This window comes from Methanoregula sp. (assembly GCF_028712425.1).
Taxonomy (GTDB): domain Archaea; phylum Halobacteriota; class Methanomicrobia; order Methanomicrobiales; family Methanospirillaceae; genus Methanoregula.
Window position 1 is genome coordinate 1 of sequence record NZ_JAQTQD010000015.1, and the last position, 55410, is coordinate 55410.

A 55410-nucleotide genomic window follows, 5' to 3' on the forward strand; every position below is an offset into this window, starting at 1 on the left:
ATACACAAAAGAACCCGCGGAAAAACCGGACCTGGTCAGTTCTCTTGCGCAAAAAAGCCGCACAACCCCCGTCACGCTCCTGTTCTCCGCGCACGATGTCCGGCACAACAGCGCCATTGTCTTAAAAAGGGTCCTGGAACAACAGGGGTAGATGGCAGTTATCCCCCCTCCGTTTCATTGCCATCCATACCTGCCCGTGATGGCCGATGTTTCACTTTTTGTTTCATAGCCTGACTTTTACAAAAGAGCCTATACCCTCCCGTTGTGCATCTGCATAAAAGCGGGGGGCAGGCAAAAGGCCCGCACCCCACCTTGCGATTAACCAGTGGAGTGTGAAAAAAATGCCGGAATTTGTCAATCCGTTCTCCGGGATGGTCCCGGAACGGAACCTGTCGTTAGCAGAACTGGTCCGGGCGCTGCGCCTTGACCTGGCCTCCGAGCACGAGGCGGTCCATACCTACCTTGCCCACGCCGATGCAACGGACAATCCCCTTGCAAAGGCGGTGCTTATCGATATCGCGAACGAGGAGCGGGTGCATGCCGGTGAATTTTCCCGGCTCATCGCCATCCTGACCGGTGACGAGGACGACCACCTGAAGGAAGGCGCATCGGAAGTCGATGCCCTGATCGCCTCGATGGCCGCCCCGGACCTCGCATCCCCGCAGGGTGCGGGTGAGACAACCATTGGATCCCTGAAACGATCCTAGGAGGAAAAACCATGGAGAAAGATTACCTGGGGCGAAACGAAGCGCCCATCAGTGCCGGGACCTGGAAACTGCTCGATACCACCATGATCGAAGCGGCAAAGAGCCAGATGACCGGAAGGCGGCTTGTCGGCATCGAGGGCCCTTACGGGCTCGGGCTCAAGGTCATCCCCCTGAGCGACTGCGAGATCGGGGAAGGTATCAGGAGCAGCCCGTTCATCCCGGTCCACCTGGTCAGCAGCTCGTTCTTCTTAAGCAAGCGCGACCTTGCAGCGAGCGAGAAAGACCAGATGCTCCTCGACACGGAACCGGTTGCGTCAGCCGCGATCGAGTGTGCCCGCGTTGAGGACGGGATCATCTTCTCCGGGATCCAGGACACCCCCGGGCTCCTGGGTGCCGGGGGACCAGCCTCGCTTGCCCTGACCAAATGGGACAAGATCGGCACGGCAGCGGACCAGATCATCAAAGCAGTGACCATGCTTGACGATGCAGGGCTCCACGGCCCGTACTGCATGGGGCTTGCGCCCTCCCAGTACAACCTCCTCCTGCGCCGGTACCCGCAGGGCGATGGCACCGAACTCGACCATATCCGGTCTATCCTTGGCGGGGACGTTGTCAAGGCGCCCGTCTTGAAAAAGGGCGGTGTCCTGCTCGCATCCGGCCGCCAGTACTGCTCGCTCGTGATCGGCCAGGACATGACCATCGGGTTCAACGGCCCGGCCGGGGATTCTCTGGAGTTCACGGTATCCGAGAGCCTTGCCCTTCTGGTCCGGGTGCCGGAGGCAATCTGCGTCCTGACCTGAAGAGGGATGGTATGCACGAGGTGACACCATGAAGGAATCAACAAAAGCACTCTTAAAAAAGTTCGAACAGGAGAACGAGGTCTATGTCAGCGCGACCGAGAAACTGACCTACTGGCTCGTGTACGCACGGGTCCCAAAGAGCAATGCAGAGGGCGTCCACCGCCTGCACCACGGCATCAAGTACGTGTCCGGCCCGGCCCAGGACGGCAATGTCCTTGTCCTCAGGGACCCGTTCATCTCCGATGCCTATAGTGCCGAGACCTGGGGAACGCTGGAGAGTATCGACGATTTCGTGGAGAAGGCACTTGCCCGGATCCGTGAAGAGATGACTGCCGGTGAGACGGGCAGCGCGGAATCCTGCGGGACCGGGTGTTCATGACGGAGCAGATCCTGAGGTGGAGATCATGAACCCGTTACCCCCGTCATCGAAGACCATGCTGAAGATCCTGGGCAAAGAGGGTGCGCTGACCCACAAGGACCTGGTGAAAAAGTCCAAGTGCTCCCCGAGGACCGTGCGCTTTGCCCTGCAGAGGTTAAAAGAGAACCAGCTGATCATCGAAAAGGCGAACATGCAGGACATGCGCCAGATCATCTACCAGGACATCAGGGTCCCGGTACGGAAGAACTGGCTGACAGAGTTCGGGCTGCGCTGCATGAATATACCCGACAGGGAAAAAGGCACCAGCTGAGTGCCGGGGAAAATGACCTTTCCTCGACAATGGAGAACAACATGATAAAACGAGTGATACCTGATGCCGCCTCACTGTGACACCCGTGATGGTCCCGTTGTCAGGGCCGCGATAACGGCGCTGAAGACAGGGAATATCAACCATGTATTGATCTGGATTCCCCGCGAATCGGAAAAAGAATTGAAGAACATCTTTGAGAAGACCCTCAGGGCAAGAAAAACCGGAAAAGAGGCCCAGGATGTAGCTGACGACTGGTTCTTCGAAAACGCCATCCGGCTCCACCGGGCCGGGGAGGGCGCACCGTATACCGGCATGAAACCTGCAGGACTCAGTGAAGGCCCGGTTGTCCCGGTGGCAGAGAAAGCGATCGGGACCGGTGATCCCACTGAGACGATCCAGCTCATCACAAAAACCATTGAGGAAGACCTTACCCACCGCTTCTCCCACGTGATGGCGAAGAAAAAGTTCGATGTCAATGACGTGGCCTCCGGCCGGGAGTACATTGAAGCGTTCATCGGCTGGGTGGTTTATTCCCACCACCTGTACATGTCGGTTGTTGAAGCAGGCGGACACGGGAAAGAGCATACGAAGGGATGCAAATGCCAGGAGCATGCGCCCGGTACTGGTGAATAACCATGAAGGTCCATATCGACCGGGACAACTGCACAAGTTGCGGCACCTGCTGGGATACCTGTCCGGCATTCTTCGAGATGAAGAAAGAGGACGGATTCAGCCAGGTCATCGAACAATTCCGGCTCAACGGTGATATTGCCCGGGGCACGCCACCGGATGACCTCGAGGCCTGCGCCCAGGAAGCCGCGGACCTCTGCCCTGTGCAGATCATCAGCGTAGATGACTGAAAGGAGAAGACGGGTAGGGATATGTTCATCGGGCACTTTGCGGTTGCCTACCTCCTCATCGCGCTCTTCCCGACAGTCCCGCCCCTTGTCATCCTCTTCGGGGTCAGCTTCCCCGACCTGCTCTGGCCGGTCCTGATCCTTACCGGCAGGGAGACGGTTACGGTCAGCCCCGACAGCCCGCTCCAGAATGCCATCGGGTTCACCTCGTACCCGTACTCCCACTCGCTCGTCACGGGCACGCTGATCGCGGCTATCCCCGGGCTCGCCATTGCGTATTTCGTGAGCCCGCTCGCGGGTGTTGTGTTTGTCGCAGCCTCGGCCTCGCACTGGCTCCTCGACGTGGTAACGCACCGGAAGGATCTCCCGGTCCTCGGCACCGGCAACGATACAAAGGTCGGCCTCGGGCTCTGGAATTATCCCCGGCGGGCGTTTGTCATCGAACTTATCTTCTATGTTGGCGTCACGGTCCTTGCGGTCCCGCCGGCGCTGGTCGTTCCGCTGCTCGCTCTCGGCCTCGCGTTCCACCTGATTAACGCGAACTCCTTCCTCGGGTTCTCGAAGAAGAATCCCTTCACCGCCCGGGGCTATGCGGTTGCGGCGCTTCTCGGGTTCCTCGCGTTCATCGGGATTGCCGCATGGATCTTTGGGGGCATGTGACCATGACGGGGGATGCCGGTCCGGGGGAGAGGGCCCACCTGCCGGAGAAACGGTCGCCCTGGACATTCTTCCTCCTCGTCTACCTGCTCTCGCTCCCGTTCTGGGTGACGAATCTTGTCTTCCCGCTGCACCTGCCGGTCGACAACCTCCCCGTGACCGACATCGGGGCAACGTTCACGCCGCTGCTTGCCGCCGTGATCCTTGTCTGGCACGAGGGAGAGCCCGGGGGTGTGCGCCGGTTCCTTGCCCGGGCGTTTGACTACCGGCGGATCACGAAGAAAACATGGTACCTGCCCGTCATCATCCTGATGCCCGCCCTCTACGTGCTGACCTATGGTGCGATGCGCCTCGCCGGGCTGCCGGTCCCTACCACCTGGGACATCCCCGTGTTCCTGCCGCTGGTATTCGGGCTGTTCTTCATCGCGGCAATCGGTGAGGAGATGGGGTACTCCGGGTACGCGACCGACGCCCTGCAGGCCCGGTACCCTGCGCTCACGGCCGCCCTCATCATGGGATCGATCCATGCGGCCTGGCACTGGCCGTCCATGATAGCGCTCGGCCAGCCCCCGGGGCTCTTTGTTATGGGCTCGCTCCTGACCGTGGGCTTCCGGGTCCTGACCGTCTGGCTCTACAACAACACCGGCGGCAGCGTCTTTGCAACGATCCTGTTCCACGCGGTGACCAACACCGGCCGGAGCATCTTTCCCGGGAGCCGGTCGGCCTACGAGATGGGCGATGGCGTGATCGGCTACGGCCTTATCCTGATTGCGGCCGTGGTTGTCGTGTTTCTCTGGGGCGGAAAGACGCTGGCCCGGTTCCGGTATGCCCGTGTGAAGCCTGACCGTTCGGGCCTGCACGGGTAAAAAAGGGAGATGCTCAGATCCCGGCCCGCTCAACAACGACATCGGCAACGGCCTTTGCGCTCCTGAACGGGAAGTCCGATGCTTTCAGCAGCAGTGCGGCTTCGCCAGCCGTCATCTTCAGGTCGCCTACCTGGCAGGTTGTGTTCTCCCCGTCCGGGAATGCTGCAATGAGGTCTGCCGGGGTCTTTACCGGGAACTTCGCGCCTTTGAGTGCCCCAACAATCTGTTCATGGACCTGTTTTTTCACAGACTTTGTCATGTTCTCGTTCACCTTCCTTTGATGAATGCCGGAAGATCACCGGGACATGAGAAAAACCCGGGGCCGGTTCTCATCTTTTGATGCAAACCCTGAAGGGATGGGGTGGCCCTGTCCCATGGCGGTTATGCGAGGGAATCGACGGCATTCCCTGGCGCCGGCTGATGCACCTTTTGGATGTTCTTACAAAATTTGAAAGGTTATTGCTTAATAACGACCACCACGATAAACTCAGGTGGTTGGATGGATGAACCTCATAGATCTCCAACGATACACGATATCCGAAGAGAAATCAGAAGAGTTCCTTCAGGTACAAGGCATTCTTCAACGATTTGAACAGTATCCCTATTGTGGGAACACCCGGATTGGTAGAGTCCGGCGTGGTAAGTACAAGTGTTACGGTTGCCGGAAGGAGTGGGGGCCTAGGCGAGGAAGTATCCTTGAAGGATTGAGAGTTCCCCTGGTCCGTGTCTTAATCTCCATCAAACTTTTCGAGTTGGATACATCCGTTCGTGAGGCTGCTCACCAGTTAGATCTGTCATATAACACAGTTTATGATCTCTTCGATCTGTTCAGGCAATCGATTGTCCGGGCGGACAATGATTCTTCATTCATTCTCTCCGGAGAGACAGAGATGGATGAGTCGTACTTTGGGGGGAGAAGAAAAGGTAACCGGGGCCGGGGTGCAGCCGGGAAGATCCCGGTGTTCGGTATCCTGGAGCGCGGAGGAAAAGTCCGAGTTGAAGTAGTTCAGAATGTTACCGGTGAGACTCTCCTTACCATGGCCATCAAGAAGGTGAAACGCGGAAGTCTCATTTACACCGATAAATTCCGAAGTTATAACGGCCTTATTTCATACGGTTTCCGTCATATGAGAATCGATCATGGGAAACGATTCGTCAATGGGAAGGTCTATATCAATGGTATCGAGGGTTTCTGGTCTTTCGCCAAAGAACGATTGATGAAATATCACGGGGTGAATCCAGGAAAATTCCAGCTCTATCTTAAAGAGTTGGAGTTCAGATATAATCACCGTCATCACGACCTTTATGATGATCTAGTGAAATGTATCTCTGAGTATTCTCGGGTGGCTTCTATTCAGTAATCACCTTTGAAAGGTGAACGATCCTTTATGGCCGCCACCGGCGATACCACGCAGTAGTCCGGTATACTGAGTTACCAGGAGGTTATTATGGAACAGGAAATTATCAAAAAAATGATCCGGGAGGCAATGGCTGCCCAGCACGCTGACGTGAACCAGGTGAAGAAGAAGCGCGGGCAGGCCTTTGTCATCGACGACACGAAGGCCTATGTCGATGCCGTCAAGGGGATGAAACCCGCCGGGAGCCAGAGCAAGGCGGTTTTTGCGCTGCACACCGACTCGGTCAATGCCCATTATGCGATCCTGAAAGGCCTGACAAACACGATCCGGCCCGAGGACGACCCGTTTGTCGAGCACTACCAGACGCCGGTCATCATGGAGATGCTCTACGATGCGGACCCGAAGTTCCGGAAGAGCGTGGATGCATTCATCAAGGCGGTCGGGAAGGCCGAGGCGCTCATCGGGAAGGAGTCGGCCCGGCGCTATGCCGGGTTCTACGGGCCCACCTGCGTCGTGGACTTCGCCCTGATCCCGGGGAGCAGCAGCAACATCGTCAACCAGATCTTAAAGACTGTCGACATCCCCGTTCCCCACAAGCAGACGATCCTTGCCGCGAAATCGTGGGCCATGAACACCTCGTACGGCATCGGTGATGTCTTTGCCCACGCGGTGGAAGGCGGGGCTACCCTTGCCGATGCGGTGAAGCAGGAAGTCTCGATGGTCCAGTCCATCTACGACACGCCGGTCGATGCGCAGGCAAAGCTGATGGACAGTGTCGGCCAGAACTCGTTCGACTGCCGGAAGTACATGAAGGAGTACCGGAAGAAGATGGAGGGTGCGGTGAAGGCCTCGCTCGATGAAGGCGTCCACTACGGCAACATCGTGACCGTGCCGGCCTACTGCGTTGGCGACATCGCCCACCACATCTCGCAGTCCACGTACAACATGTGCAAGGACGACGTGATCATGGCGGTCATCGAGTCCGTGACCGAGGTTATGGACAAGACCCTTTCTGCAGCTGCACCGAAGATGAAGACCGAGCACGAGGTGCTCTCGGTTGCCACCGGCTCGTCGGCGAGCGCTGCGGAGTACATCCTCGAACTCGACGGGTTCAACGCCATCATGGTCGTGGACATGCTCACGAAACGCTACCACAACTACGTCCAGCTCTACCCGAAACGCAGCGCCGCCATCGAGCTCCACAACTGCGACTTCATGGACATGATCTACCGGGGCTGGAAGATGGTGGACAAGGCCCGGCGCATGCAGGCAGCCGATGCCGGCCCGGTTGTCCCGAAGGTGGGCGGCTTCGCCATTGATCTCTCGCCGATCCACAAGAACGAGGTGCTGGCAAACCCGCAGAGGTACGCGTACCCTGCCTGCGCGATGACGGTCCGGTTCTCGGCCATGATGCGCCTCTCCGATTACCCGTGTCTCCTGACGAGCGAGCCGGTGACAGCAACCTTAATGACTAATATCATCGCACTTCACAAAGAGGCTGCAGCGGCTCCTGCACGGATCTGCAAGGACTGCGCATCTGCGGCCCTGATGGATTTCCGGCACTGCTCCTGCCAGTGGAAGGATGCGGTCTGAACCCGTTCCGGGATGATCCCGTGCCGGCATGAGGTGAGATTCATGAAGTGTTATGTCTGTGCCAGGGAAGGCAAGGAGAGCGACGCCGTAGCAGTCTGCGTTGCCTGTGGTATGGGGACCTGCATGAAGCATACGGTCCGCAGGGAGATCGATGTATGGGAAGGCGGCTATCCTATCCCCTCCCGTAAATTGCCAAAGAAGATGCCGCGGATGCTCTGCCCGGACTGCAGTGCGGCCTTAAAGGAGGGATAACCGGTGGCAACGCTGGCGAACCGCAGTATCGCTGAGGCTGTCGGGACGGCACTTCTTGTGTACTTCGGTGCCGGGGCAGCAGCGATCACGCTGATGATCGCAAACGGGACAAAACCCGCAACCCCGTTCAATATCGGGATCGGGCAGCTCGGGGGGCTCGGCGACTGGTTTGCCATCGGCCTCACGTTCGGTATCGTGATCGCCGTGGTCATCTATGCCCTTGGCCGGGTCTCCGGGGCCCACATCAACCCTGCGGTGACCATCGCCCTCTGGGCAACGAAGCGCTTCCCGGCCGGGGATGCCGTTGCGTATATCATCGCCCAGCTCATCGGCGCTGCGGTGGGAAGCCTGCTCTTCTTCCTGACCGTGGGGATGGACGCAGTCACCATCGGCGGCCTCGGGGCTACCACTCCCTTCCCCGGCATCGGGTACGGGCAGGCGATCCTGGTCGAAGCGATCGCGACCTTCGTGCTGATGCTTGCCATCATGGGCACGGCCGTGGACAAGAAAGCCCCGGCAGGGTTTGCCGGGCTTGTCATCGGCCTGTCCGTGACCGCGATGATCACCTCGACCGGGAACATTGCCGGAGCCTCCCTGAACCCGGCCCGGACGTTCGGGCCGTACCTCATGGATTTCCTGCTCGGCGGCTCGAACCTCTGGGGTTTCTTCCCGATCTACATCATCGGCCCGGTTGCCGGTGCCCTGCTCGCGGCATTCTTCTACGACCGGATCGCGGCAGAATAGAAATTCAGATCCTTTTTTCACGCACAGGCACGTTCCGGAAGCGTCTTTTGCCGTCGTAACCATTGGCACTATCCAAACGGTTATTGAAGCAGCAGGGGATATGCCGGGTATCCGAAGGTGAAAGACTATGCCAGCTGCAAAAGACGGAAAACTGGAACTGCTGAACGAGAAGAACAGCGCCCTGGTGCTCGTGGACTTCCAGCCCACGATGTTCTCCGGGATTGGGTCAAGCGACAAAACGATCATCCGGAACGCCGCTTACTGCTCGGCGAAGGCCGCAAGCATCCTCGGGGTTCCGGTCGTGCTCTCGACCATCAACCCGGACCACAACGGGAAGTTCATTGGCGATATCCAGAAGCTCTTCCCCAAAGAGGAGGCGATTGCGAGGAAGGTGCCGAGCTTCGACGCGTTCGAGGACGAGAAGACCTATGCCGCGTTTAAGAAGACCGGCCGGAAGAAAGTCGTTGTTGCCGGGCTCTGGACGAGCATGTGCTTCTGCTATACTGCGCTCCATGCCCTCCGCGACGGGTACGAGGTGTACGGCCTGGTGGACGCAGCGGGCGATTCAACCCCTGATGCCCACAAGTACGGGATCAAGCGGATGCTCCAGGCCGGGGTCATACCCATCACGACCGAGTCGCTGGTCTCGGAATGGATGCACGACTGGGGCAACCCGAAGGCCATGGACCTGGTCCGGGACGTGTACTCGCACTACGGGTACATGATCGGGCTGCAGTAGGAACGGGGAGGATCTCCGGATTTCCAAATCCTTTTCCGGGTGATGGAGGGGGTACCTGCTTCACCGCATGTGCCGGACCAGAACCGGCACACTACGAGTACCCCCCTGTTCCTGCAGTGTCGTTTCACAGGATCTGTCATCCTCCTCCTGCCAGGCCTGTTCAGTTTATCCCTGTGCCCGTGGTATTGATGGAATGAGGATTCCGGAGCATGTTCCCTGAGATTCCCCCGCTTTCCCCCAGGGCATGGCGGTTTTTTGCGCTTCTTTTCCCGGTAGCGGTTGCCGTCGCCTTCGTGGTCGTTCTTTTCCTCACCCTCCCGCAGGAGTTGTTCCTGATCCTTGACGGGCTCATTGTGGCCTATCTCCTTCCCCCTGCCGGCAAGGAGAGCGTGATCCCGGTCGGGATTGCCCTTGGCATTCCCTGGTGGTGCATGGCCCTTGCCATTGTTGCGGTTGACCTGATTGCCGCCCTCTTCATGGCGCTGAACTTCGATCTCCTGTACCGGCTCCCGTGGCTCGGGCGGCGGCTGTCCGATCTCACGAAAAAGACCCGGCAGCTCCTCCTCTCCCGCCGGTGGCTGGCAAGTCTCTGGTTCTTTGCTATAGTGCTCATGGTGATGGTCCCGGTACTGGGAAGCGGAGGCGTCCGCGGATCGATTGCCGGCCGGCTCCTTGGCCTCCCCACCCTGCTCACGATCCTTGCCATTGCCGCGGGATCGCTCATCGGGTGTTTTGGTATTGCCCTTGGTTCGGACATGGCACTCTCCTGGCTCTGCACAAACGGGACGCTCCCGCCTGAGGTTGTTGGGGCGGTGTGCGGGAGTGTACCTTGAGTCGCGGTTGTAGCGTGGTGACCGGGGCCGGGTACCTGCCTGCCGGTACGGTGGGGGGTCCGGAAAATCCCATCGCCGGTCCCCCGCACACACCAATCTCTGGATCGTAAACAGATCCTCAAACCGGGAGTTCCTATACTGTCATTTTTCCGGGGCAGTTTCAGCCCCTGTAGGGGGAAATGTATTCGGAAATCAGCCCGTTCCAAATCACTGTACTCTAATTCGCCAAAAAGTGCGATCCTCCGGAGACCGGTTTTTTAAAATGGACTCCGATTCGAAAAATAAGCCCGTAGCGTTGAGATACCTTTTCCGGAAATCCGACCTCGAAGAACGCTGATACGTTCTTCTCGACCTCCTGGTCTGACGACCAGTCGGTTTTCCAAAATAGCCTCCGAATCGAAAACGGAGCGATTAAAACGGATTTTCATTTATTGCTATTCCTGTAACAATGCCAAGGTTTTAACCATTTATGCGCATATGTGTAGTAAATAGCCTACGATCATCTGTGTTACTGCAAAAGGACCCACTCTGGACAGCCTCTTCGAACCGCATTTTGCCAGGGCGCCCTATTTTATTTTTTTTGATACCCGGACCCGGAAATCCGAAGCGATCAGAAACGGCTTCATTGTCCACGATACAAAGATCGGCCAGAATGCGGTACGGCTCCTCATCACCCGCAAAACCAAAACGCTGGTGACCGGGAGTGTCGGCGATAATGCCGGATGGCTCCTCCGCGGGGCCGGCATCAATCTCTGCCATTATGAAACCGCAGGTACCGTATCAGAAGCGCTGAGCACCCTGGTCCCCGGAAGTCCTGGAAAAAGCCGGGCACGGAAAGAGATACAGCAACGGTGAGAGGTTCTATCTGTGTCACAGAACAACATTTTAAATGATTTATGCGCATATGAGTAATTATCGTACGACAAGCGTACGGTTGGTGAACACATGCCAGAAGAGACCACACACACAACACCACAGCAAAACGACGATGACAATCTCCCCCTGCATACCTGTGCATGTGGAGAACAGCACCGGCACCGCCCGGGCAGCCGGAGCCACCGGGAAGAATGCACGTCCGAGAAAAAATTCGGCGACTCCTGCTGCTGCGGACCGGCGGCCGGTTCGGGAAACCAGCACCGCTGCGGCCACGGGCCCCGGTGCCAGTGAACTCCCCTCACCCTTTTTTTGGAGCCTTCGGCCATGCAACGTCATCCGGAAGTCCCCGAGCTGCTGGAGCAGTACATGGAAGCATCCAGAACAGCAGAGTGCTGGATAACGGTCCGGGAATTCCGTTCCTTTTTCCGGATGGACGAATCGGCAGGCCCCGCTATTTCGGGATTTCTCCAGCGGATCCACCATGGGCCGTTCTATGCGTGCCGTTACCGCGTGGCCCGGATGGAGAAGTTCCGCGACACTGCCCCGCCGTACCGGATCATCAAAAAGTACCTGGTACAGGCCCGGCCAGCCCCGCGGTCATCCCACATAAAGGGTGGAGTGCATAAGGAAAACCGGTAAACCTGTTATACTATTCAGGCTCCAGTATTATTCAGGAACAGCGATATGGCAGCAGAAGAGAATCCCGTAATGAACGAATGCCCACGGCGGGGGAGGCCCCGGGTGCAGCGGACGATTGCCGGCAACGCCGAGTCCCGCTGCTACAAGCCCTGCTGCTGCGAGGGGGAGGGCGAAGGGATCACCCTCCAGCCGGAGGAGCTCGAACTGATCCGGCTTATCGACCTCGAAGGCCTGGAACAGGAGGCGGCAGCCGAGCGGATGGGCGTTTCCAGGAAGACGGCGTGGCGCGACCTTCACGAGGCGCGCCGGAAGATTGCCGATGCGCTCGTGAACGGCAAGAGTATCGAGATGGGCGGGTGCACGAAAGCAGCCGAAGGCCGGTGCCCGAAGTGCCCGCGGGAATGATCCCGGAACAAAGAATCCTCTTTTTACCAAGCGGGCGGGATTGCCCGGTGCGCCGGATGCCCGGTAAGGCACCCGGGAGATGCACACCGGCGCCCGTTCCGCATGACTCCTCTTTGCTCCCGATCCTTAAATCTTTATGCTCATATGTGTAATAATTCCGTACAAGGAAGTATCATGCCGAATTATGACGGGACCGGGCCGCTGAAACGGGGACGAGTGGTTGGGAGGGGAATGGGCCCCTGCCACCGCAGCCCTGACAGCTGCATACGAAAGGAAGAGCAACCGGATTGCCCTGCAAAGGACCGGGTGGAAACACCTCCCCGGGAGTGAGAAGCCATGCCACAACCGTTTATCAGCGTGTCCGATCTCTGTATGGACTTTGACGATACCCGGGTCTTAACCAACGTATCCTTCGAGATCCCGGAGGGAGAGGTTCTCGGGGTCATCGGCAGGAGCGGCGCCGGGAAGAGCGTGCTGATGCACCTCCTCCGCGGCGTGGAACAGCCCCCGACCAAAGGATCGATCGTCTACCACATGGCAGCCTGCAACCGCTGTGCGTTCATGGATGTGCAGAGCCGGGCCGGAGGGAAATGCCCCGAATGCGGCGGGGAGCTTGTCGCGGTCGATGTCGATCTCTGGGACGAGAAGACAGACGGGATGAAGTCCCGGGTCATGAACCGGACCGCCATCATGTTCCAGCGCACGTTCGCCCTGTACGGCGACGACCGGGTGATCGAGAACGTGCTCCACGCGCTCGACGACATCCGGTACCCGCAGGAGCATGCGATCAACCGTGCTGCCGACCTCATCGACCAGGTGAAACTCTCGCACCGGATGATGCATATCGCCCGCGACCTCTCGGGAGGGGAGAAGCAGCGGGTGGTCCTGGCCCGGCAGCTGGCCAAGAACCCGGCCATGCTCTTTGCCGATGAACCCACGGGCACGCTCGACCCCGAGACGGCACAGCTCGTGCACGCAATGCTCCTTGAGGCCGCACAGAAGAACGCGATGGGCATGGTCGTTACCTCGCACTTCTCGCAGGTGATCGAGGATATGGCTAACCGGGCCATCCTGCTCTCCGATGGCGGGATCGCGGCCATCGGGTCCCCGAAGTCCGTCATCAAAGCCTTTGCAAAGGACTACCACGAGATCGAGGACGCGGGGCCGGCGGAGATCGGGGAGAAGATCCTTGCAGCGCGGGACGTGACCAAGCGGTATATCTCGGTTGACCGTGGCGTGGTGAAAGCTGTAAACAGCGTGACGTTCGATGTGGCAAAGAAGGAGATCTTCGGGATCATCGGGAAGAGCGGCGCCGGCAAGACCACGCTCTCGCGGATCATCTCCGGCATCATCGAACCCACGAGCGGGGAGATGAATGTCCTGATCGGTGAAGACTGGGTGGACATGACAAAGCCCGGCATCGACCAGCGGGGCCGGGCAAAGGAGTACATCGGCCTCCTCCACCAGGAGTACGACCTCTTCCCGCACCGCTCGGTCATCGACAACCTGACCGATTCGATCGGTCTCGAGTTCCCCAAGGAACTTGCAGTGCGAAAGGCCGTTGTCACGCTCCGGATGGCCGGGTTCTCCGAGGAGAAAGCAAAGGCCATCCTGAACCGGCTCCCCGGCGAACTCTCGGACGGTGAACGGCACCGGGTCGCCCTTGCCCAGGTGCTCATCCGCGAGCCCCGGCTTGTCATCCTCGATGAGCCGACCGGGACCATGGACCCGATCACAAAGCAGGACGTGAAGCACTCGATCCTGCATGCCCGCGACGAGATGGACGAGACCTTCATCGTGGTCTCGCACGACATGGACTTTGTCCGCGATATCTGCGACCGGCTCGCCCTGATGCGGGGCGGGAAGATCCTCTCCATCGGCCCCACGGAGCAGGTCCTGGCCCAGGTGACTGACGAAGAGGAGGCAGACTGATCACGAATAACCCCCCTGTTTTTTTGAAATTTTCCCTGAGATGAGACTATGACACAAGAGAAAGAGACACGAAAAAATCCCGATACCTGCGATGAGAACTGCACCGAGAACTGCGAGACCTGCCCGTCAAAGAAGACCGCAGGAGCGCCCAAAGGCCTGCCCCCGAAAGCAAAGATCGACGTGAAGCACGTCATCCTCGTGCTGAGCGGGAAAGGCGGGGTGGGCAAGTCCACCGTCTCCGTCAACCTCGCGTTCGCGCTTGCAAACCAGGGGAAGAAGACCGGCATCCTCGACCTCGACTTCCATGGCCCGAACATACCCAAGATGCTGGGGATCGAGGACCAGCGGCCGGCGGTTACCACCAATACGATTGAACCGGTCCCCGTGACCGGCAACCTCTCGGCGATCTCGATGGCGTTCCTGCTGCCGGATACGAGCACGCCGGTGGTCTGGCGCGGCCCGATGAAGATGACGGCAATCCGGCAGTTCCTTTCTGAAGTGCACTGGGGGGCGCTTGACTATCTCGTGGTCGACCTCCCTCCCGGTACGGGTGACGAGGCACTCACGATTGCCCAGCTCGCCCCCAATGTCCGCGGCGCCGTGATCGTGACAACCCCTCAGGAAGTCGCGGTCATGGACGCCATGCGGGCGGCAAAGTTCATCGAGAAACTCGATCTTCCGGTCCTTGGCGTGATCGAGAACATGAGCGGGATGGTCTGCCCCCACTGCGGGGGTTTTGTCGATCTCTTCTCCACCGGTGGCGGGAAGAAGGCAGCAGAGGACCTCGGCGTCCCGTTCCTCGGGGCGATCCCGCTGGACCCCGAGATGGTGAAGGCCGGCGACGACGGGCGCCCCTATATCCTGCGGCACGCGGACTCCCCCACGTGGAAGGCCGTAGATGCCGTAATGGAACGGCTGGTCCGGGAGATCGATGCACCAAAGGCATAGATCCGGCCTCCCATTTTGTTTTCAGGAGCCATGAGAAAATATAACGGCATCCCGGAACTGCTGGAGCAGTTCATGCAGGCAGACGGCTCTGACAAGCGGTGGGTGACGGTGCAGGAACTGCGCGACTATTTCGGCCTGACCCGGTACCAGTGCAACACGGTATCGGGGTTTTTGCGCCGGCTGCATGCCGGGCAGTTCGGGCAGTGCCCCTATGTTGTTGTCCGCGTTGATCGGGTGGCAGGGCACAAACCGGGCGATCCGCCACGGTACCGGTACCTGGTAAGCCGGAAGAACGATAGTACTCAGTCAATAACGGGAAAAGAAAAACCGGCAGAAGTATAAGCTCTGCCTGGAATCGATCCGGTTGTTACTGCCATCCCCGTCCATACTCGCCTGCACCGCGGATGCAGACAAATCTCCCGTCTTTCACCCGGGCACGGTGTTCGGCAACTCTCTCCCCGCAGGTGGCGCACGGGGATGTTCTGTGGGGATATAATTCCGCATAAATATCCATCTTTTTTTGGGTTATTATCCATCGGCATCTTACTATTTTGAAGGGATAGAGCCACACACATATCCGGTCCCACACAGATTCCTCCCATCCGGGGGGTTAACTGACACCCCTCCCCCAGTTTCGTTTGAACGTGATCATACCCCCCTGCCCTAAGGGTGGGGGGGTGTCCGGTATACCCCTCCCCCCTTTGACCGAAAGAGACCCCTCGGTCCCCTGTTTGAGCAGGGTTACCCTGACAGTTCATCGACGGGGAACTGGTCCGGAAATACCGTTCAATAATGCACATCTCCCAAAAAAGTGGTGGGGGGTATCCGGCATACCTCCCCCCCATGGTGCGCTGCAAACCGATCATACCCCCCCACCCGGGGCCAGGGGGGGATGCCTGACACCCCCTCATGCAGCTTGAAATTGTACGGTTATGGCGGTTCCGAGTGATCGCAGGCGTGGAGTCTTACGTCGTGTGAGGATGGTGAGAAGGTGGGTTGGCGCCGAGACTGAGGGAAGGGGGGGTATGCGGGAGACCCCCCCTGCCTGTTGCGGTTCAAACTAATCATACCCCCTGCTGGTTGATCCATGGGCTGGATTCCCTTTGGGGAGTATTGCATGAATGGTCAATCCTGATTGGTAGACGATTGCGTTAGAAACTCTATATGCCTTGTCTGACAATTTTATTGTGTCGCGATGCGATATGCACCAGAAGTATCGATTGGGCCCCCCGGCTGGGTGTACGTTGCATTGTGACTGATTATCGGGCGGGGGAATAGTTCGTCACTCCTCTGTCCGTCTCTTTTTTTACAGACGGGGTTGTGTTGCGGGATCAATCCGGAAAAGCGAGGGTGGTACTTCCTTTTTGTTGCGATTTCAGACAATCATACCTCCCTGCCAGTTCCCGGATCGGGCACTCTTCCCGTCCCTTCGTGAGTTCCCGCGTGCTATGCTGAGCAAACAAAAAACGTAGCACCCGGTACTACCGTTCTCTTAACAGTGCATAAAAAACGCGAAAATCCGGGTTGAATCTTAATTTTAGCGTTAAATTGAGGTTGTAATGACAAAAAAGGATTAATATAAGCACGTTTTTAGTATCTGCTATGCCAGCAGGAATCATGGTACCCGGGCTCCGCTATCCTGTCCGAGTTAACCAGACCCCGGAAAAGGACGCGGCACGCCGCATTATTGAGCTCGTGCTCATTCTTGGCTCATTGTTCCTGCTCGATATCGTGACAACGGAGATCATCCTCCTGATGGGCGGCGTCGAGCTCAATTTGTTCATGGTCGCCGTTGTGGCAAGTCCCCTGGTCCACCTGGCACTCAAGGCTGCAATCCTGGCCGTGATTATTATCGTTGCACTGGTTGCAGAGAGGCAGGTGCGGGGCTCGGGGGTGTTCTTCTACTGCATGCTCATCACGATGTACATCTTCGTTGTCGTGAACAACGTGTTCGTGATCCTGCCGCAGGTACTGGGGTGAAATGCAGGGAAAAGTCCCGGTTAACAGGATTTTTGCTCATTTTGTGGGTTTTGTCCGGGGTTGGTAATTATGCGAAATACCGGCCGGGCTTAGTCTGTCATTTATGATTATACGGGTGGGGGAGGTAGCACCCCCTCCTGGGGGGCAAGGAGGGGTGGATAAGGGATCCATCATTTGGATTTTAAAACAGTATGGTTGGGGGAACCTTCAGCTGGGGGCGGAAGGACTATGACAACGATACCGTTGTGATCCGGACGGACTCAATCCCCTTCTTTTCCGCCAGTGAATCGGCCAGTTCACGAAGTTCCGTACTTGTTCCCCTGACAACCATGATCTCTACCCGGCGTTCTTCCGATACCTGTCGCATGAAGATTGTCTGGATTGCGTCCCTGTACTGATTCCGGATATCGGAAATGAACTCAAAAAGATTCGCGGTCCTGAAATTGTAGACGATTGTAATGACACCTTTACGGAGGCCCGTTGAATCGGAAATCCACTGGTTGTTGATGGTATAGATCCGGATAGCATCGCGTATGCCTTCGGAACGGGATGTGTATTGTCGGTATTTCAGGATTTCATCGAATTGCCCGAGCAGGTTATTGGGGAGGGATACTCCAATACGGCAGAGATAGTCTTCGGTTATCATGGTTATAGGTAGTCTCTCTTTTCTCTCCACCATTTCAATCTTATGAAATCTTATTTTTTTAATACTATATAAGAATACTATACATAATCTCAATTACTATCCGACCGGTTTATACCGGATATCTTGAGGTCTTCATGATTGTTCTCCGGGTGGGTGCCGTAGCAGGTTCCGGGATATCATCCAGCATCAGCAAAAATCTCCAATATCTTTATAAATGTAATATATAATCATACAAAAAAGAAAAAACTTAATACTTTATATGCTGAATTTTGTACGGTGACGGAATATAAGCCTCACCGGAAATCACTCCGATGTTCACGGGTTTCTCCCAGTCTACTGGCGAAAGGTAATTTTTGCACGTCCCTTTTTTTTATATCGCCCATGAAGAACCCGGATCCCGTTTTCTTGTCGGATTGACCGATGAATTCGGCGATCAGCGATCTCTGTCACGCCACGGTCCGGGATTACCGGCGTCATAATCCCCCTCTCATTCAAATACCACGACCTGCCCGGGGTAGAGTGCCTGCCTGCAAGATCCCGTTTCCGGCCGGGGAAAAATGTGCCGCTGTGGATTTCAGTTCAGTTGTCTCCGGTGAGCCCGATAGCGGTTTTTTGGAGGATGCAACAGAGCGGGCAGCTGGTGTCCATGTCCAGAAGCTCCAGGACTGTTCTGGTTGCCATGGGGATCGCCCGGGCAACCTCATCGGAAAGGTCAATTTTCAATTCAGGCCAGGTATTCTCCCGTGGCTGGCACCCGATAATCGTGATTTTGATATGCGGAGCAAGATCGCTCAGAGCTGCGATTATCCCCCCCGGCTGCGCATCACGGATACCGGCAGGAACGGGATATGACAGGTTGAAAACACGGATTGTCCCGGGTTGTGCACCAAAATCGGCGCAATCGATGACGATAAGGTGTTTTGTGGCAGCCGGATCGAGGATATCGAAGATCATTGCCGGCCCGCTGGTCCCGGCATCGATTACCCTGATGTTCTCCGGGAAGTAAAATCTCTGCAAGGCTTCGGCAACAGCAGGCCCGAACCCGTCATCGCCAAAAAGCGGGTTGCCGCATCCTGCGATGACTGTCTCAGTATACAGAAGAAATTCCCTGTTATCGGTATCCCCTTTCATCGGGCCATCTCCATTATGTCATTTTGCATATAATGTTATTAAATTTTGCTACGTTTTAACAAATTTTTAATACTGTGCCTTTGCAATACTGGGTTATGTATGATGTGCCCGGACAAGGCCAGGACTCCCTTTTGCGTATGGTTAATGGACACGAAATATGGCTGGAGGTTGCACAGCGCGCTGATCGCGGCTTGGATATCGAGATACTCTACGGGGACTGCATGCGTACAGACGGCAGTATTGACATGTCCCGGATCGTGTCCCGGGTATTTGATCCGGATGGATTGGAGATTATACCGGAAATGAAGAGTGTCGATACGCGCCATTTCCTGGAACTGAAGGCAGTCAAAGACGGGTATTATACATCGTTTGCCGATCTCAATCCGGTGCTTATATCCATTTCCCAGACTGCCGGTTGCAAACTCGGGCCCCGGAGGTGTTATGATGATATCGTGTATGCCGGAGCGTTTCGCCAGATGGCAAAAATCATCATTCCTTTCGGCAATACCGGGGGCGCCCCTCCCGGGCACATTCATGGAATCCTCGACATTATTCCCCGGTCCGCACATCTGGTTGCCGGAAGGGAGATTGCCCTTTCCCTGGTGTACGAGGGAAATCCGGTTTCCGGTGTCTGCGTGGAAGCCGTTTCAAAAGAGCAGGGCCGTATCGCTGCACGGGGGAAAACGGGTGCAGACGGGATTGTTTGTCTCCCGGTTTCCGGCCCGGGTACCTGGATGTTCCTCGCCCGCCATCGGGACCGTGCAAAATCGATGGCAGATGAATTCGATGAAACGGTCTTTGTCACGACCCTGGTTATGGGGACTGCTCCTGTATGATCGATAGAATCGCCGCCGATCCTGTCCGGTATCACGGTGTCCGGGTAAAGATAGAATAATGTATATTGTATCACTTCTTAATAATATTTTATTTATTCATCATACGTGGTGTTAATATGATTAAGAAAATTATTAAAAAAATCCGGGGGGGAGAACGGCCGGATACCCATGAGATACTAGCGCTCTTCCATATCACGCGCGACGAAGATCTCGCCAGCCTGAGCAGGGCTGCATTCCTGATTAAGAAGGAGCATGGAAAGACCATCAAGCTGACCTCGACAGTCCATCTCACCAACCAGTGCCAGGTTACCCCAAAATGCCATTACTGCGGTTTTGCCGCAGGGACCTCTCCTTCCGGTTATTTCCACCCGTTTTTCAAGACCGATGATGAGATCCGGGAAGCAGTAATGAATATCGGGAGGTCGGGCATACCCCGGGTAAGCTGCTCCGGTGCACATGGATATGGGGGCAGGCAGGCCGTGAATGCCGCCCGGATCGTCAAGGAAAATTCTTCGCTTGAACTTCTGATCAACGTGGGTTCCGATCTTACGAAGGAGTCCGTTGCATCTCTTGCACGCTATGGGACAGACACGGTCTGCTGCAACCTGGAGACGGTAAACCGTTCCATTTTCCATGCAATAAAACCAGGTGAGACCCTGGACCGGCGTATAAATGCCTGCCGGATGATCTCGGACAACGGGATCGAGCTCTCCTCTGGTCTGTTGATTGGTATCGGTGAATCCTGCGAAGACCGGGTACGGCACCTGGACTATCTCTCCGCTTTCGATACTCTCGGGGAGATCCCCATCATGGGGTTCAATCCCTATGCCGGCACACCCATGGAGAATCATCCCCCGTGTTCCCTGAAGGAGCAGATCAAGACGATTGCCATCACAAGGATCCTCTACCCGGAGATACGGATCACCGTTCCGACCCCTACGATAGGCCCGGAGAACCTGAAGTACCCGCTCCTTGCCGGGGCAGACAATGTGGCAACAGTGATTCCGGATCAATACCCCCTCCCTATCAAAGGTGTGGGGTCGCCGGCCTTTGGAACCCTGGCCGGGGTGCTGAAGGTAATCCGGGATCTCGGCCTGGATCCCCAGATAACCCGGCAGGAAATCCGGCACGACGCCGGTCTGCCTACCCTGAGCTGAGGTGGCCCTCGTGTTTATGGAGGATCTGATACGGGGAGCATACCATGAATCCCTGGCAGGCGCCCGCAAAGGCGATACCGATGCTGAACTGGAAGCAATCCGCCATTATATCCGCGGCGCAAGGACCATCATCGTTCCTAATCGTAACACCGTCAAGATATCCGTTATCAATACCGTCCTTGCCGAATTCGGGCTGCCCCGTGCCGTTCACCTGCACTGTGACACCAACTGCTGCGATATAAGCCGGATGCCGGCACTGACGAAAGCGCTTATGGCGCTTGATATATCGGGGTGCGACCTGGTCATTGCCCGGGGACGATTAGGCATGCCCGGATCGGGATCGATGCTTGTAATCCTCGACAACCGGGGCCGGATACTGACGGCGGGACTCTCGCCATCCCACAGTATCCATAAAAAACCCGTGGAACTGGCCGTCCATGATGAGATGGTGATGGCGCTGGAGCGTATCGGGCTCACCAGTCAGTTGGAGAGGCAGGATCCGTAATGGCAAGATCTTCTCTGCCGGAATACGGTATCACCCATGCGGTGCGTACCTGCACCTCCCGCGTAATGCTGGCCCATGTGATGAACTCCGTCATATCGACCAAGGCCCGGGCAGTGGCCGCCTGGCTGGCCGATCGCGGACGGGAACCCCGCAATGCTCTCATCATCGGAACGTATCTTACCGGCGCGGGAATTGCAAACAGGCTTATCGGAAAATGCCCGGTAACCGTCCTTGATGTCCATCCTCACCTGAACTGCCTGCTCCACCCGGGAGTATCGTTCACTACCTCTCTTGAAGAAGTAACGGGCCGGACCTGGGATTTTGTCATTGATACCAGCGGGATTGGGGGTATATCCCCGGAGGATATCCATCGTCTTCCCCGTTGCAGGACATTCGTGACAGAGGACCCGGCATCCGACGGGAGCGATACGATGATCCGCCAGGTACGGCAGTGCTGGGAGAGAGCCGGGAGTATCCTGGCCGAGGAAAAGGGCATCCTGCGTACCGGCGGCCTGGCTGCGAAAACGTCCGGGACAATGACTCTCTCGATGGGCGTGCTACGGCATGCCATGGCCGCCGCGCATCGGCAGGAGGGGGTCCTTTACTGTACCGCACCGATGGAATTCTCCGAACGGATCCTTTTTGGGGACCGGGACCCTGCACGTTTTTTCGAGAGCCTGGAACGCCCTGCGCTTACCGTTTCCTCGCTGACAGATGTGGATTGCGATGCCCTTGTCTGGGGAACCCTTGAACGGCTGAAGTCATATGTTGCCGGTGTCCGGGGAGGTGATATGCTTGAAGGCAACGACATTGTTCAGAAATGTGGAGGAAATCATCCCCTTGGATCTGTCGTTGGCGGGAGATCGGGTTGGTTTTATCGGCCCGGGAGACGCTGACGGCCTGGCAGTCCGACACATCCTCATCTCTCTTGATTATCCCCTGGAAAAGGATCTTGGCGGGACAGATCTGGGGGAGTATGATCTCCTTATCCTGCACCATCCTCCGGTATGCGAACCGGAGATCCCCACCTATGTCATCCATTCCAACTGGGACGTGCTGAAAGGCGGTGCCTGCGATGCACTGGCGGATTGCCTTGATATCGCGGTCGACGGTGTCATGGATCCCGCGACCGGGATTGGGAGAACCGGTACAATCCGGGGCGGACCGGTACCGCTCCCGAGGTTCACCTGGGAAGTCATGGGCAGACTCCGGACCGATGATATACGGATTGTCAATTACCGGCATGACTGCAGGATCGGGACTGTCGGCCTTGTTTCAGGGTTCGGGTTAAATCCCGATCTCATTGCCCTTGCAAAGGAGTGCGGCGTCGATCTTTTCCTTTCAGGGGATCTCACCCATAAGGGAGCGGTACTGGCACAGAATCTTGGCATCGTACTGCTGGATGCCACCCACCAGGCAACCGAACTCCCCGGGCTTGTCCGGCTGGCTGAGGTGATCTCCCGTGCAGGCCGGGTTACGGTACGGCTGGCCGAATCATCCCGTCCATGGAGGTCCGCGGCCCTGAAACATAATTTTTAACAGAATCCGGCGTGCAAAAACGATATCCTCTTATTTTTTTACCGCTGCAACTACATGTTCCCCCAGCATCCTGCCTTTCCGGTATGCCTCATCGAGAATTTCAGGGAACCTGTTCAGGTCTTTTTTCCCGTCCATGTCCCGCACCAGAATTTCGTCAGTGAGGGGACAGTCGATGATATCGCAGAATGCCTGAGCTGACTGCCTTACCCCATCGAAGTTATCCGGGAGGTTCATTCCTGCAATGGAGATGAGGAGGGTATTCCGGTATTTTCGTTTCTCCGGTGCGACAAGCGGGGAGTTCCGCAGGTATTTTGCACAATAAAAGACCTGAAAGCGATCCATGAATGATTTGAGGGCGCCGGGGACTCCCATGGTCATGACCGGTGTAGCGATGATGAGGCTGTCGAGTGAGGCGAAGAGCGGATAGAGGCCGGTGATGCCGTCCTGCAATTTGCACCTGTCATTGTCGCGGCAGAAGTAGATCTCGCGGCATGGCGAAAATTCGAGTGACGGCACAATGACTGTCGTAACAGTGCATCCTGCCTCCCGCGCCCCGGCCACAGCGCGGCTGAGAAGCAGGGCCGTGTTTCCCTGCCGACGCGGGCTGCCGAGGAGGGCGCAGATTGCAGGCTTTTCGTTATTTCCGGGTGACATTTCCGGATTTGTTATTACAATTTTTACAATATTTAATACTTTATGTTATCTCAATTGAAACAATAACCGGTATCGTCCCCCTTCCCCGCCAGAATGGTTAACACAGGGCGAAATCATCTTATGTTTTTAAAAGGGTCTTCAATGCCAAAAACTATAATTTTCCGGACTGCAAGGGATCCTATCATATTGTATTATGAAAATATGATTTTGTAACATTTATTCATAAAATATGGTGGAATATGGATCTGGCAGAGATGGAGAAGAGGAAGGCGCCGTGGGGTGACGTTACCCTGATCGGGCTTGGCAGGCTTGGTCTGAGGACTGCCCTGAACCTGATGCAGGCGCACCGGGGAGGCCCGTCCCGCATCACGGCAATAGACGAACAGACAATATCGCCGGACGACCTGATCTTCCGGTCCCTCGGTGGCATCGTGGGGGAGTATAAGGTCAGTTTTCTTGAAAAACTGGCCGGTCGCGGGTTTGGCAGGGATATCCAGGGAATTCCCCTCTATATCTCAGAAGAAAACCTGGACCTGATTCGCGGCGATGTGGTATGTATCGAGATCGCCGGGGGCGATACCCTGCCGGTGACCGTGCAGATTATCAGGCACGCCCAAAAGAACGGCATCGCTACAATCAGTACCATGGGGGTTTTCGGTGTCGGGGATGTGCCAGTACGGGTCCTGGAGATCGATGAAGCAGATACCAAAAATCCTATTGTTGATTACCTCAGGCAGAATGGAGTGAAGAATCATCGGCTTGTCGGCACCGGCAAGCTGATCCGGGACTGGGAGCCGGTCATCCCACCGGTCCTGGACCGTGTATCGCTTGCCATGGCATCAGAAGTCTTAAAAATGCTTCACGAAAAGAGATCATGATCCGCATTGCCACGGCCGAATGTTTCACCCATGGGCTAATCGGGAGGGAGATCCACGCATTCTCCCGAGGCTATCCCCGCCAGTATTCCTGGAAGCTCGACCCTCGCCGGTACCGGCTCTCGCTTGTCTGCGGGCTTTTCATCCCCACCCTTTCCGGGGTCCGGAGCATCCTTCGGATCTCCCCGGTCCCCCCGTTCGAAATCCTGGACGGTATCAAAGTGTATGACCAGGAATCCGACGATGTTATGGCGTTGCGGATGGCGGAGGCGGTACGGGAGATCACCCGGGCCCACATCGGTATCGGTACGACCGCCGGAATCGGCAGGGGAAGCATCGCTGTTGCCGGTAAAGAGTTGAAACTCCTGACCCGGAGCGATGTATATGCCGACCTGCGTTCATCCGATCCATCCGTTATCCTTGCCCGGCAGGAATCCGGGATCCGGAAGTGCCTCCATCTCCTGGAAGACCTGATCGGTAATGACCTGCAACCATCAAAAGACGGAAACGTCATCAGGTTTCCCTGATGGGGAGAACTGCCGGATACAAAAAGAGTAGTACGTATTAATCTAATTGTAATATTTTTTTATACATTTTTCTTTATTTGTAATAATTTTTATATGGCTTGGCGGGTAAGGGATAACATACACTTTCTGGGGCAGGAACAAAAATGCTGGAAATCATAAGAGAGGCGGTTCATGATCCGGATGCAGCGTGGGAACTCTGCCGGATGAAAAAAGATCCCGCCGAGATAGTCTCTTCCGTGACCGGGCTTGAGAGGGACGAGGCTGTCAGCCTGGGGAACAACTTCAAGCAGTTCCCGCTGGGATGCGACCTTACGGAGATCTTTGTCGGGACCTGTGCATCCGATATGGAAAAGATCGATATCCTGGGCAATTGCCAGCTCTCCGATGCCATCGGTGCATCCATCCATGTCTGTGCCTATGCGTTTGCCGATATTGCCGAAGCGCATGGTATGAAAGGCATTGACCTGTACCGGGAAGTGCGGGAACTTACCGAAGTCCCGCTCGATCTGGATCATTTCGGGAGTTTCGGGCCCATGAGGCTCCCCAAGGATATCATCGGCTGCCAGGGACAATGTTATAATACCGGGCCCCCGTTCTCCGGCTGTCCGCGCGACCGGATCCATTCCCGGCTGCTGGACAAAGAAAAGGAAGCGATCGCTGACCGGGAAGAGTGGGTGAAGATCTCCTCATCTGTTGCAGTGAACGTGAGTTGTGTGCAGGGCGCACAGGGTCATGCTGCCCCGCTCGAAGAGGCGCGCGAGATCGCAGAACTGGCAATAAAATTCGGTAAGGTGGTTGAGGCGATCCTCTTCGTGGGCGATGGGGACGAGGATCTGCTACGCGGGTTTACTGCCGCACTGGAACTGGGTGCCGACGTCTTTGTCATCGAAGGCGGCCCGTTCAATTGTGCAAAAAACCGCCTGGATGCTTTTGCCCGCGCGGTTGCAGCCGCACGCATCCTTGCTCCCGGAAAGGTCGTGGCAACCAATGGTGCGTACGAGGATGAATGCCGCATCGGCCTTCGAGCAGGGCTCAACGCGATCATCACCGGGTTCCCGAAAAACCATCACGGGTACATGTGCGGGTATGCCCCGGGAACGGCCCGGCGGGGAAATTTCGGTTTGCCCCGGGTGCTCCGGATAATCCGGGAGGAAGTGAGGAGCGGGCAGACGCGGGCTCCGATAATGAAGGAGGAGGTGGAGGCGTTGGCCCGTGCAGTTAAGATCGTTGGCCCGGAACATGTCTACCCTGAAAAGATCGGGGATTGCGCTGTCGGTGACGCCCACTGGGTCTGCCTGCAGTCAACGCCACTCTATCGGCGGGTCAGGGTAGGGAAGACAGCAGCCGATATTTCCGCAATGGCAAAAGAGGGATTGCTTGGCGATACTGTTGCGCTTCTTGGCGGCAGGTTCGTCTCATGGGTCCTTGCCCGGGAACTGGAAGGGTACGTTGACCGGATTATTATCAGCGACACCGATCCCCGGGTTGAGAACGTGACGGTTGAGAACCTGCGGAGCGCACTCAGGATGGATATCGAGCAGGGCGGGTCGGACGACCTGTTGTCAGCAAACCGGTCCGATACCGCGATCGTCTGTTCAACTATCCCGTCAATTAACCGGAAGATTTCCCTGGGTGTCAGGAACCCGATCTCCCTTCTTTGATCCACCCGGCCATTTTTTCAGGAAGAGTCCGTTATTCATATCCTGTCTTCTGTACGGGCCCCGGTCGATAGATGGAGGATACAATAGCGGATATCAAATCAAAAAATATATTACTGAATAAGTAGAGTCGATCATACTACTTGTAAAAGTCGTAAGATTACATGCTACTTCTTTTACAGGTATTGGGAAAAATTGTTACACTGTTAAAAATACGTGATAACGCGTTTTACAAGGATTTGGCAGCGTGACAATGCGGAGACTTACAATGAGCATAAAAAAAGTTGCAATACTCGGTGCAGGATGTTATCGTACCCACGCAGCCGCGGGAATCACGAACTTTGCACGAGCCTGTAAAGTTGCAGAGCAGGTTGGAAAGCCGGAAATTTCCATGACCCACTCAACCATCATCATGGGCGCGGAACTCAAGTACCTGGCAGGAATCAATGATATCACAATATCGGATCCCGTTTTTGACGGCCAGTTCACCGTGATCAAAGACTTCGATTACAAAGAAGTCATGAAAGCCCACAAGAGCGGCAATCCCGAATCGATCATGCCGCAGATCCGGAAGAAAGTGAAGGAAGTGGCAAAGGACCTGCCCAAGCCCCCGAAGGGTGCGATCCATTTCACCCACCCCAAGGATCTGGGCTTCAAGATCACGACCGACGATGCCGAAGCGGTGAAGAATGCCGACTGGATCATCACCTGGCTCCCGAAAGGGGACATGCAGAAAGCCATCATCGAAAAGCATGCCGATAACATCAAGGAGGGCGCCATCATCACCCATGCCTGCACTATCCCGGCTACGAAGTTCCAGCATATCTACGACGATCTCGGGCTCCTGAAGAAGAAGAAGGTGCAGATCTCGTCGTACCACCCCGGTGCAGTCCCGGAGATGAAAGGACAGGTCTTTGTCTCGGAAGGATATGCATCCAAGGACACCATCGATGCGCTGATGAAGATCGGCAAGACCGCCCGCGGCGAGGCCTTCACCCTGCCGGCAGAGATGCTCGGACCGGTCTGCGATATGTGCGCCGCCCTGACCGCCATCACCTACGCCGGTCTCCTCACCTACCGCGACTCGGTCATGAAGGTGCTCGGCGCTCCGGCCGGGTTCACCCAGATGATGGCAAAGGAGTCCCTCGAACAGGTCAATGCCCTGATGAACAAGGTGGGCATCGACAAGATGGAGGAGCACCTCAACCCCGGTGTATTCCTTGGCACAGCGGATTCCATGAACTTCGGTGCGGTCGGCGAGGTCCTTCCCACGGTCCTGAAGACCCTCGAGAAGCGGAAGAAATAATCCATCCCCCTTTTTGTTCACCTCGGTAATTATGTCAGGGCCGCATCCATGAATCCCCTTTTTTTGCACCATCACGACCATGCTGTCCCCCCTGATGCACCGGGAGGAAAGATCGCAGGGTCTTCCCCGTTCACTATCGCAGTCTCCGGTAAAGGCGGGACCGGCAAGACCACCATCTGCTCACTCCTTATCAGGGAACTGGTTGCGGCAGGACACGGTCCGGTCCTTGCCGTCGATGCCGACCCGAACGCAAACCTGCACGAAGCGCTCGGCATGGAACTGTACGAGACACTCGGCAGCATGCGGGAAGAGGCATTCTCCCGGCAGATCCCCGCCGGTATGGGGCGCCGCGAGTATCTTGCCTTCCGATTCCACCAGGTGCTTGCCGAGGCCGAGGATATCGACCTTGTGGCGATGGGGAGGCCGGAAGGGCAGGGCTGTTACTGTTTCGCAAACGATGTTCTGCGGGAATGTATGCAGCAACTTGCGCACCATTACCGGTTCATGGTCATGGATACGGAAGCCGGCCTGGAGCATATCAGCCGGGGGACCGTCGGCCACCCGGACCTGCTCCTTGTTGTCAGCGATCCCGGTGCCCGGGGCCTCCGGACCATCGACCGTATCCGGACGACTGCAACGCAGCTGGGGCTTGAGAACGGCCGGATCCTGACCATCGTCAACCGGTATAAAACCGGCATGGCTCCGGCCGGGATGAGCGCACCGTTCTGGGTCGTCCCGTACGATCCGGAGGTTGAATCGGCGGACATGGGCGGGACACCGGTCTCCCGGATCCCTCCGGAGAGCCCGGCACGGGTTGCAGTCCGGGAGCTGACCGGGAAGATCAGGGAGCTGGCCTCCGGGAAAAGATGATGAACGGGTACATGAGGCTTCATTATTCTCCCGAAGGCCGCCCCTTCCTGAACGCAAAACAGCGTGCCGGATATCATTCAGGGGATCGTTGCACCCTGCCTGATTCGCTGGTATGGACGGCCCCGGGAACCTCCCGGGAGAATGATCCGGAAATCCGTCCGGCAGTTCCCTTGAAAAGGTGATAACCATGGCAGTCATTGCAGAAGAAATCGAACTCAAAGGCCACATCATCGACTCGCTGATCCTGCCGAGGGTCCTCGACACGATCATGGATATGCGGGGGACGTTTGAGATCCTGCAGCTCGATGTGGGCAGGAGTAAGAACGATGAAAGCTATTGCAGGATCCAGGTCCGGGGTCCGGACCGGATGTTTGCCGAACTGGAGAACCTCGGTGCCCTTCTCCCCCGGAAAGCAGTGAAGACCACTCCTGCACCGGAAGACGGCGTCCTGCCCTCCGGTTTCTATGGCACAACGCACCACCCGACATTCGTATTCCTTAAGGGCCGGTGGAGGGAAGTCCGGGACATCGAAATGGACTGTGTAGTAGTCATCAGCGGCGTAACGGCGGTCTGCCGCCGGCAGGGCGTGGTCCGGAAAGGCGACCGCATTGTTGTCGGTTTTGACGGCGTGAGGGTGGAACCGCCCCAGCGGTCGCGGTCGCCCGCCGATATCTTCGGGTTCATGTCCAGCCAGGTATCCCCGGAGAAACCGATCAAATACCTGATCCGGGACCTTGCCCTCGAAATGAAGAAGATCCATGACCGGAATGGCTTCATCATCCATGTCATGGGCACGGCGATGGTGCACACGGGGGCGGACGAGGCGCTGCAGGACCTGGCCCGGATGGGCTATGTCCAGGCACTGTTCGTCGGCAACGGCTTCGCGGTCATGGATGTCGAGAAGCAGTTGTTCGGGACAACGCTCGGGATGGATAAAAAGACCGGCAAGGTCCTGAAAAGCGGGTACAAGAGCCATCTCGTTGCCATCAACGAGATCACCCGGGCGGGCGGCCTGCGCCAGGCGGTCAGGAAGGGCGTGCTGAAAAGCGGCGTGCTGTACGAGTGCGTGAAGAAGGATATCCCCTTTGTCATCGGCGGCTCGCTGCGGGACGACGGCCCCCTGCCGGACACGATTACCGACGTCATGCGGGCGCAGGACGAGATGCGCAGGCACGTGCGCAAGGCCGACATGTGTATCATCTGCGCGTCCATGCTCCACGGGATCGCGGTCGGGAACATGCTGCCCTCGCGGGTGAAGACCGTTGCCGTGGATATCAATCCCTATGTCGTGACCCGGTTGCAGGACCGGGGGACAACGCAGGCGCTGGGGCTGGTCACGGATCCTGCGCTGCTGCTCCCGCACCTCGCGGCGGAGATCAAGAGCCTGGAAGGGATTACGGACAGATCATCCGGAAAAACCTGATCTGGTGAAATCATTGATTACTGATAAAACGCTCCCGTGGGCTCCACAATCCAGGATACTTTTGAGAGAATCGTCTCCACTTTTTTTAGCAGTCCCTGCCGCTCTGACAATTCTCGGTTACGAGTTGCCGTCCGGTACATATAGTGCATTTGCATTGCAATGTGCCCCGATTTGAAGGGCATGCTTTGTAGAAATCATTTCCTGAATGAAGATACTCCGGGGGGCGTCGCCAAACGGCTCCGCCCCCGCCGCTGTGGCGCCCCAGTTGCGATAGTGCGGTATTACCTGTACAAGAAAATTTGAGAAATCAGATTTTATAATACAACGAAGGTTCCGGTACAGGAAATGCGGAGACATCGCAAGCGCCCCCGCCCCCTCGGGGGCAGGGCTGGCGCAAAGGGGGGCATTACCCATTAATGAAAGGGTTTCTCCAGAGCAGAAGGGCGCTATGTAATCATGAGTAAGGCACTGCCATTCTCTTGTCGCATGTCTGATAATTCACGGCGGTTCTGATAGATTACGCGTTGATCTTCAGGCTGTATCCTGTCAAAAAAAACCTACTCCAAAAAAAATCCTGAATTGTTTTTCCCGGCGCATGTTGCAGTATTACTATTTTAAATAATTGTAGCAAAGAATCCTGGTATGGATAACCCATTGGAAGCTCCCTGCGGGCTCCATTGCGGGGTGTGTTTCCTTTACCGGGCAGGGAGCGATGAAGCACTAAGGGCCATGATATCGGAAAAATTCAATCTCCCTATGGAGAAGGTCGTCTGTCCCGGGTGCCGGGCCGTCAGCGGCTTCTGCCCGGTGATTAACGAACAATGCGCAACATATCTCTGTGCGAAAGATAAAAGCGTCGCGTTCTGCTCGGAGTGCAGGGAGTTCCCCTGCCGGAAACTGATGCCGTGTGCCGACCAGGCATCCGCACTCCCCCAGAACATCAAGATCTTCAGTCTGACCATGAGGAAGAACAGAGGTGCCGGGGAGTGGGAAAGATCGATTATGGATGTGTACAACCTCTACTTCAAGGGGAAAATGATCATCGGCCGTGGCCCGGTGCCAAAGGATTGATGGAGTTGCTGCTGGATTTGAAAACCTTACCCATCAATCTTCAAGTTTTTCTTGGGAAAATAATTTTAACGCTTGATATTGAGTCAGAACCGGTCAATCGTTGCCATTATGTCTGCAATGAATTTAAGATATTCAACAAGATGAGATAATAATAGTCAACACTGAATACAACACAACCAGATTATTTATTTTTCCGTTTTTACTCTCATCTGGTTCAGCACGATCTTAATTTGGGTCTGGATCCACTTTTCGCCTTCTTCCGAGGTCAGCCATTCGATTATTTGTTCTTTACAACCGGAGTTGTGATCCGTGAAAAATAATATCAGGGCGGTGGTAATGACATCATTTCTTGATGCATATTCCCCGTTTTCAATCACTTCATTCATTCTCTGCAGAAGATCATGCGGGCATTTGTACGATATTTGCTCTTTTGGTTTCCCTTTAATCGGTGGCATCCACATAAGAATGCGACAGAGATGTAAACAATTTTTGTAAGTCTCATGAGGTTTTAGAGAACTTTTTATACTTTAAATTATCTATATGCCGTTGATAATATCAATGCGCATTAATCACGTGGAATCGTTAAATAAAATGAATGATAGCGAAACGATCATACGTACATACCGGATACATATTTCATGGAATATCAGACAGTTGCTTCCTGGAGTAATTCGTACCCGAGAGGATATAACCGCATTATGGAGAATGTTTTACGATAAAATATCTTCCTGGGGGATACAGGGAAAAAAACATTCAGATTTATTCTGGCAGCGGTTGCCAGAACAGAATGTCTTAAATCCGGTAACAACCGGGAAAACAGTATTTCTTCTGATCAAAGAACCGGAGAAGAATGTCCGGATTTGCCAGCGGGATCCCCGGCCTCCTGAATACTGCAGAGGGAAGACTTGGTTCTAACGGATAACAGAATTCCCGCTCTGGTATCCGGGGAGTGTCCTATGGAAGTGCAGGATGCGCAGAGAACATTGGTGCCAGATAGCAGGAATTCAATTTCCCTGCTCTATGTTGACGACGACCCTACTCTTCTGGAAATATGTAAACTGTTCTTAGAACATTCAGGCCGGTTCCATGTTGATACGCTCTCATTCGCCCCGGAGGCGCTGGAAAGACTGACCTCGTTTTCCTACGATGCAATCATTTCCGATTACCAGATGCCAGTGATGGACGGCATCGCTTTTTTGAAAATGCTGCGATCACTGGGAAATTCTACACCATTTATTTTATTTACCGGGAAAGGACGGGAGGAGATCGTCATTGAGGCACTCAACAACGGCGCCGATTTTTATCTCCAGAAAGGGGGCGAGCCGGAGGCCCAGTTTGCCGAGCTGGAACATAAAATCAGAATGATTGTCGAACAACGAAAAATAAAAAACGAGCTGATCGAATCCCAGCGGCGGGTCTCCGATATCATTGATTTCCTGCCGGATGCAACCTTTGCAATTGACCTGGCCGGGATGGTCATTGCGTGGAACCGGGCAATGGAAGAAATGACCGGCGTAAAAAAAGGGGAGATCCTGGGGACCGGAAACCATTCCTACTCCATTCCGCTTTATCAAGAGAGACACCCCCTCCTCCTCGATCTTGTCCTGGCGGATGACAAGATAACGGAAGAGAAATACCCCTGGATCAGAAGGAAAGATCATAAGTTGATCTCGGAAATTTTCATCCCAACACTGTACGAAGGGAAAGGGGCTTTCCTCTGGTTTACCGCATCGCCGTTTTATGACATGAAAAACAATGTTGTCGGCGCAATAGAATCGATCAGGGATGTTACCGATCAAAGGAAGGCTGATGAAGCACTTGCGCAGAGTGAGCGCAGATACCGGAATGTCGTCGAAGACCAGTCAGAATTCATCTCGCGTTTCCTCCCCGATGGAACACACGTTTTTGTCAACGGGGCATATTGCCGGTATTTCAACAGGGAGCCTGACAGCATCCTCGGGAAGCGCTTTATACCGAGAATTCCCCAGGAGGATCTCGTTCTTCTCAAGAAACATTTGACATCGCTGACACAGGAAAAGCCGGTGGCGGTTATCGAACACCGGACCATCATTCCTCCCGGGGAAATCCGCTGGCAGCGGTGGACCGACCGGGCAATTTTCGATACCAAGGGAACGATCGCAGAGTACCAATCGGTAGGGAGGGACATAACTGAGCAAAAAAAACTTGAGGAATCTCTCTGGCAGACTAATAAGAAACTCAACCTCCTGAATAATATCACCTGCCACGACATCCTCAATCAGCTGACTGTGCTACTCGCCTACCTTGAGTTTGCCAAAGAAAAAACCAGCGGGTCCGAAGCGCTGGACTTCCTGAAAAAAGGAATCCTGGCGGTGAATAAGATCCAGACCCTGATCCGGTTCACCCGGTATTACCAGGATCTCGGTATCGTTATGCCGGAATGGCAGAACCTCCGTAACGTCTGTATGAGAGCTATTCCTACCGGTCGAGACGGAATTACGGTAGCCTATCCCTCCGGCGATCTCGAAATCTATGCCGACCAGTTACTGGAAAAGGTACTCTGCAACCTGTTCGACACTGCTGTCGGCCACATGAAACAGATGTCCGAGATATCGATAACCTTCTGTGAAAACCCGGAACCGGGCGGGGTTACTGTCATAGTGGAGGATAATGGGACCGGCATCCCGGACAATGTGAAGGAGAGAATCTTCGGACGCGGGTATGAGACAAATACCGGCTTTGGCCTCTTCCTGGCCCGGGAGATCCTGCTGATCACGGGGATTACGATACGTGAGACCGGGATATGGGGTGAGGGAGCGCGCTTTGAGATCCAGATTCCCCCGGGGGGTTTCCGGTTCGTTCCACCAGTGTGATCGCGGGGCGGACAGGAAAAGCCCTATGAAAAAAATGACCGGGTGCGATTATCGAATTACAGCCTCGTGCTGATACGAATCATAAACCCGGTAACCTTTCGGCAGGTTGTGAGGGCAATGAGAGGATGTGGGCGTGGAGCGTTGGGAATTGGTCTCCTGCTTTTTCCCGGGATAAATCTGAATGCGCCTTTGGGCATATCAGCATCTGTTATTATCTGTATACTGAAGCTAGGCGGAGCGCTATCATAAAGGAGCAACGTTGAATCAACCAACACGGCAATTAAGAGGAAGTTCGGTGAGACGCTGAAATCAAAGAACCAGATCGTTCAGGTAAATGAATTGCTGGCAAAGATCATCGCGTACAATCTTACCGTCGTTATTCTTGAGACGGACGAGAATGGAATCTCCCCGGATTTCCTGAATGGGGTTAAGGTCACCTGAAATTGGGCTTTGTAGAAATCATTTCCACAACGCACTCAGTGGAATTACGAGGGTGACCCCCTCTCTCCCCCAGAGGGGGAGGCAACCCAAGGGGGCCCGCCCCCTTGACCCCCAGTTTCATTTTTTTTCAGGCCCATATACGGCCATGTACCACGGGGCGAGGGTCGGCAGACCCCAAGCCGCCCGTGGCTCCATCACTATCCAATACTCTCCCGCATAGGTTTTCTACAGAGCCTGGGTATACTAACCTTTTTATCACCTACCTCTAATGGAAATTACGAAAGAAAACATTGTCAGTATATTGTTTTGAAATGTAAATCGGAAACAGTGTTCCGGATCTTAGAGATAAAACGCATACGCTCCGGGGGCTCCGCCCCGCCGCTCTGGCGCCCCAATTGCGATGGCGTCGTACTACCGAGCACTAACCTCCTGGTAATACGGAAGAATCGCATATGCCCCCGCGCCGATGGGGGCAGGGCTGGCGCAGGGAGGGTATACGTTTGAGCAAAAAAATAGTCGCTGAAGGGTGACTATACCCAAAATGATTTTTTCAGAGCAAAGAAATCCTAATCACCTGACAACTTGTCAGATCCCCTGCCGGAAACCTGGTTACAGCAGGAAAATCACGGGTCCGGCACCTTCGCCAGCATGGGTATCCGGTAGCTGAGGAAAAGCAGGTTATACTCCTTTGCCCAGTGCAGCAGCGGCCCGATGGCCACCCTCAGGCTCCGGCCGTGTTCCGTGAGCCGGTACTCGACCCGGGGAGGGACCTCGGCATAGCAGACCCGCTCGATCAGCTCCGCGTTCTGGAGTTCTTTTAAGACATCTGCAAGCGACTTGGGGCTGATCTTCCCGCAGTCCTTCATCATCTCGGAGAAGCGCATGGACGGGCGCCGGCCAAGTTCGACAATGATGCAGATCGCCCATTTCTTCGCAATCGTTGGCATGATGCCGCGCAGGCAGCAGATGCACAGGGGGTCGCTTTCCTCCTCCATAGTTACTGCAATACTATAAAGTTTATACTATTAATAATCCGGTCACGTTTGTACTATGAAATCATACAGATTTTTCACCAGGTGTTACCAATGACAGGTTTTTCGATCCTATCACACCGGCGTGCAGCATGCATGGTCCGGTACATGGACATGATATCCGGCACAGCCCCGGGAGAGGAGACCCATGGCGCATTACCCTGAGACCATCGACCTCTATTCCGATGACGGGAAACTGCTGAAGAGCAACGTGCAGCTGCACCGCATCAGCCCGCTCCTGAATCCTGCAGCCCGGAAGATCGTAGATCTGACCAAGCGGACGATCAACGTGAACCTTGCCGGCATTGAAGAGGCATTAAAGACTGCGAAACTCGGCAAGGGCCGTATCCCCGGCCGGGAACTCGACCTCCCGATCATGGAAAGAAAAGAAGCCCTGATCGAGAAGATCAAAACGATGGTGCAGGTAGAGGATGATGATGATACGGACATCCAGCAGTTCAACGGGGGCAAACTCCTGCTCGTGCGGGCGCCCACCCTGCGGCTGACCGGAGCATCCACATACGATGCAGCCATCACGGCGGTTGCCTCCGCGGTGACTTATGCAATTGTCGATGAGTTCGACATCGACGCGTTCAATGCTTCGACCGTCAAGGCAGCCGCGTGGGGCAGTTATCCGCACACGCAGGACATGGAAGGCGCCCTTGTTACGTCCATCCTGACCATCCCGCAGAACAACGAGGGGATCGGCTATGCTCTGCGCAACATCAGCGTCAACCATTTCGTCATGATGACGAACCGCAACGCCCTCCAGGGTGCTGCACTTGCGTCAACGTACGAAATGGCCGGTGTTTTCGAGATGGGCGGGGCCATCGGACCGTTCGAGCGCAACCAGCTGCTCTGTTACGGGTACCAGGGGCTGAATGCCAACAACATGGTCTACGATATTGTGAAGGAGAACGGGCAGACCGGTACGGTCGGCTCCGTTGTCCAGTCGCTCGTAGACCGTGCAATCGAGGACCGGGTCATCACTCCCGGCAAGAAAGGCGGGTACTTCCAGTTCTACGACACGAAGGACCCGATGCTCTGGAACGCGTACGTCTCGGCCGGCACCCTTGCGGCAAGCATTGTCAACTGCGGTGCAGGCCGGTTCGTGCAGGCAGTCTCTTCAACGCTCCTCTACTTCAACGACTTAATCGAGCACGAGACCGGCCTTCCGGGCGCTGACTTCGGGCGCGTGATGGGAACGGCAGTCGGTTTCTCGTTCTTCAGCCATTCGATCTATGGTGGCGGCGGGCCAGGCATCTTCAACGGCAACCACGTGGTCACCCGGCATGCCTACGGCATGGCGATCCCCTGTGTCGTTGCCGCAGCCGCGATGGATGCCGGCACCCAGATGTTTTCCCCGGAAGGAATGTCGAAGATCATGGGCGAGACCTACGGGAAGATGGATGTCTTCTCTAAACCGATGCACCAGATCGCGCTGGAGGTCTGACCATGGATACTGCCACAGACCATCCCCAGTGCCGCATCGTCCCGATGCGTATGCTGGGTCCGGATACAACGAAGAGGCTGCTTGAGCAGATTGTTGTCGTTCCCGGCATCCACCGGATGCTCCTCAACGGCCAGAACATCCCGCTCCTGGTGCCCTACGGCCCTGCCCGGGGTACGGAGAATAAAACGAACCTGCGCAAGACCATCGAGGTTGCCGGCAATGCCGTTGACCTCCACGTGCAGGTCGGCAGCATCACCCTTGAGGTGGAAAACCGGAAGGTCATCGATACATTCCGCAAAATCTGCGACGCATTCTTTGTCGATTTCCCGTATCACATCCAGGAAGGTAAATTCATGAAAACCCATCCTACCCTCGTGGACTATGCACGCTATGGTCCCGGTGCTGACCGGAACCTCATCGGCCTTGTCGACCCGAAGCGGAAAGACAAACCAACGCTCATCAGTATCTCAAATGAACGCGTCTGCGGGGGATACGAGATATGACGCGGACACCCCAGTACGGGCCGGGAACGTCGGTGGTTGCGATGAACCGCCGCAAACAGATGGATCCGAATCACACCCTCACAAAAATGCGGAACATCACCGATGAGGATATCGTGCTCCTCCTCGGGCACCGGGCTCCCGGGGCGAGCTTTAAAACCATGCATCCCCCTCTTGCGGAGCAGCAGGAGCCGGACTGCCCGATGCGGCAGCTGGTGAAACCCACGGAAGGGGCAAAACATGGCGACCGGGTCCGGTATGTCCAGTTCGCCGACTCGATGTTCAACGCACCCTGCCAGCCGTACCAGCGGACCTATGCGGAGATGTACCGCTTCCGCGGCATCGATCCTGGCACCCTGTCGGGACGACAGATTGTGGAGTGTCGCGAGCGCGACCTCGAACAGTACTGCCGGCTCCTGATCGAGACCGAGATGTTCGACCCGGCGCTCGTGAGCCTCCGGGGCGCTACGGTCCACGGGCACTCGCTCCGGCTTTCCGAGGACGGGATGCAATTCGATGCGCTCCAGCGCTGCGTGCTGGGCGGGGACGGGATGGTCCGGTACGTCAAGGACCAGATCGGCCTCCCGCTCAACCGTCCGGTCGAGGTGGGTAAGCCCCTCGACAGTAAGTGGCTGAAGGAACATTCCACGATCTTCCATTCCCTTGTCGGGACACCGCTCCGCGACGATCGGGAATATGTTGAATACCTGCAGCGGATCCACATGCTGCGGACACGCTACGGCTTCATGCCGAAGGAGGCCTGACCATCATGGCATCCGTAGAAAAATCCCAGAAACAGTTCCTCAAAGCACTCAAAGAGAAGTTTAAAGGTCAGGACGTTGAATCGCAGAAGACCGGCTTCTACAAGTTCGGGGGTCTTGCCCAGTCGCCGAGAAAGCGCGAGTTCATGGCGGAAACCCAGAAGATCGTGGCCGACCGCGGGATCTCGATGTACGATCCCGAGCACTGCCACCTCAACGGCATCCCGATGGGCCAGCGGCAGTTGATGACCTACGAGGTCTCGGGCACCGGGACGTTCGTTGAAGGCGACGACCTCCACTTCGTGAATAACTCGGCCATGCAGCAGATGTCAGACGAGATCAAGCGGACGATCATCGTCGGCATGGACATCGCCCACAATACGCTCCAGAAAAGACTGGGTAAAGAAGTGACGCCCGAGACTATCAACGAGTACCTTCATATCTTAAACCACGCGATGCCGGGTGGGGCAGTTGTGCAGGAGCACATGGTCGAGACCAATCCCGGCCTTGTGGATGACTGTTATGTCAAGGTCTTTACCGGTAACGATGAGGTTGCGGACGATATCGAGCCGCAGTACCTGCTTAACATCGAGAAACTGTTCCCGAAGAAGCAGGCCGAGGCGCTTAAGGCCGAGATCGGGAAATCAATGTACCAGGCCATCCACGTCCCGACCATCGTGGTCCGGACCTGCGATGGAGGAACAACCAGCAGGTGGTCCGCAATGCAGATCGGGATGTCGTTCATTGCCGCATACCGCACCTGTGCGGGAGAAGCCGCGGTTGCCGATCTCTCGTTTGCAGCCAAGCATGCCGGTGTGATCCAGATGGGGTCACACCTCCCGGCCCGCAGGGCACGGGGCCCGAATGAGCCGGGCGGCATTAAGTTCGGCATGTTCTCCGATATGATCCAGGCCGACCGGATTCATCCTGACGACCCGGCAAAGGCCTCGCTCGAAGTCGTGGCGGCAGGTGCCGTGCTCTTCGACCAGATCTGGCTTGGCTCCTACATGTCGGGCGGCGTCGGGTTCACCCAGTATGCGACTGCTGCATACACGGACAATATCCTTGACGATTTCACGTATTACGGCATGGATTATATCAAGGACAAGTACGGGTACAATTACCGCGAGCCGGGACCGGGCAAGATCATAAAACCCACGCAGGAGATCGTCAGCGATATCGCGACCGAGGTAACGCTTTACAGCATGGAACAGTACGAGAAGTTCCCGACCCTGATGGAGGACCATTTCGGAGGCTCCCAGCGGGCGGCCGTGATCGCTGCTGCTTCCGGGCTTACCACATCCATCGCCACCGGCAACTCGAACGCCGGCCTGAACGCGTGGTACTGCTCGATGATCATCCACAAGGATGGCTGGTCACGGCTCGGGTTCTTCGGGTACGACCTGCAGGACCAGTGCGGGTCGGCAAACTCGCTCTCGATGGAGCCTGACCGCGGGGCAATGGGTGAGCTCCGGGGCCCGAACTACCCGAATTATGCGATGAACGTGGGGCACCAGGGCGAGTATGCGGCAATTGTCGCCAGTGCGCACATCGGCCGGGCCGATGCGTTCTGCTTCGATCCCCGGGTCAAGATCACCTTTGCCGACCCCTCGATGAAGTTCGACTTTGCGGAACCGAGAAAGGAGTTTGCCCGCGGGGCTATCCGGGAGTTCGAGGCGGCCGGGGAGCGGTCGCTGATCATGCCGGCGCGGTAAGCGTTGCTCCGGGTTGCACGCCCCCTTAGCGGAAATATCCCGCTTTTTATTTTTCTTGTCCTGTATGCCCTGTTTTTAACCTCAAAAGGGGTCGCTGTCTGTATTCAAGACCAGTCGGCTAAAGGATTTTACTTAAAGATTCATACGAATGTAATAGTTTTTTTAATAATAGTCATACGTGTCCCCATGATAATACGGGAATATCTTTACCCGCGTCTCTCATTATTATCGATAAAATTGCATCTCCGCTTTAGGCAAATCATTCCCGTTTTGTTTTTGCACAAATGTATTCGCACAAAGGAAAAATGTTTATTAATTCATACGATTTTGAAAAAATTTAATATCATGTCCAACATATGGGATAGCAGGGATGATGATTCCTGCATCTGGTCGATCCGTCCACCCGATACCATTCGTGGTCATTCCCTTGATGGATCCCCTGCAGGGTTTATCATCCTCTCGTAGTATGAATAATTTTTATTCCGGAGTGAAATATCGATGGTTGAAACCAGGAAAGCAAAAGGTGCCAAGAGCACACCGGTAAAGAAAGCAGAACCCAAAAAGGAAGTACCCAAGAAAGCTTCCTCAAAGACAGCAGTTGCAGGAAAACCAACTGCCAAACCTGCCGCCAAAACAAAAAAATAATTTCTTTTCTTTTTAATCATCGATAAGGTCAGTCGGACCGCCAGATAACAACAGCGGGAAGACTCAGGTATTCCCGCAATTAACGGTTGCCTGAAATATCGGGACGATCCGCTGTACGTGGGAATCCCGGGATGGCCGGGATGGCAGGTTTTTCTGAACTACGAAATCGATAAAAAAGATGCCGGACGGGTGTATCCCCGGTCAATACTTCGGAAGGTACCAAAGATACTGATGGGAAAACACTGCCCGATGCTTGAAGAACGAGAGTACCGGTGTATTCCTTTCTGACATAGTCCCCGTAACGTGACAAGGTCTCCCTCCTTTTTGATAATTGCGATCCTGTCTGCTCTTATCGCAGGAGTGAGGCAGACTTGTCAACAGCGGTATTATTGTACTCTTTTCTCATGGTAATGATCTTCTCCGGGCACCTCCCTCTTCCGGTAACCGGAAGTGTGTGATGAGATCCTGTGTTCTCGTGTGTTTGTTTCAGATATGCAGGTCTCCAGGTTGACCCGGGAGACCCTGTATTCCGGATCTGACCCGGACAATGTTAAACTTTTTGATTTTTATGTGAAATAATGTGAATTTTTTTACCATTACTACTATTATCAACGATAACCCGGTTGCGGTGCAGGTAGTCCGTCCCGGGACCCGGCTCGTGGGCGTGTCGATGGTGAAACAACGAACGATTATCCGGTCCGGAAACGACAAGTCTGTGGTCCGTGAATATGGATTGCGCACCATTGTCCAGAGAAAAGGAAGAGATGGGGGATGTGCAATGATGAGTCAGAACTCTTCTGCTATCCCGTATCCCCAGCGGTAGAGTGTTGCAATGGGATCGCTTTTCGGGAACAGGTTGCAGATAAGTCCTTTTCCCCGCAGGAAGCGTTCTGCGCTCGCCGGTGAAACCGGTATTATCTTGTCCTTAACGGTACGGTCGGTTGACCAGAGATGGAGGTAGTAGGTGATCCGTTTTTCCGGATCGGTATGGATGTAGAGATCTTTTCCCTGGTGCTGGAACCCGTTGGATCGTTTCCGCGGCCGGGGGGCTGCATAGAGGCGTTCATCAGACCGTGTATCGATCTCGGCTCTCCTGCTGCCATCAAACAATGTTGTCTTCATTCCCTCAACTCCCGTTGTACCGGGAATCGGTTTCCCCACCGCTCCAGTACAACGATTGGTTATCTGTTTTGTCGAAAGTGCGGGTGTTTCTGGATGTCCAGACATACCCTGTATCTCATGTGGGCTCCGAACATACATATACTTTTTTATTTTTGTATGAAAAAATGTGTAAAATATTTAAATATGTAATACTAAGCCAGTGCGACATCCAATCCTCATCACGATAATCACAGTGCACTTTGGATAGGCTGATGTCTGTCGGACGGATCCCGTATCCCCGGGGCACTAGTGGGCGCCGACCGTGATGTCTGTCGTCACCCAGAGCAGGGTGGTGTTGGATGAAGGGGCGATCTTCAACTGTAGCCAGCGCTGATCGTCATTCGTCTCCAGGGATTCGATATTGTTGCAACTGGTGTGGATCTCCTGTGCACTGCTGTTCAGGTTCTCCCACAGGGTTTCCCGAAAACCCCCTATTAGTTCCGGTCTCGGAACACTCATGCTGATGCCGGTCACGTTGTAAACAGGGGGCTGTCGGTGGATCCGGCTCTTCAGGACCAGCATGCTGTTCCCATTCCCGCTGACCCGATCGTGGTGTGGTTCCGGCGTAATGTTGGCGGTACGGATGGTGATGACGGAACAGCCCGCCGAGCTGGTATATACTGATGGTTCGAACACGATGAACGAGCCGGCCAGGTCATCGAACCTGATATCATCCATCGAGGCCTTATTCAGGGGCGCAATCAGGTTCCGCTCGGTGTTATTGACAAAGAGGTTCCCAAACGACCAGACATACCCCTGCCCCTGCCAGAAATTATTTGTCGGTGTGTAGGAGAACTTGACCAGGCTTGAATAATAATCGGGCGAAAGAGCTGTTGGCGAACCCAGTTCCGGGCCGGTCCTGTTTGTCCAGTTTGCCTGGAGATATGCGTCTGATGCTGCGCTCCAGACCTTCAGTTCTCCTCCCGATTTGACCGGATCGAACGTGAAGTCTCCCCCGCCGAGAGGGATCGTTTCCGAGAGGGTGATATCCTGCCTGAGGGATATGGCAGACATGAGATCTCCGGAAAACCGGGAGAAACCGGATTCAACCTTGCTGATGTGATCGATCTCGGACTGCTCTTTCATTGATGGGACGAAGTATGCGTTCCACGCTGCAAAGAACGTCACGATGACCGCGAGGATGAGCATGACTGCTACAACAGGGGCTACAGCGTCATCGGTCATATGCTGGTTCTCCCGGTATAGATCACGGTACGGGGGGTGATCAGCTTTATTGTCTCGTTTCCTTCAGGCGATCCAGGCATTGTTACCGTCACGTTGCTGCCAAGGTCAAACACCGTTTTGTCGGGAACAACGACGAGGTTGCCGGACTTCTGGCTGAATGTTTTCTTCCAGGTCTCGTTCACGATCACCACGCTCAGGTCTTCGACCTTCACCCAGTCGCCTCCCTTGTGCCAGAACGTGAAATTACCGGTTGTATCGCTTGTCATCATGATGGTGACCGTTGGTTCGCGGTCCGCCGGCAAGTAATTGAAGAGCGCTGCGGAGAAGACTGCGAGCAGCACAACGACCAGGGCGATCATGAGCATCTCCCCGACAACCTCCGAGACTCCCAATTCATTATACTCCTTTGGGTTCACGATGGGGCACGTCCTGTTGCTTCTGGATTTGTATGGTAAAATGCTGCGGGATACCCGGCAGCCCGCACCTGCCGGATTTCGTTCATGGGTTTTACTATGTTTGTCCCAGCGTAATTAAGCATAAAGTAATAAAAAATTTTCTTTTTGTGTTATTCTGGCAGAGGCGTTTTTCCGGAATACCTGTCATAAAAAATTATACGAATCTGCGTACCGGGAAATGTCAAATAGTCATATTCATATAACATTGAGTGTTACTTTATGAAAAATAAGTATAATTTTTCTTTGAATGTTGGTGGGAGGAAGACTATGTGCCGCAACGAACACGCCGTATCCCCTGTTGTCGGTGTCATGCTGATGCTTTCGGTGACAATCATCATCGCCGCCATTGTCAGTGCAACGGCAGGCAGTTATTCAGGAACGCAAAAGTCCGCGCCCTCCGGTGTTCTCGAAGTCCATTTTTACGAGAACCGTTCGTATGGAAGTTTTTCAACTCATACCATGACCATCGAGCATATCAGCGGCGCCCCCCTCCAGACAAAGGACCTGAGCATCTCCACCTATTTCCGGAATGAGTCCGGCCAGTTGATCAAAGGCACACTCTCAGGGGAGATGTCCGTGGAGATCGATTCGGGTCATTACTCTGCGCCCCTCTTCATCAATGACCAGGACCGGTTCGAGGGATCGCCCCTCCAGCATTCCTCATCAGCCCGGCACAGGAGCTGGTTTGGGAATTCATCTGCTGTCCTGATGGCCGGTGATGTCCTCGTCACTCCGGCTCAGTTCTGTGGATCGGTGGACGGCCACGAGAACCCCGGCCTGAATACCCTCCTGAATCTTGGCGAGAAGGCCTCGGACGACGGGTACAAGGCCGGGGACGTCATCACGGTGAAGATCGTCCATATCCCGAGCGGGCAGGTGATCTTTGACAAGGACGTGGTGGTTGTTTGAGGTCCCGGTCCGATCATGACACGGCCGTGTCACCGGTTGTCGGCGTCATGCTGATGTTATCGGTTACCGTCCTGATTGCGGCGATCGTGAGCACCTATGCCGGAGGTTTTACCGGTGGCGCGGAGAAGAGCCCCCAGAGTTCGATCAAGGCAAGCCCGAACCTGCTCCAGCACCGGATCTATTTCGAGCACAATGGCGGCGACTCGTTCATGCTCAGCTCTGTCCAGGTAGTGCTGCGCGAGCATGACAACAAAACCGCACTCTCCCTCATCGATGCAAAGAGCAGCCGTGTCCAGAATTTCACTGAAGTGGGTATCAAGGACCTGAACACCGATACTACGATCCAAGCCGGAGATACATTTTATGTCGAAAGTGTGGATTGGGACACCGATGATTCGTGGATGAAATTCGGGAACCTGAACCTGACGCAGGATAAAAAGATCTCCTGGCTCCTTGTCGACAAAGGGACGGGAAAGACGATCTCGACCGGGTCGTTCTACCTGTAATCCTTCACTGGTTCTGTAGCCGGATTCTTTACTTTTCTCTTGTTTTGCTGGATGTTGTAAGATTGTATATCAGTATATTCTATCTGATGGGCATCCGGTTAATGGACATATAAATACGAAAAAATTTCATAAAAAATAATGAATCAATAGAAATTATTATTACAATTATTTTCATATGGTTGGTTTGGAGAGTGTCATGCGATCTCAGAGGAAGTTACCTCCGGATCAACGGGATTGGTTGGGTCGTCCAAAAAACCAACGTATTTCAGCCAGTACGATTGCTTTTATCCTTGGTATCCTGATTTTGGTAGGGATGATATATCTGGCATATATCACACCAGAAATCGTGGAATCCCTGATGCGATCCATTCTTGGTGATAATTCAGTGTTCCTGCCAGGCAGTATCTACAACAACACCAGCACCACATTCCAGATTAACGGGATGACATATGATACAAGAGAATTAGTCATTCAATTTTTCCAGACTGGGAGAGTCCCTGATTGATTTGCTTGCTCCTACAGCGATACATTGCGCTTTTTATGATCATATGAAAATTGGGTTTCGCCTCTTCCTCTTCCCAAGTCTGCTTGATGGTTAATTGGACGCCCGCGCCCGGAACGGTACTAAAAATTTCCCCTGCTCGTTCTCGACAACAAACGAGTCCACGCCATAGACCCTGTTGATGCACTCCGGGGTAAGGATCTCCTGCGGTTTGCCATAACCGGCCATCTTTCCCCCGTGCAGTACAACAACGGTGTCCGCGTAGCGGTATGCAAGGTTGAGGTCGTGGACCGCGATGATCATGCCGGCCCCGCGTTCCCACGTGATCTCCCGCATGGTCTCCATCACTTCGATCTGGTACCGGATGTCGAGCGCACTGGTTGGTTCGTCGAAGAGGAAGAGCTTCGGGTCCTGGGCGAGAGCCCGGGCAATGAAGACCTTCTGCCGCTCTCCCCCCGAGAGCTGGTCCATGTAATTCCCTGCCATGTGCTCCATCTCCAGTGCTTCGAGCGAGTGCTGGACCCGCGAGAGTTCCTCGTCCGAGACCGACCACTTGATGTGCTGGCGACGGCCAAGGAGGACGGTCTCGAAGACCGTGGAGTACAGCGTAAAGGTGAAATGCTGGGGGACGTACCCGATGCATTTGGCGAGCTCAATGGGATCGATCTTCCGGATGTCGGTCCCGTCGATGCCGATACTCCCTGATGTCTGGCTGTGAACCCCCGCGATGGTCTTGATCAGTGTCGACTTGCCGGAACCGTTCGGGCCGACGAGCGCGACAATCTCGGATTTCCCCAGAGAGAATGAGATCGTGTCGAGTACCCGTCTCCCGCTATATTCCTTACTGACGCTTTCAATGACGATATCCATGCAGCACCCCCTAATACAGTCCCCTGCCTTTGCCCCGCATGATCAAAAACAGGAAAAACACGCCCCCGATAGCGTACATGATGATCCCGACCGGGATCTCGACCGGGCTCATGATTGTCCGTGCAACGGTATCGGAAAGGAGCAGGATCGCTGCACCCATCAGGCCGGCGCAGGGGATGAGATACCGGTGGTCGCTGCCGATGATCATCCGGCAGATGTGCGGCCCCATGAGGCCGATGAACCCGATGATCCCGGTAAAGGCAAGGCAGCAGGACGCGGCGAAGGTCGCGATCATCAGGCCGGAGAGTCGGAGTCGTTCGACATTGATCCCGAGGTTCTTTGCTACGTCGTCCCCCGCCGACAGGGCATTTAAGTCCCATGCCCTGCGTTCGAGCAGGAAGAAACAGATGACGACAAGCGGGATGAGGAGAAGGACTGCGCTCCAGCTCGCCCCCCACATCCCCCCCATCAGCCAGACCATGAGTTCGCGGAGTTTCTCGTTGTTGGTGATGTACTTGAGCGCCATCACTCCTGCCGTGAAGAGATAACCGATCACGACCCCGGCAAGAATGAGTGTGGACTGCGTTGTGCCCCGGGAACGGGAGATCCAATAGACGAGGAGCATGGACAACCAGCCGAACAGGAAGGCGAAGACCACGATCCACATGTCATAACTCATCAGGAAGTAGGAGACAAGGACACCCGGCCCGATGACGATTGCCAGCGCAGCTCCGAACGATGCTGCGGAGGAGAGCCCGAGCGTGAACGGGCTTACGAGGGGATTTCGCAAAAGGCCCTGCATGACTGCACCGGCCACCGCAAGGCTGATCCCCGTAAGGATAGCGAGGAAGATCCGGGGCAGCCGGAACCCGACCACGATCAGCTCTGCCTGCGGGTTCGAGGGCGCCGGGATCGTGAACGGGATTGTGTCGTACCATCCTGCTACCGATGGGAGGTACGTGTGCAGGAAGTTCTGGAGGGACACTGCACAGGAATGGCCGATGGCAAGAATGGTATCCTGCGGCATGATGGAAACCGTGCCGATCCCTGCGGACAGGATAGCGGCAACAATCACGAAGATCGAGAGCCCGGTGATGAGGGCGATGCGCCGGGTGCTGTTTGCTTTGTACAGTGTATGAACGGATACGTTTACCGGATCTTTTTCCTGCTTTGTCTCTGTCATGAACCCTCCCTGCCGCCCGTTGTTTTCTTTCTTTCAAGGATGCCAGGGATCCTGCGCATTTACATCCCTATCCCTTTCACCACATCGGCGATCTGATCTGCCTGCAGATCCTCGAGTTTTAAGTATTTTGCCCCCATCTCCTGCGACAGGGTCTGCGCAAGCCCGAAGGCGATATACCCCTTCTCCGAATCGATGACGAGCGAAGAGATCCCTGCATCCTTTATGCGGGCAGCAACCTCGTTTGCGTCATCCAGTGGGGAACCGGATCCCAGGCTCACGTTCGCCTTCCCGTCCGAGATGAGGATGAGCCGGGGAATGGTGTGCCGGTTGATCATCTTCTCGCGCTGCAGCACTTCGAAGGCTTTCGAGAGCCCGTGGGCAAGCGGGGTCTTTCCCCCGACCGGCAGCTGCTGCATGTATTTCCGGGCCAGTTCCACGCTGGACGTCGGGGGAAGGAGGACTTCGGCAGTCTTTCCCCGGAATACTACGAGGCCGACGCGGTCCCGCTTCTGGTAGGCATCGATAAGGAGCGAGAGGATGGCACCCTTGACGGCAGTCATCCGCTGTTGGGCGCCCATGCTGCCGCTCGCATCGACAACGAAGAGGATGGTATTTCCCATCTTTCGTTCCCGCACTTTTTCCCGGAGGTCGGAGGATTCGATTTTAACTGCAAGCGGCCCTTTCCGGTCCTTCTGGTGAGGAGCTGCCGCCCGGATCGTGGCGTCCAGCGCAATGTCCGGTCCTATGGTCTTTGGAATCCGGCTTCGGACATATTTCCCGTCCCGGGACTCGGTCACGCTCCTCCTGCCGCTGCCATCCCGTTTGAATGAATCGATTCGCCGCGGTGTGGCCAGCGGTTTCTGGCTGACTTTGAACGGCTGCCCTTCGGCGAACTGCGTCGTCGTCGACCCGTCGGGTGTCGTGTTCTCTTTTGGTTTCTGGTTCTCGGGGTTCTGCTGCTGCTGTTCGGGCTGCTTCTTTTCCTGCTGGGATTTCTCTATGGACTGCTCCACCTTCTCCTTGTCCATCTGCTGGTCGGAGAATGGCTGCCTGTGCATACGGTGGGAGAGGACGAGTTCGGCTGCCTCGCGGACATCCTCTTCCGTTACTTCTGTCCTGCCCTTGAACGCGGCGATCGTTGCGGAAGTTTTCAGCATCACGAGATCGGCACGGTGGCCATCCACCGCCATGTCGATACAGATCTGGGCGATCATCGTGAGCATGTCTTCCGATGCCGTAACCTGCGGGAGGAGTTCCTTTGCCGTCAGGATACGTTCCCGCAGATCCTCTTCTTCCCTTTGCCACGATGTGATGAACGGGTCGGGGGCATCATCGTACGCTTTTCTCCTGCGCACAACCTCAACCCGGGTATCGGCATCGTGGATTCCCTCGATATCCACGCAGAGCCCGAACCGGTCGAGGAGCTGGGGCCGGAGTTCTCCTTCCTCGGGGTTCATTGTCCCGATCAGGATAAATGCGGCCGGGTGGACATACGAGACCCCCTCCCTCTCGATGATATTTACCCCCATCGCCGCTGCATCGAGCAGCACATCCACGATATGATCGTTGAGGAGGTTCACTTCGTCGACATACAGGATGTTGTGGTTCGCTTTGGCAAGCACCCCGGGCTCGAACTTCCGCTCCCCATGTTTTAAGGCATGTTCAATATCCAGGCTGCCGACCACCTTGTCTTCCGTGGCACTGATCGGGAGCTCGATCACCTTCATCTTCCGGGGGATTGCAACAAGATCCGGGTATTTCTTCTCGCAATCCTGGCAGAGGCCCCGGTAATCCCCGGGATCGCACCCGAAGGCACAACCTTCAACAACGGGATGTTCGGGCAGGAGGCGGGCAAGGGCCCGGGCGGCCGTGGATTTTGCCGTCCCCTTCTCTCCCTTGATGAGGACTCCCCCGATACGGGGGTTGATGGCATTGAGGAGCAGCGCCTTCTTCATCTGCTCCTGTCCTACGATTGCGGAGAACGGGTAGATATCGTCGAAATGGTGCATTCGTGTACCTTGGTTGAATTGCGAGACCGGTGCTCAGTGCTGGTGGGTATGCGTATGGGTATGCTGCTGTGCGGCTGCGACACCGGCTTTCTGCCCCTGGGTCCGGAGGATGGACTGCTCCATCTTTCCCGTATCCATCTTCTGCTCGGAGAACGGCCTCCGGCGCATGCGGTGGGAGAGCACCAGTGCTGCCGCTTCCCGGATATCTTCATCAATCACGGCGTTCCTGCCGTTATATGCCGCAATGGTTGCCGCGGTCTTCATCATCGTGATATCTGCCCGGTGTCCATCGACTGCCATGTCGATACAGATCTGGGCGATCATCTTCAGCATATCATCCGACACGGCAACGTCCGGCAGCAGTTTCTGTGCCCGGACAATCCGCTCGCGCAGTTCCTGCTCCTGCGGCTCGTACGACCGGATAAATTCTTCCGGTGTGTCCTCGTACTTCTGTCTCCTGCGGATTACATCGACGCGCGTCCCGGCATCGTGAATCCCCTCGATATCCACGCAGAGCCCGAACCGGTCGAGGAGCTGGGGCCGGAGTTCGCCTTCCTCCGGGTTCATCGTCCCGATCAGGATGAACGCGGCCGGGTGGACGTAGGACACTCCTTCGCGCTCGATGAAGTTCATCCCCATGGCCGCAGCGTCCAAGAGTACATCGACGATATGGTCGTTGAGCAGGTTGACCTCGTCCACGTACAGAATGTTCCGGTGCGCCTGCGCAAGGATGCCGGGCTCGAACCTCTTCTCTCCCTTCTTCAGCGCATGCTCGATATCCAGGCTTCCCACCACCTTGTCCTCTGTTGCGCTGATGGGAAGTTCAACGACTCTCATCCGTGAATTTTTTACCGGGAGCGGGAGAGCCAGTTTCTGGCAGTCGAAACAGAGCCCCTTCGCATCCACGGGGTCGCACCCGAATATGCACCCGTCGACAACCTGCCGGTCCGGGAGGAGGTGGGCGAGGGCGCGGGCCGCCGTTGATTTTGCAGTCCCCTTTTCGCCCTTGATGAGGACTCCGCCAATGCGGGGATTAATCGCGTTGAGGATGAGGGCTTTCTTCATCTGCTCCTGGCCTACGATGGCGGTAAACGGGTAAATGTCGTTGAAGTGGTGCATAAGGGGTCTCCATAATCTGGCGTGGTATCAGGATAGAAATACAAAATAATCCTGATACGCATCATGCATTAGATCAACTAAAGATATTTTAGCATTTAGTATTACCTATTTTGCTTTTGTAATACTGAATCTAACGATTAAATATAATTTTAATATTTGAGAGGAAAAGATCTCACAACTGATATGGACAAAATTTTAAGTCAGTGCTTGACAGGAGAGTAATCCAAATTGAACTCAATTGAAACACATAATCTGACAAAATATTACGGAGATCTTTGTGCCGTAGATCACCTGACGTTGTCCGTGAACAATGAAATCTTCGCACTCCTCGGGCCAAACGGTTCCGGTAAAACAACGACTGTGCTGATGCTGACGACGCTGCTTGGCCCCAGCGAAGGACGTGCAGAGGTGTGCGGGTTCGATATCCTGAAGGAAGGTGAGCAGGTACGGAAATCCCTAAGTTATGTTCCGCAGGATATGGCCGTTGACATCAAACTGACCGGGCGGGAAAATGTCCGGTTCTTTGCCGATTTGTACGGCGTCCCGAATGCAGGAAACCGTGTTGACGAAGTCCTTGCTGTTATGGAGCTGACTGACCGGGCAGACGATCTCATCAGGACATATTCTGGGGGGATGCGCCGGAGGCTGGAACTTGCCCAGGCGCTTGTCCATGAACCCAAGGTCCTCTTCCTCGATGAACCCACAATTGGGCTCGATGTTGCAGCACGGAAGAAGATCTGGGAGCATATCCAGACTCTGCGAAAGAAAGGGATGACGATCTTCGTCACCACGCATTATATGGACGAGGCGGACCAGTTCTGCGACCGGGTCGGCATCATCAGCAAAGGCCGGATCGCTGCCCTTGGTACGCCTAGGGAACTCAAGGCACGGCTGATGAAGGATGTCATCACTGCCAAAGTCGAAGGGACATTTGTCCCCCCGGAGCTGGACGGAATTGTATATCTCGGCAGCAATAATGACGAGGTCTCCTTCACCGCAGAGAACGGGCAGGAAGCGCTCCCGGCTCTTGCAGATGCTCTTGGAAAATCCGGGGGGATCGTCCGATCGATGTCGTTGCGGGAACCTACTCTTGATGACGTATTTATTCAGGCTGTCGGGCAGCAGGAAGAGTCCCACGGTTTTGACTATAACAAGTTCAGGATCATGCTGCGGAGGAGAAAATGAACGGCACTATTACCTATATGAAACGCGATTTTGTCAAATGGGGCCGGGGGAAAGTCGCGGTCATATCCGCACTGATCATGCCGGCTGCCTGGCTTGTCTTTGTAGGGCTGGCCCTGCCGGTGAAGTTTACCGGGAATTATCTTGATTTCATGTGCCGGGGATTCTTGTCATGACTATGCTCTCTGCAGGGCTCTCCGGGGGGGCGCTCCTGATGTTTGACAAGATCCTCGGATTCCTCAACAAGTTCCTTGCTCTCCCGATTCCCCGGAGCAGCATCCTTATCGGAAAGATTCTCTTCATCACCGGCCGCGGGTTGATCCAGGCTACCATCATCCTCGCCATCGCGCTCCTCATTGGCGCAACCCTGATGAATCCCGTTCAATACTGCCTCACGTACTTCATCCTCTTTCTCTTCGGTGTCATGATCTCGGCATTTGCAACAACTATTGCATTATATCTCGAAGATCACGATTCCTATTCCGCCTTCAACACGATGATCTCGATGCCGCTCTTTTTCACGTCCAGCGCCTTGATGCCATACAGCGTGATGCCGGCCTGGCTTGCAACGATCGCTCATCTCAATCCGCTCAGTTATGCTATCGATGCAGTGCGGGATGTGACTGCGGGCGGATTCCCTGCGATCCTTATCCTTATTCTTTTCGCACTGACTGCGGTTCTGCTCGCTGCCTGCATGCAGGTCTTCCGGAGGGTGACACTATGAATGCCTCATACACGACCCATTGTGCGTTGATTAGTATCATATTGCTTATTCTGGCGGCAGGATGTGTGGGACCGGAAACAGTGCAACCGATAAGCCCCTCCCCATCGTTGGAGCCGGTTGCTGTTGATGTTTCAAGCCAGGTCACCGGGGCCTGTACGACTGTCACGATCACCCAGACGGACGGTACAGAGATAACCCTTCCATGTCACCCTGAGCGGATCATCGTTACCAACAGTAATGCCGCCGAGATGATGATCGCGATCGGGGCCGGGGATAAGATTGTGGGTGTCACCCAGTCCACGACCAACGTCTCGTATATCATGGAGAAGATCCCTCAAGCGGAGAACATCGGGGACTGGCAAATTCCCAATGTTGAGAAGATCCTGGCACTCCACCCGGATATCGTGATCGTGTATGCCAGTTCGAAACCCAAAAACATGGATCAGCTTACCTCGGCAAATATCACGCTGGTGTATCTCGACTGCTTCCGACTCACGACGCTTGCGCACGATGCCCGTGCCCTTGGGACGCTGACCGGACACAAGAATGAGGCAGAAGTGTACGCCCGGCTTGTCGAGGATACTGTGGCGGACGTGACCGCAAAGGTCAAAACGATCCCGGAGGATTCGTACCCGGCCGTGTACTCGGAATCGTACATGGATTATACGGCAGCCGGCCGGGGGTCCGGCTCGGACGAACTCCTCACGCTTGCCGGGGGGAGGAACATTGCTGAGGACGTGGCCTCGTCATCCGCGAAGATCAGTACCGAGTGGGTGGTTGCCCGGCAGCCCTCGTACATCTTCAAGGTGATCTCTTCCGGGAACTCAAAACCATTCCCGGAGACCCATGCAACGCTCGTGAACCGGACCGGGTGGGATACGATTTCAGCCGTGAAGAACGACCGGGTCTATCTCTTTGCAAACGATGTCCAATACGGCCCGCGGGCGTACATCGGGCTCGTGTACACGGCGCAGCTCCTCCACCCGGACGATTTCCGTGACCTGCACCCGCGTGCGATGCTGGATGAGTACGCCTCGCGCTATGTTTCCGGCACGAACCGGACCGGGATGGTGTACCCGTAATTACATATTTTTAGAATATTCCCCGGGATATTTCCGATCCAGCCTGTGCCAGCGGCTATAACATAACCATCACCATCATACTATTTTATTAATTACAATATAATAAAAATTATTTCACGATTGTTTCCGGAATTTTACCGGCAGCCGGGCGCTCCCGGATGATCCAGCCGGATGCAGCGATACAGCAGTCGGCCCGGTATTTCCGGGAATACCGGGTACTTTGAAGGAACAGGAAGACATCATGCAGGAACGAAAGAGCAGACAGCGGATGTGCCGGGCAGGCACCGGCCGGGCAGCGTGCGGACACGAAACGTTTCACACACGGGTGGAGGTCCGGCCATGAAGCGGGGAAAGTCCGCGACCCGGGGCCCTGACAATACCGTAACGATTGCGCGGACCCGCGGGTGTACGATGCGGATGTGGGCATGGGATCTCACCGGGATCGGGTGGGATGGTCTGCCGGCTCCGGCGCCCGGACAACCGGCACGCATGGAGTTACCAATGACAAGGAATCAGCGGGCGAATGCTCCGGAACAACCGGGGCAGAGGGAGATGGTACGATAGCCCGCGGACGCCGCCCGCTCATTGCACTGGGCGAGGCAGAATCCATTGCGGAGAAACGCGGCGAGGTCCGGCATTTCCGGAACGAACCGGACATGATCTGCAGCTTCGTGATCTACATGATCGGGCTCGTTGCGCATGTCCGGATCAAGCGTGTCGAGCGCATCCGCATCACACCAGACTGGCTGGAGCGGGCGGCGGCGGACGATATTGCAGCGCTCCGGTTCATTGTATCGTCGCCCGAGATCTCCCGCGAACTCTGGATCTATACGCCGAAAGGCACGTTCCGGTTCTTCCGGGTCCTGGCCGGTTCGCTTGTGGAGCTCGATCGATACGGCCAACCGATGCCGGATCAGCCACCGGTCCCGAAGCGGAGGAAGGCCTCAGCGGCTCCGGTCGGAAAACCTGGCGACCCGGAACCTGCACCGGATCCAGCAGGAACCGTAGTGGATGCGTCGTTTCACCTCCTCCCTGAAGGCACCCCGGAACCTGCCGATGCACCGGGAGTCCCCGACGTTCGACAGGTTGTCAGGTCTGGAGGATGAGGAAAGTTCGCAGGACTCTCCGATATCTGACAGGCTATCAGAAGTCAAAGGTCGGCTTCGCCTCCCTTCGCCTCGTCGGGGTTCTGCAAACCCCTCCGACGGAGAAAATACCTCGTATGAGCGTAAGGAGGAGACCGGGGGTGATTCTCCGAAACGGCCTCCTTTTGCAAAACGGGGCTCTTATGTGGCGATTTAAAAAACCGTGCTGGTTTTGGCCCTCCGGAAATCCGGGGAATTCAGGAAAAACGGTACAATGAGGAGATTTCCGGGGCTGTATCAGGCCTGGACCGGATTTTCCTCGTCGTAGATTAAATCCGGGCTAATACACGCAAATGGACGGTAAAAGTCCGTCCCGGTCAGGCTGGAGCAGGGTAAACGGAAAGGAGAGGGGGTTTGCCGGTCGGGAGCTCTCCTGGGAAACAGGGAGAACGAGTGAATGGAGATGAGGACATCCGGAGTAATGTGGAGATCCACAATCCCCTGTATGGAATTCTCCGGCGTATGAGATCAGATAAACGAAGCATCCGTTACAAGAGGAACAACCCGAGCAGATATGACAAAGCGTTCATTGTGATCGAACACAGCATCGCTTTTTTCAGATCCAGTCCGAGCACCCGGTTGAGGATGCCCGCCTCAACAATCACAACAAGTGTCTCACCGATCAGCGGATAGTACGCTGCATCGACAACCGGTGGCAGCACGAACCAGAGATACGGCAGCGTTAGCGCCGTGCAGACCAGGCCGGCGAACAGCATCCGGGAGATTGGCAGAGATCTGTCACGGAAGACAACACGGATGAGGGCAACAAGTACCGGGATCTCGATGGCCCAAGTCGTGATCAGCGCCAGTAGGAACTGCGTTTCATAGAGCATGGTCACGTGCACTTTCCGCCAAAGAGTTCAATGATACTGCAGTAGAGGGATTCGACCGGGCTTCGATTTTGTTT

The 55410-nt window shown here is 55.4% G+C and carries 66 protein-coding genes (1 of these 66 only partly in view); 48 read left to right on the forward strand and 18 right to left on the reverse strand.

Going from position 1 to position 55410, the window contains the following annotated elements:
• Positions 1-341: 341 nt before the first annotated feature.
• The 8 genes from PHF39_RS09095 to PHF39_RS09130 all read left to right on the forward strand — a co-directional run bounded on the left by PHF39_RS09095 (position 342) and on the right by PHF39_RS09130 (position 4576).
• Positions 342-707 (forward strand): ferritin family protein, encoded by a 366-nt coding sequence (locus PHF39_RS09095; RefSeq protein ID WP_300223195.1) that lies wholly within the window; start codon positions 342-344, stop codon positions 705-707.
• An 11-nt stretch (positions 708-718) separates the two neighbouring features.
• Positions 719-1507 (forward strand): family 1 encapsulin nanocompartment shell protein, encoded by a 789-nt coding sequence (locus PHF39_RS09100; RefSeq protein ID WP_300223197.1) that lies wholly within the window; start codon positions 719-721, stop codon positions 1505-1507.
• Between the two features lie 28 nt (positions 1508-1535).
• Positions 1536-1886, forward strand: coding sequence for a hypothetical protein (locus tag PHF39_RS09105; protein WP_300223199.1), 351 nt, complete (start codon positions 1536-1538; stop codon positions 1884-1886).
• 25 nt (positions 1887-1911) lie between these two features.
• Positions 1912-2196, forward strand: coding sequence for a MarR family transcriptional regulator (locus PHF39_RS09110; RefSeq protein ID WP_300223201.1), 285 nt, complete (start codon positions 1912-1914; stop codon positions 2194-2196).
• Between the two features lie 63 nt (positions 2197-2259).
• Positions 2260-2829 carry a DUF6448 family protein gene (locus tag PHF39_RS09115; protein WP_300223203.1) on the forward strand — a complete coding sequence of 190 codons (570 nt, stop codon included), beginning with the start codon at positions 2260-2262 and terminating at the stop codon, positions 2827-2829.
• Between the two features lie 2 nt (positions 2830-2831).
• The gene (locus tag PHF39_RS09120; RefSeq protein ID WP_300223205.1) at positions 2832-3056 is read left to right on the forward strand and encodes a ferredoxin; all 225 of its coding nucleotides are present in this window, start codon (positions 2832-2834) and stop codon (positions 3054-3056) included.
• Between the two features lie 21 nt (positions 3057-3077).
• A complete protein-coding gene (locus PHF39_RS09125; RefSeq protein ID WP_300223207.1) occupies positions 3078-3713 on the forward strand; it encodes a hypothetical protein in 636 nt (211 codons plus the stop codon).
• On the forward strand, positions 3692-4576 hold the full coding sequence (locus tag PHF39_RS09130) for a type II CAAX endopeptidase family protein (RefSeq protein WP_300223209.1): 885 nt from the start codon (positions 3692-3694) through the stop codon (positions 4574-4576). Before PHF39_RS09125 ends, PHF39_RS09130 begins: the two co-directional genes overlap by 22 nt.
• A gap of 13 nt (positions 4577-4589) precedes the next feature.
• Here PHF39_RS09130 and PHF39_RS09135 read toward each other — a convergent pair whose 3' ends face one another.
• Complete coding sequence (locus PHF39_RS09135; RefSeq protein ID WP_300223211.1) at positions 4590-4835, reverse strand: MTH865 family protein; 246 nt, start codon at positions 4833-4835, stop codon at positions 4590-4592.
• Between the two features lie 244 nt (positions 4836-5079).
• Between PHF39_RS09135 and PHF39_RS09140 the strand changes: the two genes are divergently transcribed.
• The 14 genes from PHF39_RS09140 to PHF39_RS09200 all read left to right on the forward strand — a co-directional run bounded on the left by PHF39_RS09140 (position 5080) and on the right by PHF39_RS09200 (position 15237).
• Complete coding sequence (locus PHF39_RS09140; protein WP_300223213.1) at positions 5080-5937, forward strand: IS1595 family transposase; 858 nt, start codon at positions 5080-5082, stop codon at positions 5935-5937.
• A gap of 87 nt (positions 5938-6024) precedes the next feature.
• A complete protein-coding gene (locus PHF39_RS09145; RefSeq protein ID WP_300223215.1) occupies positions 6025-7527 on the forward strand; it encodes a DUF2193 domain-containing protein in 1503 nt (500 codons plus the stop codon).
• 42 nt (positions 7528-7569) lie between these two features.
• Positions 7570-7779 (forward strand): DUF2180 family protein, encoded by a 210-nt coding sequence (locus PHF39_RS09150; protein WP_300223217.1) that lies wholly within the window; start codon positions 7570-7572, stop codon positions 7777-7779.
• A gap of 3 nt (positions 7780-7782) precedes the next feature.
• Complete coding sequence (locus tag PHF39_RS09155) at positions 7783-8523, forward strand: MIP/aquaporin family protein (RefSeq protein WP_300223219.1); 741 nt, start codon at positions 7783-7785, stop codon at positions 8521-8523.
• Between the two features lie 127 nt (positions 8524-8650).
• A complete protein-coding gene (locus PHF39_RS09160; protein ID WP_300223221.1) occupies positions 8651-9262 on the forward strand; it encodes an isochorismatase family protein in 612 nt (203 codons plus the stop codon).
• Positions 9263-9471: 209 nt separating this feature from the next.
• On the forward strand, positions 9472-10095 hold the full coding sequence (locus PHF39_RS09165; protein ID WP_300223223.1) for a small multi-drug export protein: 624 nt from the start codon (positions 9472-9474) through the stop codon (positions 10093-10095).
• Positions 10096-10668: 573 nt separating this feature from the next.
• The gene (locus PHF39_RS13955; protein ID WP_366144225.1) at positions 10669-10950 is read left to right on the forward strand and encodes a hypothetical protein; all 282 of its coding nucleotides are present in this window, start codon (positions 10669-10671) and stop codon (positions 10948-10950) included.
• Between the two features lie 90 nt (positions 10951-11040).
• On the forward strand, positions 11041-11262 hold the full coding sequence (locus PHF39_RS09175; RefSeq protein WP_300223227.1) for a hypothetical protein: 222 nt from the start codon (positions 11041-11043) through the stop codon (positions 11260-11262).
• Between the two features lie 33 nt (positions 11263-11295).
• Positions 11296-11610 carry a hypothetical protein gene (locus PHF39_RS09180; RefSeq protein ID WP_300223229.1) on the forward strand — a complete coding sequence of 105 codons (315 nt, stop codon included), beginning with the start codon at positions 11296-11298 and terminating at the stop codon, positions 11608-11610.
• Between the two features lie 45 nt (positions 11611-11655).
• The gene (locus tag PHF39_RS09185; protein WP_300223231.1) at positions 11656-12015 is read left to right on the forward strand and encodes a DUF134 domain-containing protein; all 360 of its coding nucleotides are present in this window, start codon (positions 11656-11658) and stop codon (positions 12013-12015) included.
• A gap of 174 nt (positions 12016-12189) precedes the next feature.
• Complete coding sequence (locus PHF39_RS13960) at positions 12190-12345, forward strand: DUF5320 domain-containing protein (RefSeq protein WP_366144222.1); 156 nt, start codon at positions 12190-12192, stop codon at positions 12343-12345.
• Between the two features lie 6 nt (positions 12346-12351).
• A complete protein-coding gene (atwA, locus tag PHF39_RS09190) occupies positions 12352-13947 on the forward strand; it encodes a methyl coenzyme M reductase system, component A2 (RefSeq protein ID WP_300223233.1) in 1596 nt (531 codons plus the stop codon).
• A 48-nt stretch (positions 13948-13995) separates the two neighbouring features.
• Positions 13996-14895 carry an Mrp/NBP35 family ATP-binding protein gene (locus PHF39_RS09195; RefSeq protein ID WP_300223235.1) on the forward strand — a complete coding sequence of 300 codons (900 nt, stop codon included), beginning with the start codon at positions 13996-13998 and terminating at the stop codon, positions 14893-14895.
• 30 nt (positions 14896-14925) lie between these two features.
• A complete protein-coding gene (locus PHF39_RS09200) occupies positions 14926-15237 on the forward strand; it encodes a hypothetical protein (protein ID WP_300223237.1) in 312 nt (103 codons plus the stop codon).
• Positions 15238-15262: 25 nt separating this feature from the next.
• On the opposite strand, the gene PHF39_RS09205 is transcribed toward PHF39_RS09200, so the two are convergent.
• On the reverse strand, positions 15263-15409 hold the full coding sequence (locus PHF39_RS09205; RefSeq protein ID WP_300223239.1) for a TraR/DksA C4-type zinc finger protein: 147 nt from the start codon (positions 15407-15409) through the stop codon (positions 15263-15265).
• A gap of 1088 nt (positions 15410-16497) precedes the next feature.
• On the opposite strand from PHF39_RS09205, the gene PHF39_RS09210 reads away from it, so the two are divergent.
• Entirely contained in the window at positions 16498-16875 is a 378-nt protein-coding gene (locus tag PHF39_RS09210; protein ID WP_300223241.1) for a DUF5658 family protein, read from the forward strand.
• Positions 16876-17101: 226 nt separating this feature from the next.
• Here the strand turns inward: PHF39_RS09210 and PHF39_RS09215 are convergent, their stop codons facing one another.
• Both PHF39_RS09215 and frhD read right to left on the reverse strand, forming a co-directional pair.
• Entirely contained in the window at positions 17102-17521 is a 420-nt protein-coding gene (locus PHF39_RS09215) for a ribbon-helix-helix protein, CopG family (protein WP_300223243.1), read from the reverse strand.
• A 579-nt stretch (positions 17522-18100) separates the two neighbouring features.
• On the reverse strand, positions 18101-18652 hold the full coding sequence (gene frhD / locus PHF39_RS09220) for a coenzyme F420-reducing hydrogenase, FrhD protein (protein WP_300223245.1): 552 nt from the start codon (positions 18650-18652) through the stop codon (positions 18101-18103).
• Positions 18653-18789: 137 nt separating this feature from the next.
• Here frhD and PHF39_RS09225 point away from each other — a divergent pair, with 137 nt between their 5' ends.
• The 5 genes from PHF39_RS09225 to PHF39_RS09245 all read left to right on the forward strand — a co-directional run bounded on the left by PHF39_RS09225 (position 18790) and on the right by PHF39_RS09245 (position 22689).
• Positions 18790-19488, forward strand: coding sequence for a DUF4198 domain-containing protein (locus PHF39_RS09225; RefSeq protein ID WP_300223246.1), 699 nt, complete (start codon positions 18790-18792; stop codon positions 19486-19488).
• Positions 19489-19604: 116 nt separating this feature from the next.
• Positions 19605-20645, forward strand: coding sequence for a 5,10-methenyltetrahydromethanopterin hydrogenase cofactor biosynthesis protein HmdB (gene hmdB, locus PHF39_RS09230; protein ID WP_015284878.1), 1041 nt, complete (start codon positions 19605-19607; stop codon positions 20643-20645).
• 16 nt (positions 20646-20661) lie between these two features.
• Complete coding sequence (locus PHF39_RS09235; RefSeq protein WP_015284879.1) at positions 20662-21150, forward strand: DUF3236 domain-containing protein; 489 nt, start codon at positions 20662-20664, stop codon at positions 21148-21150.
• The gene (locus PHF39_RS09240; RefSeq protein ID WP_300223250.1) at positions 21150-22046 is read left to right on the forward strand and encodes a DUF1188 domain-containing protein; all 897 of its coding nucleotides are present in this window, start codon (positions 21150-21152) and stop codon (positions 22044-22046) included. Before PHF39_RS09235 ends, PHF39_RS09240 begins: the two co-directional genes overlap by 1 nt.
• Positions 21991-22689, forward strand: a complete 699-nt coding sequence (locus PHF39_RS09245) for a Nif3-like dinuclear metal center hexameric protein (protein WP_300223252.1) — start codon at positions 21991-21993, stop codon at positions 22687-22689. The genes PHF39_RS09240 and PHF39_RS09245 overlap by 56 nt, the downstream gene beginning before the upstream one ends.
• Positions 22690-22719: 30 nt before the next feature.
• Here the strand turns inward: PHF39_RS09245 and PHF39_RS09250 are convergent, their stop codons facing one another.
• Complete coding sequence (locus tag PHF39_RS09250; protein WP_300223254.1) at positions 22720-23343, reverse strand: flavodoxin family protein; 624 nt, start codon at positions 23341-23343, stop codon at positions 22720-22722.
• Between the two features lie 239 nt (positions 23344-23582).
• On the opposite strand from PHF39_RS09250, the gene PHF39_RS09255 reads away from it, so the two are divergent.
• The 7 genes from PHF39_RS09255 (at position 23583) to PHF39_RS09285 (ending at position 31073) form a co-directional block, all read left to right on the forward strand.
• Complete coding sequence (locus PHF39_RS09255; protein WP_300223256.1) at positions 23583-24221, forward strand: ThiF family adenylyltransferase; 639 nt, start codon at positions 23583-23585, stop codon at positions 24219-24221.
• A complete protein-coding gene (locus PHF39_RS09260; RefSeq protein ID WP_300223257.1) occupies positions 24218-24745 on the forward strand; it encodes a UPF0254 family protein in 528 nt (175 codons plus the stop codon). The genes PHF39_RS09255 and PHF39_RS09260 overlap by 4 nt, the downstream gene beginning before the upstream one ends.
• A gap of 143 nt (positions 24746-24888) precedes the next feature.
• Positions 24889-26406 carry a 5,10-methenyltetrahydromethanopterin hydrogenase cofactor biosynthesis protein HmdC gene (gene hmdC / locus PHF39_RS09265; RefSeq protein ID WP_300223258.1) on the forward strand — a complete coding sequence of 506 codons (1518 nt, stop codon included), beginning with the start codon at positions 24889-24891 and terminating at the stop codon, positions 26404-26406.
• A gap of 265 nt (positions 26407-26671) precedes the next feature.
• Entirely contained in the window at positions 26672-27709 is a 1038-nt protein-coding gene (hmd, locus tag PHF39_RS09270) for a 5,10-methenyltetrahydromethanopterin hydrogenase (RefSeq protein ID WP_300223260.1), read from the forward strand.
• 48 nt (positions 27710-27757) lie between these two features.
• Positions 27758-28579, forward strand: a complete 822-nt coding sequence (locus tag PHF39_RS09275) for an AAA family ATPase (protein WP_300223262.1) — start codon at positions 27758-27760, stop codon at positions 28577-28579.
• 187 nt (positions 28580-28766) lie between these two features.
• The gene (locus PHF39_RS09280; protein ID WP_300223263.1) at positions 28767-30002 is read left to right on the forward strand and encodes a TIGR00300 family protein; all 1236 of its coding nucleotides are present in this window, start codon (positions 28767-28769) and stop codon (positions 30000-30002) included.
• A gap of 642 nt (positions 30003-30644) precedes the next feature.
• The gene (locus tag PHF39_RS09285) at positions 30645-31073 is read left to right on the forward strand and encodes a DUF3795 domain-containing protein (protein ID WP_300223264.1); all 429 of its coding nucleotides are present in this window, start codon (positions 30645-30647) and stop codon (positions 31071-31073) included.
• A 185-nt stretch (positions 31074-31258) separates the two neighbouring features.
• On the opposite strand, the gene PHF39_RS09290 is transcribed toward PHF39_RS09285, so the two are convergent.
• Complete coding sequence (locus tag PHF39_RS09290; protein ID WP_300223265.1) at positions 31259-31528, reverse strand: hypothetical protein; 270 nt, start codon at positions 31526-31528, stop codon at positions 31259-31261.
• 501 nt (positions 31529-32029) lie between these two features.
• Between PHF39_RS09290 and PHF39_RS09295 the strand changes: the two genes are divergently transcribed.
• Positions 32030-33925 (forward strand): PAS domain S-box protein, encoded by a 1896-nt coding sequence (locus PHF39_RS09295; protein WP_300223267.1) that lies wholly within the window; start codon positions 32030-32032, stop codon positions 33923-33925.
• A 1064-nt stretch (positions 33926-34989) separates the two neighbouring features.
• Here PHF39_RS09295 and PHF39_RS09300 read toward each other — a convergent pair.
• Positions 34990-35361, reverse strand: a complete 372-nt coding sequence (locus PHF39_RS09300; RefSeq protein WP_300223269.1) for a helix-turn-helix domain-containing protein — start codon at positions 35359-35361, stop codon at positions 34990-34992.
• A gap of 184 nt (positions 35362-35545) precedes the next feature.
• Here PHF39_RS09300 and mcrB point away from each other — a divergent pair, with 184 nt between their 5' ends.
• From mcrB to mcrA, 4 genes are read left to right on the forward strand one after another with little or no spacing between them, the layout of a single operon-like run.
• Positions 35546-36850: a coenzyme-B sulfoethylthiotransferase subunit beta gene (mcrB, locus tag PHF39_RS09305; RefSeq protein WP_300223270.1), complete on the forward strand. Its 1305-nt coding sequence runs from the start codon at positions 35546-35548 to the stop codon at positions 36848-36850.
• Positions 36851-36852: 2 nt separating this feature from the next.
• Positions 36853-37353, forward strand: a complete 501-nt coding sequence (mcrD, locus tag PHF39_RS09310; protein WP_300223272.1) for a methyl-coenzyme M reductase operon protein D — start codon at positions 36853-36855, stop codon at positions 37351-37353.
• Positions 37350-38114, forward strand: coding sequence for a coenzyme-B sulfoethylthiotransferase subunit gamma (gene mcrG, locus PHF39_RS09315; protein ID WP_300223274.1), 765 nt, complete (start codon positions 37350-37352; stop codon positions 38112-38114). The genes mcrD and mcrG overlap by 4 nt, the downstream gene beginning before the upstream one ends.
• A 5-nt stretch (positions 38115-38119) precedes the next feature.
• Positions 38120-39826 carry a coenzyme-B sulfoethylthiotransferase subunit alpha gene (mcrA, locus tag PHF39_RS09320; RefSeq protein WP_300223276.1) on the forward strand — a complete coding sequence of 569 codons (1707 nt, stop codon included), beginning with the start codon at positions 38120-38122 and terminating at the stop codon, positions 39824-39826.
• A gap of 419 nt (positions 39827-40245) precedes the next feature.
• On the opposite strand, the gene PHF39_RS09325 is transcribed toward mcrA, so the two are convergent.
• From PHF39_RS09325 to PHF39_RS09340, 4 genes are all read right to left on the reverse strand, one after another.
• Positions 40246-40491 (reverse strand): hypothetical protein, encoded by a 246-nt coding sequence (locus PHF39_RS09325; RefSeq protein WP_300223277.1) that lies wholly within the window; start codon positions 40489-40491, stop codon positions 40246-40248.
• Positions 40492-41257: 766 nt separating this feature from the next.
• Positions 41258-41593 carry a hypothetical protein gene (locus PHF39_RS09330; protein WP_300223278.1) on the reverse strand — a complete coding sequence of 112 codons (336 nt, stop codon included), beginning with the start codon at positions 41591-41593 and terminating at the stop codon, positions 41258-41260.
• Positions 41594-41878: 285 nt separating this feature from the next.
• The gene (locus PHF39_RS09335) at positions 41879-42817 is read right to left on the reverse strand and encodes a hypothetical protein (protein ID WP_300223279.1); all 939 of its coding nucleotides are present in this window, start codon (positions 42815-42817) and stop codon (positions 41879-41881) included.
• On the reverse strand, positions 42814-43209 hold the full coding sequence (locus PHF39_RS09340; RefSeq protein ID WP_300223281.1) for a type IV pilin N-terminal domain-containing protein: 396 nt from the start codon (positions 43207-43209) through the stop codon (positions 42814-42816). Before PHF39_RS09340 ends, PHF39_RS09335 begins: the two co-directional genes overlap by 4 nt.
• A 330-nt stretch (positions 43210-43539) precedes the next feature.
• Between PHF39_RS09340 and PHF39_RS09345 the strand changes: the two genes are divergently transcribed.
• The 3 genes from PHF39_RS09345 (at position 43540) to PHF39_RS09355 (ending at position 45192) form a co-directional block, all read left to right on the forward strand.
• Entirely contained in the window at positions 43540-44181 is a 642-nt protein-coding gene (locus PHF39_RS09345; RefSeq protein WP_300223283.1) for a type IV pilin N-terminal domain-containing protein, read from the forward strand.
• A complete protein-coding gene (locus PHF39_RS09350) occupies positions 44178-44687 on the forward strand; it encodes a type IV pilin N-terminal domain-containing protein (protein WP_300223285.1) in 510 nt (169 codons plus the stop codon). The genes PHF39_RS09345 and PHF39_RS09350 overlap by 4 nt, the downstream gene beginning before the upstream one ends.
• Positions 44688-44862: 175 nt before the next feature.
• A complete protein-coding gene (locus tag PHF39_RS09355) occupies positions 44863-45192 on the forward strand; it encodes a hypothetical protein (RefSeq protein ID WP_300223286.1) in 330 nt (109 codons plus the stop codon).
• A 90-nt stretch (positions 45193-45282) separates the two neighbouring features.
• On the opposite strand, the gene PHF39_RS09360 is transcribed toward PHF39_RS09355, so the two are convergent.
• Genes PHF39_RS09360 through PHF39_RS09375 form a run of 4 tightly spaced genes read right to left on the reverse strand, consistent with a single transcriptional unit; the run spans position 45283 to position 50370 of the window.
• Positions 45283-46059, reverse strand: a complete 777-nt coding sequence (locus PHF39_RS09360) for an ABC transporter ATP-binding protein (protein ID WP_300223288.1) — start codon at positions 46057-46059, stop codon at positions 45283-45285.
• Between the two features lie 10 nt (positions 46060-46069).
• Positions 46070-47242 (reverse strand): iron ABC transporter permease, encoded by a 1173-nt coding sequence (locus PHF39_RS09365; RefSeq protein WP_300223290.1) that lies wholly within the window; start codon positions 47240-47242, stop codon positions 46070-46072.
• 59 nt (positions 47243-47301) lie between these two features.
• Complete coding sequence (locus PHF39_RS09370) at positions 47302-49251, reverse strand: putative cobaltochelatase (protein ID WP_300223291.1); 1950 nt, start codon at positions 49249-49251, stop codon at positions 47302-47304.
• A 33-nt stretch (positions 49252-49284) separates the two neighbouring features.
• Positions 49285-50370: an AAA family ATPase gene (locus PHF39_RS09375; RefSeq protein WP_300223293.1), complete on the reverse strand. Its 1086-nt coding sequence runs from the start codon at positions 50368-50370 to the stop codon at positions 49285-49287.
• A gap of 228 nt (positions 50371-50598) precedes the next feature.
• On the opposite strand from PHF39_RS09375, the gene PHF39_RS09380 reads away from it, so the two are divergent.
• The 4 genes from PHF39_RS09380 (at position 50599) to PHF39_RS09390 (ending at position 53358) form a co-directional block, all read left to right on the forward strand.
• The gene (locus PHF39_RS09380) at positions 50599-51555 is read left to right on the forward strand and encodes an ATP-binding cassette domain-containing protein (RefSeq protein WP_300223295.1); all 957 of its coding nucleotides are present in this window, start codon (positions 50599-50601) and stop codon (positions 51553-51555) included.
• Positions 51552-51728 carry a hypothetical protein gene (locus tag PHF39_RS13965; protein ID WP_366144223.1) on the forward strand — a complete coding sequence of 59 codons (177 nt, stop codon included), beginning with the start codon at positions 51552-51554 and terminating at the stop codon, positions 51726-51728. Before PHF39_RS09380 ends, PHF39_RS13965 begins: the two co-directional genes overlap by 4 nt.
• The gene (locus tag PHF39_RS09385; RefSeq protein ID WP_366144224.1) at positions 51725-52276 is read left to right on the forward strand and encodes an ABC transporter permease; all 552 of its coding nucleotides are present in this window, start codon (positions 51725-51727) and stop codon (positions 52274-52276) included. Before PHF39_RS13965 ends, PHF39_RS09385 begins: the two co-directional genes overlap by 4 nt.
• 80 nt (positions 52277-52356) lie before the next feature.
• Positions 52357-53358 carry an ABC transporter substrate-binding protein gene (locus PHF39_RS09390; RefSeq protein ID WP_300223297.1) on the forward strand — a complete coding sequence of 334 codons (1002 nt, stop codon included), beginning with the start codon at positions 52357-52359 and terminating at the stop codon, positions 53356-53358.
• 109 nt (positions 53359-53467) lie between these two features.
• On the opposite strand, the gene PHF39_RS09395 is transcribed toward PHF39_RS09390, so the two are convergent.
• Complete coding sequence (locus PHF39_RS09395; RefSeq protein ID WP_300223299.1) at positions 53468-53677, reverse strand: hypothetical protein; 210 nt, start codon at positions 53675-53677, stop codon at positions 53468-53470.
• Positions 53678-53783: 106 nt separating this feature from the next.
• On the opposite strand from PHF39_RS09395, the gene PHF39_RS09400 reads away from it, so the two are divergent.
• A complete protein-coding gene (locus PHF39_RS09400; protein WP_300223302.1) occupies positions 53784-54464 on the forward strand; it encodes a hypothetical protein in 681 nt (226 codons plus the stop codon).
• Positions 54465-54991: 527 nt separating this feature from the next.
• Here the strand turns inward: PHF39_RS09400 and PHF39_RS09405 are convergent.
• Both PHF39_RS09405 and PHF39_RS09410 read right to left on the reverse strand, forming a co-directional pair.
• Entirely contained in the window at positions 54992-55336 is a 345-nt protein-coding gene (locus PHF39_RS09405) for a hypothetical protein (RefSeq protein WP_300223304.1), read from the reverse strand.
• Positions 55337-55338: 2 nt separating this feature from the next.
• On the reverse strand, positions 55339-55410 hold the 3' portion of the coding sequence (locus tag PHF39_RS09410; RefSeq protein WP_300223306.1) for a sialidase family protein. It continues 2196 nt past the right edge of the window; the window shows 72 of its 2268 coding nt (coding positions 2197-2268); its start codon lies beyond the right edge, outside the window; the stop codon is at positions 55339-55341.

Bases quoted from the DNA above. Each gene is read 5' to 3' on its own strand.
- PHF39_RS09150 (WP_300223217.1), top strand. From the start codon at position 7,570: ATGAAGTGTTATGTCTGTGCCAGGGAAGGCAAGGAGAGCGACGCCGTA.
- PHF39_RS09130 (WP_300223209.1), top strand. From the start codon at position 3,692: ATGGATCTTTGGGGGCATGTGACCATGACGGGGGATGCCGGTCCGGGG.
- PHF39_RS13965 (WP_366144223.1), top strand. From the start codon at position 51,552: ATGAACGGCACTATTACCTATATGAAACGCGATTTTGTCAAATGGGGC.
- PHF39_RS09330 (WP_300223278.1), bottom strand. From the start codon at position 41,593: ATGAAGACAACATTGTTTGATGGCAGCAGGAGAGCCGAGATCGATACA.
- PHF39_RS09225 (WP_300223246.1), top strand. From the start codon at position 18,790: ATGGTTAATGGACACGAAATATGGCTGGAGGTTGCACAGCGCGCTGAT.
- PHF39_RS09260 (WP_300223257.1), top strand. From the start codon at position 24,218: ATGATCCGCATTGCCACGGCCGAATGTTTCACCCATGGGCTAATCGGG.
- PHF39_RS09375 (WP_300223293.1), bottom strand. From the start codon at position 50,370: ATGCACCACTTCAACGACATTTACCCGTTTACCGCCATCGTAGGCCAG.
- PHF39_RS09120 (WP_300223205.1), top strand. From the start codon at position 2,832: ATGAAGGTCCATATCGACCGGGACAACTGCACAAGTTGCGGCACCTGC.
- mcrA (WP_300223276.1), top strand. From the start codon at position 38,120: ATGGCATCCGTAGAAAAATCCCAGAAACAGTTCCTCAAAGCACTCAAA.
- PHF39_RS09145 (WP_300223215.1), top strand. From the start codon at position 6,025: ATGGAACAGGAAATTATCAAAAAAATGATCCGGGAGGCAATGGCTGCC.
- PHF39_RS09200 (WP_300223237.1), top strand. From the start codon at position 14,926: ATGAGAAAATATAACGGCATCCCGGAACTGCTGGAGCAGTTCATGCAG.
- PHF39_RS09285 (WP_300223264.1), top strand. From the start codon at position 30,645: ATGGATAACCCATTGGAAGCTCCCTGCGGGCTCCATTGCGGGGTGTGT.
- hmdC (WP_300223258.1), top strand. From the start codon at position 24,889: ATGCTGGAAATCATAAGAGAGGCGGTTCATGATCCGGATGCAGCGTGG.
- PHF39_RS09165 (WP_300223223.1), top strand. From the start codon at position 9,472: ATGTTCCCTGAGATTCCCCCGCTTTCCCCCAGGGCATGGCGGTTTTTT.
- PHF39_RS09160 (WP_300223221.1), top strand. From the start codon at position 8,651: ATGCCAGCTGCAAAAGACGGAAAACTGGAACTGCTGAACGAGAAGAAC.
- PHF39_RS09295 (WP_300223267.1), top strand. From the start codon at position 32,030: ATGGAAGTGCAGGATGCGCAGAGAACATTGGTGCCAGATAGCAGGAAT.
- PHF39_RS09215 (WP_300223243.1), bottom strand. From the start codon at position 17,521: ATGATAACCGAAGACTATCTCTGCCGTATTGGAGTATCCCTCCCCAAT.
- PHF39_RS09335 (WP_300223279.1), bottom strand. From the start codon at position 42,817: ATGACCGATGACGCTGTAGCCCCTGTTGTAGCAGTCATGCTCATCCTC.
- PHF39_RS09250 (WP_300223254.1), bottom strand. From the start codon at position 23,343: ATGTCACCCGGAAATAACGAAAAGCCTGCAATCTGCGCCCTCCTCGGC.
- mcrG (WP_300223274.1), top strand. From the start codon at position 37,350: ATGACGCGGACACCCCAGTACGGGCCGGGAACGTCGGTGGTTGCGATG.
- PHF39_RS09115 (WP_300223203.1), top strand. From the start codon at position 2,260: ATGCCGCCTCACTGTGACACCCGTGATGGTCCCGTTGTCAGGGCCGCG.
- PHF39_RS09405 (WP_300223304.1), bottom strand. From the start codon at position 55,336: ATGCTCTATGAAACGCAGTTCCTACTGGCGCTGATCACGACTTGGGCC.
- PHF39_RS09240 (WP_300223250.1), top strand. From the start codon at position 21,150: ATGGCAAGATCTTCTCTGCCGGAATACGGTATCACCCATGCGGTGCGT.
- PHF39_RS09105 (WP_300223199.1), top strand. From the start codon at position 1,536: ATGAAGGAATCAACAAAAGCACTCTTAAAAAAGTTCGAACAGGAGAAC.
- PHF39_RS09300 (WP_300223269.1), bottom strand. From the start codon at position 35,361: ATGGAGGAGGAAAGCGACCCCCTGTGCATCTGCTGCCTGCGCGGCATC.
- mcrD (WP_300223272.1), top strand. From the start codon at position 36,853: ATGGATACTGCCACAGACCATCCCCAGTGCCGCATCGTCCCGATGCGT.
- atwA (WP_300223233.1), top strand. From the start codon at position 12,352: ATGCCACAACCGTTTATCAGCGTGTCCGATCTCTGTATGGACTTTGAC.
- PHF39_RS09235 (WP_015284879.1), top strand. From the start codon at position 20,662: ATGGAGGATCTGATACGGGGAGCATACCATGAATCCCTGGCAGGCGCC.
- PHF39_RS13960 (WP_366144222.1), top strand. From the start codon at position 12,190: ATGCCGAATTATGACGGGACCGGGCCGCTGAAACGGGGACGAGTGGTT.
- frhD (WP_300223245.1), bottom strand. From the start codon at position 18,652: ATGAAAGGGGATACCGATAACAGGGAATTTCTTCTGTATACTGAGACA.
- PHF39_RS09370 (WP_300223291.1), bottom strand. From the start codon at position 49,251: ATGCACCATTTCGACGATATCTACCCGTTCTCCGCAATCGTAGGACAG.
- hmd (WP_300223260.1), top strand. From the start codon at position 26,672: ATGAGCATAAAAAAAGTTGCAATACTCGGTGCAGGATGTTATCGTACC.
- PHF39_RS09355 (WP_300223286.1), top strand. From the start codon at position 44,863: ATGGTTGGTTTGGAGAGTGTCATGCGATCTCAGAGGAAGTTACCTCCG.
- PHF39_RS09100 (WP_300223197.1), top strand. From the start codon at position 719: ATGGAGAAAGATTACCTGGGGCGAAACGAAGCGCCCATCAGTGCCGGG.
- PHF39_RS09280 (WP_300223263.1), top strand. From the start codon at position 28,767: ATGGCAGTCATTGCAGAAGAAATCGAACTCAAAGGCCACATCATCGAC.
- PHF39_RS09345 (WP_300223283.1), top strand. From the start codon at position 43,540: ATGTGCCGCAACGAACACGCCGTATCCCCTGTTGTCGGTGTCATGCTG.
- PHF39_RS09255 (WP_300223256.1), top strand. From the start codon at position 23,583: ATGGATCTGGCAGAGATGGAGAAGAGGAAGGCGCCGTGGGGTGACGTT.
- PHF39_RS09290 (WP_300223265.1), bottom strand. From the start codon at position 31,528: ATGCCACCGATTAAAGGGAAACCAAAAGAGCAAATATCGTACAAATGC.
- PHF39_RS09140 (WP_300223213.1), top strand. From the start codon at position 5,080: ATGAACCTCATAGATCTCCAACGATACACGATATCCGAAGAGAAATCA.
- PHF39_RS09210 (WP_300223241.1), top strand. From the start codon at position 16,498: ATGCCAGCAGGAATCATGGTACCCGGGCTCCGCTATCCTGTCCGAGTT.
- PHF39_RS09135 (WP_300223211.1), bottom strand. From the start codon at position 4,835: ATGACAAAGTCTGTGAAAAAACAGGTCCATGAACAGATTGTTGGGGCA.
- PHF39_RS09125 (WP_300223207.1), top strand. From the start codon at position 3,078: ATGTTCATCGGGCACTTTGCGGTTGCCTACCTCCTCATCGCGCTCTTC.
- PHF39_RS09180 (WP_300223229.1), top strand. From the start codon at position 11,296: ATGCAACGTCATCCGGAAGTCCCCGAGCTGCTGGAGCAGTACATGGAA.
- hmdB (WP_015284878.1), top strand. From the start codon at position 19,605: ATGATTAAGAAAATTATTAAAAAAATCCGGGGGGGAGAACGGCCGGAT.
- PHF39_RS09385 (WP_366144224.1), top strand. From the start codon at position 51,725: ATGACTATGCTCTCTGCAGGGCTCTCCGGGGGGGCGCTCCTGATGTTT.
- PHF39_RS09275 (WP_300223262.1), top strand. From the start codon at position 27,758: ATGAATCCCCTTTTTTTGCACCATCACGACCATGCTGTCCCCCCTGAT.
- PHF39_RS09110 (WP_300223201.1), top strand. From the start codon at position 1,912: ATGAACCCGTTACCCCCGTCATCGAAGACCATGCTGAAGATCCTGGGC.
- PHF39_RS09095 (WP_300223195.1), top strand. From the start codon at position 342: ATGCCGGAATTTGTCAATCCGTTCTCCGGGATGGTCCCGGAACGGAAC.
- PHF39_RS09360 (WP_300223288.1), bottom strand. From the start codon at position 46,059: ATGGATATCGTCATTGAAAGCGTCAGTAAGGAATATAGCGGGAGACGG.
- PHF39_RS09400 (WP_300223302.1), top strand. From the start codon at position 53,784: ATGGGATCTCACCGGGATCGGGTGGGATGGTCTGCCGGCTCCGGCGCC.
- PHF39_RS09365 (WP_300223290.1), bottom strand. From the start codon at position 47,242: ATGACAGAGACAAAGCAGGAAAAAGATCCGGTAAACGTATCCGTTCAT.
- PHF39_RS09325 (WP_300223277.1), bottom strand. From the start codon at position 40,491: ATGATTAAAAAGAAAAGAAATTATTTTTTTGTTTTGGCGGCAGGTTTG.
- PHF39_RS09205 (WP_300223239.1), bottom strand. From the start codon at position 15,409: ATGGATATTTATGCGGAATTATATCCCCACAGAACATCCCCGTGCGCC.
- PHF39_RS09175 (WP_300223227.1), top strand. From the start codon at position 11,041: ATGCCAGAAGAGACCACACACACAACACCACAGCAAAACGACGATGAC.
- PHF39_RS09185 (WP_300223231.1), top strand. From the start codon at position 11,656: ATGGCAGCAGAAGAGAATCCCGTAATGAACGAATGCCCACGGCGGGGG.
- PHF39_RS09195 (WP_300223235.1), top strand. From the start codon at position 13,996: ATGACACAAGAGAAAGAGACACGAAAAAATCCCGATACCTGCGATGAG.
- mcrB (WP_300223270.1), top strand. From the start codon at position 35,546: ATGGCGCATTACCCTGAGACCATCGACCTCTATTCCGATGACGGGAAA.